Annotated in this window: 52 protein-coding genes (1 of these 52 running past the window's edge); 35 read left to right on the plus strand and 17 right to left on the minus strand. The window is 38.7% G+C overall.

Annotated elements, in window-relative coordinates; all coding sequences use genetic code 11:
• Positions 1-377: 377 nt before the first annotated feature.
• Entirely contained in the window at positions 378-869 is a 492-nt protein-coding gene (locus tag H4O18_RS14695; protein ID WP_187585880.1) for a heme-binding domain-containing protein, read from the minus strand.
• A 197-nt stretch (positions 870-1,066) separates the two neighbouring features.
• Here H4O18_RS14695 and H4O18_RS14700 point away from each other — a divergent pair, with 197 nt between their 5' ends.
• Positions 1,067-1,438, plus strand: a complete 372-nt coding sequence (locus H4O18_RS14700; RefSeq protein WP_187585882.1) for a hypothetical protein — start codon at positions 1,067-1,069, stop codon at positions 1,436-1,438.
• 112 nt (positions 1,439-1,550) lie between these two features.
• Here H4O18_RS14700 and H4O18_RS14705 read toward each other — a convergent pair whose 3' ends face one another.
• Positions 1,551-2,870: a prolyl oligopeptidase family serine peptidase gene (locus H4O18_RS14705; protein WP_222942422.1), complete on the minus strand. Its 1,320-nt coding sequence runs from the start codon at positions 2,868-2,870 to the stop codon at positions 1,551-1,553.
• A 325-nt stretch (positions 2,871-3,195) separates the two neighbouring features.
• On the opposite strand from H4O18_RS14705, the gene H4O18_RS14710 reads away from it, so the two are divergent.
• The 4 genes from H4O18_RS14710 (at position 3,196) to H4O18_RS14725 (ending at position 6,781) form a co-directional block, all read left to right on the plus strand.
• The gene (locus tag H4O18_RS14710) at positions 3,196-3,381 is read left to right on the plus strand and encodes a hypothetical protein (RefSeq protein WP_187585884.1); all 186 of its coding nucleotides are present in this window, start codon (positions 3,196-3,198) and stop codon (positions 3,379-3,381) included.
• A gap of 115 nt (positions 3,382-3,496) precedes the next feature.
• On the plus strand, positions 3,497-3,811 hold the full coding sequence (locus H4O18_RS14715) for an HPF/RaiA family ribosome-associated protein (RefSeq protein ID WP_187585886.1): 315 nt from the start codon (positions 3,497-3,499) through the stop codon (positions 3,809-3,811).
• A 353-nt stretch (positions 3,812-4,164) separates the two neighbouring features.
• Positions 4,165-6,012 carry a hypothetical protein gene (locus H4O18_RS14720; protein WP_187585888.1) on the plus strand — a complete coding sequence of 616 codons (1,848 nt, stop codon included), beginning with the start codon at positions 4,165-4,167 and terminating at the stop codon, positions 6,010-6,012.
• 1 nt (position 6,013) lies between these two features.
• Positions 6,014-6,781 (plus strand): polysaccharide deacetylase family protein, encoded by a 768-nt coding sequence (locus H4O18_RS14725; RefSeq protein WP_187585890.1) that lies wholly within the window; start codon positions 6,014-6,016, stop codon positions 6,779-6,781.
• Between the two features lie 175 nt (positions 6,782-6,956).
• On the opposite strand, the gene H4O18_RS14730 is transcribed toward H4O18_RS14725, so the two are convergent.
• The gene (locus H4O18_RS14730) at positions 6,957-7,490 is read right to left on the minus strand and encodes a hypothetical protein (protein WP_187585892.1); all 534 of its coding nucleotides are present in this window, start codon (positions 7,488-7,490) and stop codon (positions 6,957-6,959) included.
• Between the two features lie 250 nt (positions 7,491-7,740).
• Here H4O18_RS14730 and H4O18_RS14735 point away from each other — a divergent pair, with 250 nt between their 5' ends.
• Complete coding sequence (locus H4O18_RS14735; RefSeq protein ID WP_187585894.1) at positions 7,741-8,706, plus strand: tRNA dihydrouridine synthase; 966 nt, start codon at positions 7,741-7,743, stop codon at positions 8,704-8,706.
• A gap of 32 nt (positions 8,707-8,738) precedes the next feature.
• Here the strand turns inward: H4O18_RS14735 and H4O18_RS14740 are convergent, their stop codons facing one another.
• Positions 8,739-9,515: a DUF1206 domain-containing protein gene (locus H4O18_RS14740; protein ID WP_187585897.1), complete on the minus strand. Its 777-nt coding sequence runs from the start codon at positions 9,513-9,515 to the stop codon at positions 8,739-8,741.
• A gap of 208 nt (positions 9,516-9,723) precedes the next feature.
• Positions 9,724-10,182 carry a hypothetical protein gene (locus tag H4O18_RS14745; RefSeq protein ID WP_187585899.1) on the minus strand — a complete coding sequence of 153 codons (459 nt, stop codon included), beginning with the start codon at positions 10,180-10,182 and terminating at the stop codon, positions 9,724-9,726.
• 579 nt (positions 10,183-10,761) lie between these two features.
• Between H4O18_RS14745 and H4O18_RS14750 the strand changes: the two genes are divergently transcribed.
• On the plus strand, positions 10,762-11,286 hold the full coding sequence (locus H4O18_RS14750) for a GAF domain-containing protein (protein WP_187585900.1): 525 nt from the start codon (positions 10,762-10,764) through the stop codon (positions 11,284-11,286).
• Positions 11,287-12,136: 850 nt separating this feature from the next.
• On the opposite strand, the gene H4O18_RS14755 is transcribed toward H4O18_RS14750, so the two are convergent.
• The 3 genes from H4O18_RS14755 to H4O18_RS14765 all read right to left on the minus strand — a co-directional run bounded on the left by H4O18_RS14755 (position 12,137) and on the right by H4O18_RS14765 (position 16,334).
• A complete protein-coding gene (locus tag H4O18_RS14755) occupies positions 12,137-12,916 on the minus strand; it encodes a TIGR03915 family putative DNA repair protein (protein ID WP_187585902.1) in 780 nt (259 codons plus the stop codon).
• On the minus strand, positions 12,917-14,179 hold the full coding sequence (locus H4O18_RS14760) for a putative DNA modification/repair radical SAM protein (protein WP_187585904.1): 1,263 nt from the start codon (positions 14,177-14,179) through the stop codon (positions 12,917-12,919).
• A 538-nt stretch (positions 14,180-14,717) separates the two neighbouring features.
• Entirely contained in the window at positions 14,718-16,334 is a 1,617-nt protein-coding gene (locus tag H4O18_RS14765) for a sulfatase family protein (RefSeq protein ID WP_187585906.1), read from the minus strand.
• 719 nt (positions 16,335-17,053) lie between these two features.
• Here H4O18_RS14765 and H4O18_RS14770 point away from each other — a divergent pair.
• Positions 17,054-18,427: a Gfo/Idh/MocA family protein gene (locus tag H4O18_RS14770; RefSeq protein ID WP_187585908.1), complete on the plus strand. Its 1,374-nt coding sequence runs from the start codon at positions 17,054-17,056 to the stop codon at positions 18,425-18,427.
• A 222-nt stretch (positions 18,428-18,649) separates the two neighbouring features.
• On the opposite strand, the gene H4O18_RS14775 is transcribed toward H4O18_RS14770, so the two are convergent.
• Together H4O18_RS14775 and H4O18_RS14780 are read right to left on the minus strand one after the other, a co-directional pair.
• Positions 18,650-18,859: a hypothetical protein gene (locus tag H4O18_RS14775; protein ID WP_187585910.1), complete on the minus strand. Its 210-nt coding sequence runs from the start codon at positions 18,857-18,859 to the stop codon at positions 18,650-18,652.
• Between the two features lie 41 nt (positions 18,860-18,900).
• The gene (locus H4O18_RS14780) at positions 18,901-19,161 is read right to left on the minus strand and encodes a hypothetical protein (RefSeq protein WP_187585912.1); all 261 of its coding nucleotides are present in this window, start codon (positions 19,159-19,161) and stop codon (positions 18,901-18,903) included.
• 291 nt (positions 19,162-19,452) lie between these two features.
• Between H4O18_RS14780 and H4O18_RS14785 the strand changes: the two genes are divergently transcribed.
• Together H4O18_RS14785 and H4O18_RS14790 are read left to right on the plus strand one after the other, a co-directional pair.
• On the plus strand, positions 19,453-21,105 hold the full coding sequence (locus H4O18_RS14785; RefSeq protein WP_222942423.1) for a hypothetical protein: 1,653 nt from the start codon (positions 19,453-19,455) through the stop codon (positions 21,103-21,105).
• A gap of 134 nt (positions 21,106-21,239) precedes the next feature.
• Positions 21,240-21,575 carry an avidin-fold protein gene (locus tag H4O18_RS14790; protein WP_187585914.1) on the plus strand — a complete coding sequence of 112 codons (336 nt, stop codon included), beginning with the start codon at positions 21,240-21,242 and terminating at the stop codon, positions 21,573-21,575.
• A 304-nt stretch (positions 21,576-21,879) separates the two neighbouring features.
• Here the strand turns inward: H4O18_RS14790 and H4O18_RS14795 are convergent, their stop codons facing one another.
• Positions 21,880-22,368 carry a YybH family protein gene (locus H4O18_RS14795; protein WP_187585916.1) on the minus strand — a complete coding sequence of 163 codons (489 nt, stop codon included), beginning with the start codon at positions 22,366-22,368 and terminating at the stop codon, positions 21,880-21,882.
• A gap of 301 nt (positions 22,369-22,669) precedes the next feature.
• On the opposite strand from H4O18_RS14795, the gene H4O18_RS14800 reads away from it, so the two are divergent.
• The gene (locus H4O18_RS14800; RefSeq protein ID WP_187585918.1) at positions 22,670-22,999 is read left to right on the plus strand and encodes a TfoX/Sxy family protein; all 330 of its coding nucleotides are present in this window, start codon (positions 22,670-22,672) and stop codon (positions 22,997-22,999) included.
• Positions 23,000-23,048: 49 nt separating this feature from the next.
• On the opposite strand, the gene H4O18_RS14805 is transcribed toward H4O18_RS14800, so the two are convergent.
• Complete coding sequence (locus H4O18_RS14805; RefSeq protein ID WP_187586070.1) at positions 23,049-24,005, minus strand: helix-turn-helix transcriptional regulator; 957 nt, start codon at positions 24,003-24,005, stop codon at positions 23,049-23,051.
• A 324-nt stretch (positions 24,006-24,329) separates the two neighbouring features.
• Between H4O18_RS14805 and H4O18_RS14810 the strand changes: the two genes are divergently transcribed.
• The 5 genes from H4O18_RS14810 (at position 24,330) to H4O18_RS14830 (ending at position 30,907) form a co-directional block, all read left to right on the plus strand.
• Positions 24,330-24,821 carry a DinB family protein gene (locus H4O18_RS14810; RefSeq protein ID WP_187585920.1) on the plus strand — a complete coding sequence of 164 codons (492 nt, stop codon included), beginning with the start codon at positions 24,330-24,332 and terminating at the stop codon, positions 24,819-24,821.
• 20 nt (positions 24,822-24,841) lie between these two features.
• Positions 24,842-25,060 (plus strand): hypothetical protein, encoded by a 219-nt coding sequence (locus H4O18_RS14815; RefSeq protein ID WP_187585922.1) that lies wholly within the window; start codon positions 24,842-24,844, stop codon positions 25,058-25,060.
• A 367-nt stretch (positions 25,061-25,427) separates the two neighbouring features.
• Positions 25,428-28,064, plus strand: coding sequence for an MGH1-like glycoside hydrolase domain-containing protein (locus tag H4O18_RS14820; protein ID WP_187585924.1), 2,637 nt, complete (start codon positions 25,428-25,430; stop codon positions 28,062-28,064).
• A gap of 198 nt (positions 28,065-28,262) precedes the next feature.
• The gene (locus H4O18_RS14825; RefSeq protein WP_187585926.1) at positions 28,263-29,549 is read left to right on the plus strand and encodes an acetylxylan esterase; all 1,287 of its coding nucleotides are present in this window, start codon (positions 28,263-28,265) and stop codon (positions 29,547-29,549) included.
• 68 nt (positions 29,550-29,617) lie between these two features.
• The gene (locus tag H4O18_RS14830; protein ID WP_187585928.1) at positions 29,618-30,907 is read left to right on the plus strand and encodes a Gfo/Idh/MocA family protein; all 1,290 of its coding nucleotides are present in this window, start codon (positions 29,618-29,620) and stop codon (positions 30,905-30,907) included.
• 24 nt (positions 30,908-30,931) lie between these two features.
• Here H4O18_RS14830 and H4O18_RS14835 read toward each other — a convergent pair whose 3' ends face one another.
• Positions 30,932-32,713 (minus strand): PQQ-dependent sugar dehydrogenase, encoded by a 1,782-nt coding sequence (locus H4O18_RS14835; protein ID WP_246474309.1) that lies wholly within the window; start codon positions 32,711-32,713, stop codon positions 30,932-30,934.
• Positions 32,714-33,169: 456 nt separating this feature from the next.
• Between H4O18_RS14835 and H4O18_RS14840 the strand changes: the two genes are divergently transcribed.
• The 14 genes from H4O18_RS14840 (at position 33,170) to H4O18_RS14905 (ending at position 49,766) form a co-directional block, all read left to right on the plus strand.
• Positions 33,170-33,634, plus strand: coding sequence for a hypothetical protein (locus tag H4O18_RS14840; RefSeq protein WP_222942424.1), 465 nt, complete (start codon positions 33,170-33,172; stop codon positions 33,632-33,634).
• A gap of 482 nt (positions 33,635-34,116) precedes the next feature.
• A complete protein-coding gene (locus H4O18_RS14845; protein WP_187585930.1) occupies positions 34,117-35,520 on the plus strand; it encodes an NAD(P)/FAD-dependent oxidoreductase in 1,404 nt (467 codons plus the stop codon).
• A 167-nt stretch (positions 35,521-35,687) separates the two neighbouring features.
• Entirely contained in the window at positions 35,688-36,266 is a 579-nt protein-coding gene (locus H4O18_RS14850) for an SCO family protein (RefSeq protein WP_343065467.1), read from the plus strand.
• A gap of 680 nt (positions 36,267-36,946) precedes the next feature.
• Positions 36,947-38,713, plus strand: a complete 1,767-nt coding sequence (locus tag H4O18_RS14855; RefSeq protein ID WP_246474311.1) for a Na/Pi cotransporter family protein — start codon at positions 36,947-36,949, stop codon at positions 38,711-38,713.
• 987 nt (positions 38,714-39,700) lie between these two features.
• On the plus strand, positions 39,701-40,486 hold the full coding sequence (locus H4O18_RS14860) for a sensor histidine kinase (protein WP_187585934.1): 786 nt from the start codon (positions 39,701-39,703) through the stop codon (positions 40,484-40,486).
• A gap of 497 nt (positions 40,487-40,983) precedes the next feature.
• Positions 40,984-41,814 (plus strand): acyl-CoA thioester hydrolase/BAAT C-terminal domain-containing protein, encoded by an 831-nt coding sequence (locus H4O18_RS14865; RefSeq protein WP_343065468.1) that lies wholly within the window; start codon positions 40,984-40,986, stop codon positions 41,812-41,814.
• A 206-nt stretch (positions 41,815-42,020) separates the two neighbouring features.
• Complete coding sequence (locus tag H4O18_RS14870; RefSeq protein ID WP_187585938.1) at positions 42,021-43,424, plus strand: BNR repeat-containing protein; 1,404 nt, start codon at positions 42,021-42,023, stop codon at positions 43,422-43,424.
• A gap of 97 nt (positions 43,425-43,521) precedes the next feature.
• Positions 43,522-44,811 (plus strand): sialidase family protein, encoded by a 1,290-nt coding sequence (locus H4O18_RS14875; RefSeq protein ID WP_222942425.1) that lies wholly within the window; start codon positions 43,522-43,524, stop codon positions 44,809-44,811.
• 45 nt (positions 44,812-44,856) lie between these two features.
• A complete protein-coding gene (locus tag H4O18_RS14880) occupies positions 44,857-45,033 on the plus strand; it encodes a hypothetical protein (protein WP_187585942.1) in 177 nt (58 codons plus the stop codon).
• 154 nt (positions 45,034-45,187) lie between these two features.
• Complete coding sequence (locus tag H4O18_RS14885; RefSeq protein ID WP_187585944.1) at positions 45,188-46,453, plus strand: exo-alpha-sialidase; 1,266 nt, start codon at positions 45,188-45,190, stop codon at positions 46,451-46,453.
• Positions 46,454-46,663: 210 nt separating this feature from the next.
• Positions 46,664-47,209 (plus strand): DsrE family protein, encoded by a 546-nt coding sequence (locus tag H4O18_RS14890; protein ID WP_187585946.1) that lies wholly within the window; start codon positions 46,664-46,666, stop codon positions 47,207-47,209.
• A 96-nt stretch (positions 47,210-47,305) separates the two neighbouring features.
• A complete protein-coding gene (locus H4O18_RS14895) occupies positions 47,306-48,223 on the plus strand; it encodes an RluA family pseudouridine synthase (RefSeq protein WP_222942426.1) in 918 nt (305 codons plus the stop codon).
• A 222-nt stretch (positions 48,224-48,445) separates the two neighbouring features.
• Positions 48,446-48,916: a tRNA (cytidine(34)-2'-O)-methyltransferase gene (locus H4O18_RS14900; RefSeq protein WP_187585948.1), complete on the plus strand. Its 471-nt coding sequence runs from the start codon at positions 48,446-48,448 to the stop codon at positions 48,914-48,916.
• A 76-nt stretch (positions 48,917-48,992) separates the two neighbouring features.
• Positions 48,993-49,766 carry a sulfite exporter TauE/SafE family protein gene (locus tag H4O18_RS14905; protein WP_187585950.1) on the plus strand — a complete coding sequence of 258 codons (774 nt, stop codon included), beginning with the start codon at positions 48,993-48,995 and terminating at the stop codon, positions 49,764-49,766.
• Positions 49,767-49,885: 119 nt separating this feature from the next.
• On the opposite strand, the gene H4O18_RS14910 is transcribed toward H4O18_RS14905, so the two are convergent.
• Positions 49,886-50,470, minus strand: a complete 585-nt coding sequence (locus H4O18_RS14910; RefSeq protein WP_187585952.1) for a DUF4494 domain-containing protein — start codon at positions 50,468-50,470, stop codon at positions 49,886-49,888.
• Positions 50,471-50,934: 464 nt separating this feature from the next.
• Between H4O18_RS14910 and H4O18_RS14915 the strand changes: the two genes are divergently transcribed.
• Both H4O18_RS14915 and H4O18_RS14920 read left to right on the plus strand, forming a co-directional pair.
• Positions 50,935-51,654, plus strand: a complete 720-nt coding sequence (locus H4O18_RS14915) for a class I SAM-dependent methyltransferase (protein WP_187585954.1) — start codon at positions 50,935-50,937, stop codon at positions 51,652-51,654.
• A 230-nt stretch (positions 51,655-51,884) separates the two neighbouring features.
• Positions 51,885-52,889, plus strand: coding sequence for a 3-keto-disaccharide hydrolase (locus tag H4O18_RS14920; RefSeq protein ID WP_187585956.1), 1,005 nt, complete (start codon positions 51,885-51,887; stop codon positions 52,887-52,889).
• Between the two features lie 42 nt (positions 52,890-52,931).
• Here H4O18_RS14920 and H4O18_RS14925 read toward each other — a convergent pair whose 3' ends face one another.
• The gene (locus tag H4O18_RS14925; RefSeq protein WP_187585958.1) at positions 52,932-54,071 is read right to left on the minus strand and encodes an NHL repeat-containing protein; all 1,140 of its coding nucleotides are present in this window, start codon (positions 54,069-54,071) and stop codon (positions 52,932-52,934) included.
• Positions 54,072-54,259: 188 nt separating this feature from the next.
• Here H4O18_RS14925 and H4O18_RS14930 point away from each other — a divergent pair, with 188 nt between their 5' ends.
• The 3 genes from H4O18_RS14930 (at position 54,260) to H4O18_RS14940 (ending at position 55,817) form a co-directional block, all read left to right on the plus strand.
• Positions 54,260-54,754: a MarR family winged helix-turn-helix transcriptional regulator gene (locus tag H4O18_RS14930; protein WP_187585960.1), complete on the plus strand. Its 495-nt coding sequence runs from the start codon at positions 54,260-54,262 to the stop codon at positions 54,752-54,754.
• Positions 54,735-54,980, plus strand: a complete 246-nt coding sequence (locus tag H4O18_RS14935; RefSeq protein WP_187585962.1) for a YgjV family protein — start codon at positions 54,735-54,737, stop codon at positions 54,978-54,980. Before H4O18_RS14930 ends, H4O18_RS14935 begins: the two co-directional genes overlap by 20 nt.
• A 291-nt stretch (positions 54,981-55,271) precedes the next feature.
• Positions 55,272-55,817 (plus strand): pyridoxamine 5'-phosphate oxidase family protein, encoded by a 546-nt coding sequence (locus H4O18_RS14940; protein ID WP_187585964.1) that lies wholly within the window; start codon positions 55,272-55,274, stop codon positions 55,815-55,817.
• Between the two features lie 92 nt (positions 55,818-55,909).
• Here H4O18_RS14940 and kbl read toward each other — a convergent pair whose 3' ends face one another.
• Positions 55,910-57,097, minus strand: coding sequence for a glycine C-acetyltransferase (gene kbl, locus H4O18_RS14945; RefSeq protein WP_187585966.1), 1,188 nt, complete (start codon positions 57,095-57,097; stop codon positions 55,910-55,912).
• 49 nt (positions 57,098-57,146) lie between these two features.
• Positions 57,147-57,671, minus strand: the 3' portion of a protein-coding gene (locus H4O18_RS14950) for an NAD-dependent epimerase/dehydratase family protein (protein ID WP_187585968.1). It continues 450 nt past the right edge of the window; 525 of the gene's 975 nt are visible here — the last part of the coding sequence; its start codon lies off the right edge, out of view — the gene reads right to left on this strand; the stop codon is at positions 57,147-57,149.

The raw sequence follows: 57,671 nt of genomic DNA on the forward strand, positions 1-57,671 counted from the left end.
TCGGCGGAATCATTCAATGCAAAAATAAAAGCTTTTAGAGCGCAATTCAGAGGAGTCAAAAACGTAGAATTCTTCCTTTATAGATTGACCACAATATTTGCATAAACACAACAATTGTTCTTGATCCCCGTTCACTGAGCTGGAAACGGTTGAAGAGTTTTTCCTGATAATACTTTTTTCCTTGCATAACTAAAGTTACGATCGATCCCCCGATCCACAATGATCATGACCGACTTTTTTGCTAACTTGTGCAACAGGCACAATGGCTATAAGTAATTGATTGTTCTCCCTTGCTGGCGCGAGCATCTTGCTCGTGCCCTGTTAGTGCGAGCCTACCGCTCCTGCTAGCGGTGGATTCTTATAAAAACAGGGCCTTTTTAAAAGGTTTCGGTTGTATCAATTCCGTTCTCTATTTTCTTCTGCATTTCTTTTGCCCAGTCGGCTATGCGCTGGTATTGTTCGTTGGTCAGTTTAGCTTCCTCATGTAGCAAAAGGTAAGATTTAAGCGGCATGCTCTGCTCTTTCATGACCTTGTGAAGGTTTTCGAATTTCTTGGCAGCAGTATCTGGAGGATAAGAGGCAAATTCGGAGAAGTTCAAAGCCTGTTTGGCATTCTTAATATGGCTATTCATCCACCAACTTATGGGTTGTATATTATAATACCACGGATAATCTTCGGTATAATTGGAATGGCAATTATAACAAGCCACATACAGATCCATTTGGATATCCATTGGCACCTCATACTTATCTGTTATGTCCACATGGGTATCAGCGTCTACATAATTTTTTTCAGGATTAAACACAGGAAGTTGGAGAATCAGGAAGACTATAAATAACGCAAGGACAATCTTTAACCAAGTATTCATAATTTCATGTTCAAAAAAGGTGTTGTTTTAAGAAAAATAGCCACAAGTTCCTTTAACGTTGAACTAAGCTAATAATTTTTTTTAAACTTTCTGGCAAACATTTCCGACCATAGCCCCATAATTTCTGTACAATTATTCCAATTTGTGCCAATTTAATTGTACTTTTAGAGGTATACCGTTTAACAAAATCATATACTATGAAACATACAAAAACTCATTATTTCGGATTATTATTGACGGCTTTTCTTTTTATGTTCTCTTCCAACGCTTTTGCCCAAAGCAGTGAAACTATCAAAGGAGAAGTTTTGGACATGTCTTGTTATGTTACGCAAGAAGCTACGGGACAAGGCCACAAAAAATGCGCCCAAGCTTGTTTGGATAAAGGATTGCCTGCCGGAATTCTCAGCGAAAACGGAATGGTTTATCTTTTGGTAGAAGACCACAACGCAGCTGATGCCTATAAACAAGCCATTTCAAACGCTGCTGAAACGGTAGAAGTAACCGGAAAAGTGGTGGAAAAAGATGGCATAAAATCTATCGTTGTTGAAAAAGTTACGGTAAAAGGGTAAACCGCAAATCTTTTTAAACTTATTCAAAAGCAGTTCTTTCAACGAACTGCTTTTTTTATGCAATACTTTCCCAATGTTTTAATTTGAGGCATGTTATTTTTAATAAAGCCCCCTATTTCCCCAACCAGGCATCAAACCAATTAAACGCATCGGTCTGCATCTGAATATCAAACTTATGTCCGCCATCATAGAATTTACCGCTATACCTTTCCGAATGGCCCGCTTTTGAAAATACAGTAGCGAGAATTTCATCGGCTTTCTTCATTTCTGGCAAAGTGTACAATTGGTCATGGTTATTGCTCTGCACCATGGTAGGAAGGGGTACGCGCAGGCCAAAAATTTCAGGGAAATCCAGATAATTCGCTAAGCCCGGTGCGAAGGTCATCCAGGTGTGGGTGTAGGCCTTGTTCAGTAAAAAATCTTTCCAAGTGGTCATAAACCCTACGCATACGGCACATTTTATGCGAGCATCCATGCCCCCTAAAAAAACAGTCCGGAGTCCACCGCCCGAGAGTCCACCGCAACCAATACGCTCTGGATCAACGTCCTTTCTGGCACTTAGAATATCCAAGGCAATACGATCTTCGGCCAACACCATACCGGGGTATGAGGTGCCAGCGGACAAAAGGGACTTCGCCATAAGGTGTTCATGGTGGCCGGCCCATTCGTTATAGGCTTCTATGTTCCTAACATCCTCGGAGTTTTCATCGGTACGTCCCTCCGCTTTCAAAGCTCCCCATTCAATACCGGCCATATCCTCGTAGAACACCCGCCGGCTAGCAAAGGAAAAGGCGTCATGTACCAAAACGGCATAACCCCTTTTGGCCATCTCGTTCGCCCATGCCCTACCCTCATAATAACTGTTTTGGTGCGGTTCCATAAGCAGATGCTGAGTATCCGAGGTCTTGGTGATCTTTCTTTTGCCAAAGTATTTATTACCGCCATGGTCGTGCAGGGCCAAAATAGCGGGCAACTTCCCTGTACTGTTTTCGGGTTTTAAAAAAATGGCCTCCACAGGTCTTCCGTAGGGCAATTTCCATGTAAGTTCCTCTATTTCAAGTCCGTCGTAGTTGTATTTCCTTTTAAGGGTAACTGTAATGTTATCTTTTATCAAAGGCTCTGCTATCTGCTCTTGGGCCTTGGCATGGGCACTTGGTTTCCAATCTTCAATTTTGGACCAGAGGTCGTTCCGGAAGGATAACTTGGGCGGGTCTTGCATTTGATCAGCCAACCAGAGGCCGTATTGGCCTATCTGGCTTTTCGGGAGTTCTTGATTCATAGGGATAGGTTTTGAAGTTGGTACCATGTTTTGGAATGCCGCGCTCATGGTGCCGGGCAAGAGTGGCAATCCCACCGAAGCCATCGCGGTCTTGGATATAAAGGCCCTTCTGGAATCCCGCATCTTGGCATCCGTATTTTTGGGTTTTTTCATGTTTTAGAATAATTGGTGGGACATTTAAAGTTACTACTTATTTCCAATTATTCGCTACTGTTGGATTTAGGTTAAACAACACATTATGGAATCTACCTTCTAGTGGGACTGCTATTGTATGAGCTGAAGAAAAAGGATATCGCGAAATTGATTTTTGGAAATTGGATAATTTGCCTCGTTCAATGGTTATGAAGAAGTTGATCTTTTAGTACGAACCGCAATAGAATAGGCCATTGTTAAGTTAATCTCCGGATTTTAAGACAGTATTGGTAAAGTTCCACTATTAAACCTGTATACTGCATATTAACAATATAAACAATAGCATATGAGTAAAACATTTTTGAACACCAAGTTAAGAGGAATTACCAAAACAGTAGCTGAATTCTCCAAACAGGCTGGTCAGAGCAACCGGGAGTTCCGTGAATTTATAAAGGAACAAGTGGTGGAGTATAGAAAAGAGGGAATGGATGTATTTAAGTCCCCGAGACCAGGAGATGACCAAAAGAATTAAAAACTTCCTATCCATAATGGAAATAGGAATACCTAACAAAGAACTAAAAGGCTATTTAGGATATCTAAATGGCCTATTAGAAACTTATGCGAAAAAAACATTAAAACTGTAAAACATGATAATTAAAATAAATACCGATAAAACGCTTAATGGAGAAGAAAGAAGTGCCGATTTTTTTACTTCCCAAATTGACGAAGCCTTAGAAAGGTTCGAATCTCATATTAGTAGAATAGAGGTACACCTGAAAGATGAAAATGGAAAAAAGGATGGATTCAATGATATCTCGTGTCTATTGGAAGCCAGACTTGAAGGCAGACAACCCATTGCCGTCACAAATCAGGCAAATACTGTAGATCTTGCAGTAACCGGTGCAATTGACAAAGTAAAAAGTGCCCTAGAAACCATTGTTGGGAAAATCCAAAAGCATTAATATCTATAAAATTAGAAACAAAAAACAACTTAGGTATCAAGTAGGACGCTTATAACAGTAAAATGAGGTCTCTCCCGATAACCATCGGGATGCGACGACCTTGCCAGAAGGCAGGCCTACCGGCAGGTAGGCTGGCTCGACCGGAAAACATTACCCTTATCAACTCATTAACAATTAAAAATCCATTGGACACATGTTATTTTGGAATTAGGTATTCACAAGGTTTCATTATTTATAATCTACTTAATCTCCCTAAATAGGGTAACCATAAGTCAGGTTTCGGCAATATTTACCAATTATAGCAGCCATTTATTACATAAATTGAATTTTTTAATTCAGACCTAATTACACCCATGACCACAACCAACCACTTTTTAAGAAAACTGTTTATTTCCGGATTAATGTTAGCCCTATCCGTTTCCGGATTTTCCCAATCGAGCGGAATGGATGACAATTTCCGTTTTGCCAAACAACATCAGGACGATTTAACACTAAGCGTATACATCACCGCGCATTCTGTGGAGCGATTGCTCTCAACCCCTGAAGGAAGAAGGGAAGCCACTTCGCTCATGATGGCCAACGGAATCACCAAAGTGTATTTGGAGGTGTACCGTGGCGGTTTGGTTGTCGCGCCAAGCCTGTTGACCAAGACCACAACATATTTTACCCAAAACGGCTTTGAAGTGGTTGGCGGAATTGCCACTGTCCCTGGAGGTGATATCGGGGTAAAGCAGGAGGGCGAACTAGGTTGGTTCAATTGGCAGAATCCAAAGACCCAACAGGATATGAAGAAAGTGATGTTGGACGCGGCCCCTATTTTTGACACTTTTATTGTGGATGATTTTTTATGTACGGGAGATATCAGCTTGGAATCCAAGGCCGCCAAGGGAGACAGCAGCTGGTCCGATTACCGCAGACAATTAATGACGGAATTGGCAAGCTCTCTCTTCATAGATCCGGCCAAGTCCGTTAATCAAGATATACATATGATCATCAAATATCCACAGTGGTACGATCGTTTTCACATGTTCGGCTATGATGTGGAAACCGGTCCAAAATTATTCGACGAAGTTTGGGTAGGAACGGAAACAAGGGGACAATACACCCAGCGCTTTGGATTTGTACAACCATATGAAGGCTTTGTGAACTATAGTTGGATAAAGTCTATGGCCGGCAAGAAGATCGGGGGAGCCTGGTTTGATCATGGCGATTGCGATGCTTTGGATTTTGTGGAGCAGGCCTATCAGTCCGTACTTGCCGGGGCCAACGAATTGGTTATGTTTAACTATGGGAGTTTTGTAAACGGCCATGCTGGGCACCATTTAATGCGAATGGATTTTGAAAAATTGGCAAGGCTGGCAAAAGCTCTAAAGACCTCTCACATTCATGGAGTGGCTGGATATAAACCCCCACATAGTGACGCAGGTGGCGATCTTTATATTATGGACTTTGTAGGCATGTTTGGGATTCCCTTGATGCCAACGGTATACTATCCCGAAAATGCAGCAACCATTTTTTTACCCACACAAGCTGCCGCCGATCCCAATATTGTGGGCAAGGTAGTGGCATCGCACAAGCAGGGAAAAAGAATTATTATGACGGCCGGATTTTTGGCAAACGTAGAGGACAAAGGAAAACTGTCCAAATTGGCCGGTATCCTAAAGCCGGAGGTTGGGGTAATAAGTGCGGAGAAAATAATCCTGGATGGCAGTGAAACTACTTTGGAAATGCCGTTGGATTTGGAGTCCACATTGGAAGTCAAAAAAGCCATTGCGTTGCTGGAAGTCAAAGAGGGCAACGACACTATTCCATTCCTGACCAAAAGCAAAGATGGGCAGGTATATGTTTTAAATTCCCATACCTTTTCCGAGGCTGATTTTAAAGCTGTAGGGGAGGTGTTGCTCTGCCCTCGCCCACTGGGTCTACTGGATCTACCCACTTCCTGGGCGAATGAAATTCGCGCTGCTTTCAACGAACAATTACAGATAGAACTTAATGCACCCACTAGAATCACTATGCAACCCTTGGAAAATGGAGACCTGATTTTGCACAATTACAACAAGGAAGAAGTAGAACTTCAATTAAACGGATTGGAAGGTGATAGACTTTTGGATGCTTTTACGGGTCAAAAATTGGATGCGGCATCAGGTACATTGAAAATGAAACCGAGGTCGAGGCTTTGGATTGGCAATACCCATTAACATGAAAATTTATCCCTTTCTTCTCCTCCTCTTTTTAATTAAATCTAATGCCCAACAACCCACCATTAAGAAGGTTGCAGGAGCTAAGCAAGCTGTATTTAGCTTCATTTTTGATGATCTAAATACGTCCGACTCGCTTGTTAAATCCATTTTTGATGAATTTGGTTTCCAACCTTCATTTGCCATCACTACGAATAGACTCAACCCAAAAACAGCACCACTGTACAAGTCTTATGCCGAGGAGGGAATAAGTATTTTATCGCATTCACACACACATCCCAAGATGAACAATTCATCAGTTCTTGATAAGGAATCTCTACTAATGGAATTAAAGGATTCCAAGGAAAGGATTGAAAGCTATGGAATTACGGTTCGTGGATTTGTTACTCCCAATTCATATATGCGTCCAGAATTTTTGTCCCTATTGGATACAGAGTATGATTATGCCTTTACCAATAATCACAATGATTTGTATAATATTTCGGTAGACAAAAGACATCTTGGCCGCTTTGGCATAGAAAGCAATATATCCACTTCCGACCACAGTATCGAAAAAATTAGGTCGCGCATAGACCAAGCCATAATCCGTAAGGAACTTTTGGTATTATATGGGCATGCCATGCCTTCCACTTATCAGGACGATTTGGGTAAGCCAAGGGTTACTGCCAATGATCTAAGGGCTATTTTGGGTTATTTAAAAAGCAAGAGGGACAACAATGATTGCCTTGTACTTACTGCAGATTTGGCGATGGAGGCGTATTATAAATAGAGGGAGGTTCATAAATATCCTATTATAAGTTTACTGAAGCTGGTGTTATTTTTTTCTAAATTGTGGTCGAACCCCAGAACTCGTTTCTGAATGTTTTTGCTGATTTAATAAATCTCTAAAACACAAAAAGTCCTGAATAAATCAGGACTCGTTGAATTGTAATGAATACTAAAATCTAGTTTTTCTTATATATTTTTACTTCTACCTTTTGGGTGTCTTTATTATAATATTCTACCATAAAATCGCCATTGGCATTGAAACGACCAATACCGGAATGTGCTTCCCCTTCTACAATATAATATTCATCGTTACTTGAGACCCAGGATTTTGCACTTTCTACCGATGTAGCATTATCCTGATTGTGATTAATCCCAAATCCCTGGTTATGAGGAGAAAAAATATAACTACCACCATCGGAAATATAATAGGTCTCTTTCGTTGAAAACTGATAACCGGTATTATCATCATTATCAACATAAACCTCTTTTTCCACTTTAGTATCCGATTTTACTCGGTCATGATTGTTTTTGTCCAACTTAATGTCCGACGTTTCCTTAGTAACCACTTTTACACTCTTTGCCGATGTTTTATCACCATGGTTTGTTTTAACCGTTGTTACTTCGGTCTCTTGTTTTACTTCCTTCGGATTGTCTTGTGCCAGCAGCGTTCCAGAAATTAGAAACACTGCACTAAATAATAAATTTTTCATTTGTTTATTTTTTAAATTTTTAGTGTTGCCGTTTTTCAGATGCCAACATACAAAGGTGAGCTTATTGCCAAGTTCTCACGTTATACAATTATTGCCAAATGTTGTATAATTCAACTATATTTTGCTAAACTATAGTCGATTGGAGAGGTTAAAATTGAAGAAACACTAGGGGAAGAAACTATTTATAGATTTAATCACTTAGTGAAAACCATCAACCAATTATCCTATCTTTGCCCAGCTAAACAAAAAGATGGCTTCTACCCTACTTTCATCACCCTTACAAGGTTTTACCGATTTCAGGTTTCGCAATGCCTTCAATCATTACTTTGGAGGTATAGATACTTTTTATTCGCCCTATATTAGGCTCAATGGAAAGTTGAAAATTAAGCAATCCTATCAGAACGATATTTTACCGGAAAACAACACCACATTGGAGGTGATACCGCAAATAATAACCAATGATCCCGAGGAGTTTGTTTTTGTTGCCAAATATGTGTTGAGTTTAGGCTATAAGGAATTGAATTGGAATTTGGGGTGCCCCTACCCTATGGTGGCCAAATCTGGAATGGGGTCCGGTTTAATTTGCAACCCTGATAGAATTAACGAGGTCTTGCAAAGAGCACATAATGAAACGGATATTTTGGTGTCCATGAAAATGAGAATGGGATATGAGAACCCGGAAGAAATTCTGGAGGCCTTTCGTATTTTAGATGAATACCCGCTTAAAAACATTGCTATTCACGCCCGGATTGGAAAGCAACTCTACAAAGGCCCTGTAGATCTGGAGGCATTCGAAAAATGCATTGGCAGCACCAAACACAAGTTGTACTATAACGGGGACATTACCAGCGTATCCGCTTTTAAGGCCATGGAAAAAAGGTTTCCCAGTATTGATCATTTTATGATCGGGCGTGGCTTAATTGCCGATCCTTTTTTACCCAGTATGATAAAAAATAACAATACGGAATATCCCGCAAACCGATGGTCCATTTTCTCGGAATTTCATGACACCATTTACCAGCAATACGATGAGTACCTGTCCGGGCCAACCCCTATAAAAATGAAAATGCTAGGTTTTTGGGAGTTCTTTTCCCAATCGACCTCCAATCCACAAAAAACTTACAAAGCCATAAAAAAGGCTTCAAATCCTGTAAAATACAGACTAGCCGTTGATCAAATTATAAATGCAGAAATGAAAGTCAAAAGTACTTATTAAAGGTATTGTCATTGGGTTTTGAAGTATCTATTTCAATCATCAAACCTTCTATATTTCGCCTTAATAAACATATAAACGCCGTAGCAGATCAGACCCAATGCCACCGAACCAACAAGCCAGGGGCCTTCAGAATTTTGACGTATGAATGAAAATGCCTCTGCGGTGCCTTTAATATCACCCTGACTAGCGGTATCCGCTGCCCTAAAAAAGAAATAGGCTACGACACCTTCAACAATTCCTCTGGAAATCCAGCCCGCATAACCCAGCCATTTAATGGTTTTCATAAGGTTGATATTGGTCATGCTATTCAAATGGAATTTGGACAGGAAATCCCCCTTATAGATTTTTGCAAATTGAAATAGGGCCTTGATAGCCATCCCTATAGCAATAGCATAGAATATATAGGGTAGAAATTCCGTAGGGATCATTGCAGTTTTGCTGCTCCCGCCGCTATTGATCTGCTTGAATATTTCATATATGGCAAATATTCCCAATCCCATATAGACCAATCCACTAAAGAAGAATCCTATGCGCTTGCCTAAACCTTTTTTGTCATTCCCTATATTCTCGGGATCTTTGATGCTCTGAAAGATTCGCCAAAAGGCATAACAGAATAATCCAAGGCCCAACAATCCCAAAAGTACCTTGCCGAACGGCTGTTCCTCTAAAAATTTTAGTACCCCCAATTTGCCTTCAGAAGAGTTGCCCATTCCAATGGCAGCACCGAAAGCCAATATTCCAGTTAGGGCATAAACCACACCCTTTGCGGCATAGCCCGTTCGGGCGATATTTTTGATTTGGTTATCCATGGTTCTTAGTTTGATTAAAGTTAGTCAGCTTCCGCCAGATTTATTACCCGTATACCTCAAATTAATGCGCTAAATGCACTTGCAAAGGTTCTTAAATTGTCTTTTAGTGGCATTCACTGCGGGTTTGGGAAAGAGATATTAAATATTAAGTGCAGTTGTGGTACACTCATGTAGAATTTCATAGGTCGGTTGAAGTTTAAAGCTGCATTTATTTGTTTTCAATCCGATCTAACGAGGTGGGATCTGCGTCAGCAATTGTTTTGATTTGTGCCAAACCTTTTTTTAGCACCATTACTAAATTCTCTGGCATCCCTGGAACTTCCAATGTTTCCTCTATCTGAAGAATGGCCTCCTCATGGCCTTGGGCAACAACGCGCATAACGTCAATATCCCTTGAGCTAGATGAAAGCAGACCATAATTGATCCATGAATGCTCTTCGGTCTCACTGATCCAGACCTTGGAACTGAAGGACATCCCTTCCGATACGCCACTCAGAAAAAGTAGATTTCCAAGATCCTTATAAATGGCCGAACATTCCTGTAAGAAATGACTCCGCTCAGGGCACTCTAACGTATTTATCCCCGCGAGAAGGTCGCTTTCCGTACCATATAACCTACGCACTACATTTTCGATCGCTAATTGAGACCTCGATTTCATTGGGTTCATTGCTGCCATTTTTTCAATGGCTGTAAAACTAGGCGTGGAACCTTTAAAGCATTAACGCTAAAAGATGTTTTTATAACACTTTTGATAGTTAACCTAATCTTCCAGTTCGCGGGAGGGCTAACAAATACTCAGTTTTGTGGGCCCGAAGTATCTTGAAAATTAACAGTGTCATTTAAAACTCCTTCCTGTTAGCTTTGACTTTTTTATAATATATTGAATTTATCACTCCTTGAAATTTAATGACCGGCACTAAAATTATTTTATCAGATTAATTTTTAATTCGATATGGATAAAATTCTAAGGGTGAAGAAAGTAATTTTATTTTTAATAGAGGGAAGAGAAAATAATTTTATTATAAAATAAAAACTATGAAATAAATAAGTATTTTAACAATGTGAGTTTCTTTTAAGTCTTGTTGGCTGTAATGAAAAAAATGACGCTACATGAAAGGAACTTACGTAAAAACTTAAGTATCAATGTTAAGTCAAAAAATTGTGTAAGCCCTGGTACTTAACATACCTATATTTATTAATACCTAAATTATAATTCCCAGCAATTATATTGTAACACTTATATTTAATGGAACCAGCATTAGAAATTAAAAGATTAGAAAATTTATATAAATACCAAATTCTGGATACTCCTCCAGATGGAGAATTTGAAGAAATCACCTCATTGGCTGCAAAAATCTTTGATGTTCCTATTGCCATCATAAGTTTAGTAGATACTGATAGAATTTGGTTTAAATCCTCATTCGGCATTGATATTGAGGAAACATCAAGAGATCCAGGCTTATGCAGTTCAGCAATTCTTTCTGACGATATTTATATTGTGGAAGATGCGAGAGTAGACGCCCGGACCCTTTCCAATCCCCTTGTCGCGGGATTAATGGGATTGCAATTTTATGCCGCAGCTCCATTAAGATCACGTGACGGTTTTAATTTAGGGACATGCTGTATAATCGATAAGCACCCACGTAAGTTAAATGTGAAGGAATCTTCAATGCTTAAACAACTTGCCAGGATCGTGATGTATCAAATAGAATTAAGACTACAGGCCAGGCTGATGTTTAGAGACTTGCAAAAACAAATTACCAAACAATAGGCCTATCACAGGTTCTGCTTCGAATTTGTGTAAGATAAGTGATGGTATATTTATTGATCTAAATCATGGTTCAATTAATCTCCATAAGGTGAAGGTACGGTTCAGATATGCGGTACTAAATCAAAAAAGGTTAATTACCTATATTATTACGCGCCCAACTACATAACCGAATAAAATAGGATAGTAGGCGACATTTACGCTTTACTCTAATTATAAACTGGAATTTTCAAAAGTTGGAGAATGGTCTAAAATATTCCTGCCTTTAGGTTAATTTCCAAAATTAGTTAATCAAGGCGTAATCCTTACTTCACTATGCCAAAATATCAGGTAATTTAAATCCTTTCAGCGCCATTAAAATTGTCAATACCCCAAAGTCTTCTTTTTTTGATTAATGCACCTTCTTGACATTAATTTAGGACCCCATTTTATATTTCTGCTGGATAGCTATTTGAATTAAATATTAATCTTAATGAGCCACATTTCATTTTTTAAAGAGATTACTTTTAATGTATTAATCTTATAAATTATAAAATGATGGGAACACCTGATAAAAATCAAAAAGGTAAAAAGGACGACAAAAACAAAAAAAGTGGATCCGCATCCGATAGGAAAGACGGAAACAAGAAAAGTCCAACAAAAAAATAGGGTATAATCCTATTTTTATTCAGGCCCGGTATCACCCGGGCCTTTTTTTATTTACACCATCTGGAATACGGGAAGGGATTAAAAAGCACTTTCTCCCAACTGGAAAAACACTCCTAAGGCGTTTTGTCCCGCTCGAAAATAGTATCCGAAAACATGCTCGCAATACAGATACCAAGGTCTCCACCAACCCAGAAAGAAACACTTTCTATCTCAGTTTCTCACTCAAATATTTCCAATACCTTTTGGGCACATGCCTGATATGAAGTTTCATGTTTTTTCTCGAAGTTATATTGGTACTTTCAAAATAGTCCTGCCAAAGGGTCTGGAATTCCAACTCCTCGTTGGCAAAAAATTCCTTTGAGGTTTTGGTGGCATCAAAATTCTCCGGAAGGATTAAGTTTATGATATCTACCTTTTCTAAATCGTAGTATAGTCCGTAATTGCGCTTAAGGTCATAGATTACCCATTTCTGGTCAGCATACCTGCGTTCAAAATGTTTGGATATTAGTGGCAACACGTCAAAATCGGGTTCTATATTTGCAAAATACAATTCATCCTTGGTCAACCTAAATCGCACGAAAGCCTCCATTCTATGTTTTTCCCTACCCACGCTTTTGGCGATTTGGGTTACTTTTAAAACGTCTTGGTTGGTAAAGTCGGCATCAATTGGCAATGCGCTTTTTAGTGCATATTGTATATAGCGCAATAATAGATTCTCAATCTGATGCTGTTCACTTAAAAATGCATAGTATAAGCGAGAGCTACCAGTTGCCGACGTTTTTTTCTTAATGCCTCTCCATACCCGATCTGCTTTTTCCGGATCTGTTAGCACCTCATCCCTCATGGCAAACAAAGAATCCATTGCATGACTTTTTGGTTGTATATCCACTTGTTTCAATTTTAAATCATAAACCTGAAACACACAGGTCAAAAACCCATCAAAAGTGCCATCGTACACCAGTATAGATTCTTTTGGTATTTGCATTTAATCAAATAAGTTTAATTGTGGACTCAAGACTTTTTGATATTTGCTCGTAGAGTTTTGAAGTATAAGCGATTTTAATTGTGGTCCCGTAAGATCACGTCGTTCGAAATTCCGGGATTCACAAATGAGAAAATATTTTGCTCTGTTCAATGCCACGCCCATTCTTTGTAAATGCTCCCAATTAAGGTTGCGAAAGCGTCTCGCCTCAATAATTTTATATACCGATTTCATTCCCAACCCTGGAACACGGGCCAACATTCTTTTTTCGGCTTTGTTCACATCAACAGGGAATTGTTCTAAATTGCGTAGTGCCCAACCTAATTTTGGATCTACTTCCAAATCGAGATTTTGATGTTCTTGGTTTAGAATCTCATGAACTTCAAACCCATAAAAACGCATTAACCAATCGGTTTGATACAAACGGTTTTCACGGAGCATGGGAACGGCGGTTCCTATTTGCGGCAGACGAGCATCATAACTGATCGGAATATATCCAGAATAATACACCCGCTTAAGATTAAATTTCTTGTAGAAGTAGTTGGACGTCCACATTATTTGCTGATCACTCTCGCCACTGGCGCCAATAATCATTTGTGTGCTTTGCCCTCCTGGAGCAAATTTTGGTGTGCTCTTAATAAGCTTCTTTTCAGATTTATATAGGATGATTTCGTTTTTGACTTTCACCATTGGCTTTATAAAGTCTTCACGCCTTTTTTCGGGTGCCAATAGTTTCAATCCTTCTTCCGTCGGAATCTCAATATTTACACTCAACCTATCGGCATAGAGGCCTGCTTCCTTCATCAATTCATCGGAAGCGCCAGGAATCGATTTTAGGTGAATGTAACCATTGAAATTTTCTTCCAACCTCAATTTTTTCGCCACTGCCACCAAGCGTTCCATGGTATAGTCCGCACTTTTGAATATTCCAGAACTCAAAAACAAACCTTCTATATAATTCCGGCGATAAAAATTAATGGTCAGATCAACAACTTCCTGAACCTGAAAAGCAGCACGTTTTATGTCGTTACTTTTTCTAGTGACGCAATATGCACAATCGAAGATGCAGTAATTGGTCAACAAAATTTTCAATAGGGATACACACCGACCATCTTCCGTATAGGAATGACAGATGCCCATACCAGTGGCGTCTCCAAGACCTTTGCTTGCATTATTCCGTTTACTCCCACTGGAAGCACAGGAAACATCATATTTGGCAGCATCTGCGAGTATCTTTAATTTTTCTTGCGTACGTTCAAAAGACATGGGGGAATATTTGAGATAAATTTTTTAAGATTATTTCATTGATAATGAGATATAATTTCGTTCAATTATTGTGCCGAACTACCTATAAGCTTAACCCATTTAATTGTTAAATTTTAGCCATTATAAGCTATATTGATTACGGATAAGATAAATCAAATCTTTACTTTTAGACACATTATAATTCTGAAATTTATCGTGAAATCCACAGAATCACTAGCTCTAAAAAAAAATGTTTAGCCCTAATCAAAAACCCAGGCTACCCCTAACAGAAGTTAGGTGTAAAGTTGAATTATAATCCAGGAGAATAGTGAAGGAAGCAACCAATACCACATTTAATGGGTAGTCCTAGGCTTTTGGGATAACTGTTGGGAGTTTAGGAGGTAATGTTTTGGTTTTTAATTGAACTACTACTTGCTTCCATGTCCCTATTTATACGTGCCAATGCCGTAAAAAACAGTATAAACCTTCACAACATTACGTACATCTAAACAAAATAGTCGCTTTGTTTTTGTCCTTCTCTTGATTCGTAGACGTTAAATCAGCTTTTCACGGAGGGCTCAATTTTTATATGGATTGGTTGATTGGCATTTACATCAAAAAGTGGTGTGCCCACGAAATCTGGATCCATCTTTATAGAGGGTTCACTTTTTAAATAGATCAATGACCCTTCAAAATTGGCGTATTTTTCCCTTAGAGCATTGTACTCGGGATTTACACATTCCTTTCCCCATATCCCCAACATAAATTTTAAACCTGCTTCGCTTTCGCCATATTGCCCTTTATCATCCGTTTCAACGATCCATTGATCTAATACGGATCGGTATTTTGTCAATTCTTCCGAATAATCCGAATTCCCGGCCAAATTGTTCAATTCAAAGGGGTCGGCTTTTAAATCGTATAATTCTTCCGAAGGGCGTTCATCGGACATAAACTGATCCTGTACCTCATTTAGCTTTCCTTCGGCATGCAATTGTTTCATCACTCCTACGAATTCCACCTTGTCAAAATCCATATAGGTGGGCTGGGAATAAGGCCTATCCGTCATAAAATTCCGAATATATTTATAATCCTTTGATCGTACAGACCTAATACGGTCTATGGTGAAATCGCAGCGATCCCTGGTTGAAATTACATATTCCCTTGGTGCAATCGAATCACTAAAGATGTTTCGGCCTTCCATATATTCAGGTACCGGAATACCGGCCAAGGCCATTGAGCTGGTACCAAGGTCCAAACCACCCACTAGGGCATTATTAACACTGCCCGATTTTAGTTTTTTATTACCTTCCCTAAAATCAGCAATAATCAAGGGTACATGAAGTCCACCATCATAAAGAAATTGTTTGTTCCTGGTCAAGCGCATACCGTGATCGGAGAAGAAGAAAACAACAGTGTTTTTAAGCAGATCGTTTTCTTTTAATTTTGCCATAATTTCACCTACTTTTTCATCGGTGATTTGTATTGCATCCAAGTGGTTGGCGTATTCTTCTACAATTGAAGGGTGATCGGGGAGATATGGAGGAAGTTGGATTTTAGATCGATCTACAGGGGAAGTGACATTTTCCTTGAACTTGGAATTGAAAATTTCCTTTCCTCCGTACATCTGTATTTGTCCAAAAAATGGTTCCTTTCCGGTTAGCGTTGCAAGATCCAATCTCACTCCTCCTTTACCATACAAAGGATGATAGGTATAATCTTGATCATAAAGCTCCCTTCTATCATAAATAAAATTATAGTCATCCTTACCATTATTAAATGTAAAGTATCCTTCTTCCTTAAAAAGCTCGGGAATGGTCTTCAAATTCTCCGGCAAATATATCGCCGATTCCAAAGTCCTTGAACTGTGATGGTTCTGGGCTCCAAAAGTGGTCGCCATCATACCGGTAATAATACTTGAGCGACTGGCCGAACAGACTGGGGCGGGCATATAAACATTGGTGTATAGAACACCCTTCATAGCAAGGCTGTCAATATTGGGAGTAGCAACAAGTGTCTCGCCATAACTCCCCATAAGCGGAGCGGTATCCTCCAAATATATCCAAAGGATATTGGGCTTAACGGAATTCTGATCCCCGTCCTTTTTTTGTGCGCTATTATCCTTACAGGATATGATTAAAACGGCTGAAAAAGAAATTAATAAAATGAATTTTTTCATTCCGGAATTAGGTTTTAGGGATTTACCCTTTTTAGTTAGTAATTAAATTTATTTTTCAACGGTTTTCAAAGTGCCACAAATTGAACAAGTCCCGAAGGTGGTACCTCAAAAACTGATATTCCCTGATCAGCCTTGCTTCACCTCTATTACCTACCTCACCTTTATTCCTTTATAAACTAAATAAAATTCTAGAAGAGTGATGGATAATTTTAAATTAACATCAATTTCTCGCTGTGGAGATCTGGCCCATATTTAAAGATAACATTTTTATCCAATGCCTGTGTTATAATCTCATCCTCCGAATTAAGGCACTGGTTTATAACCTACTTTTTTCTATTATCATTTAAATCAAAGGAATAAAAGAAAAAATCATAGCCCCGTTTTTGAAGCTAGAAATGGCTCAAGGACAAAAAAAATAGTTTGTTGCTTATATTCTTGGGGTTTAGACCCTAATGTGCAGAGGAGTTTGTTAGGTCTGGAAAGAGCGGTGGGACTTTGTATGATCACCAAGCCTTTCTAAATAACACCAGATAAACGACAAGGATGGAGATAGACTTGTCATAGAATCAGAAAAACTGCCATCGAAAGGTGTAATATTGATTATTGTTATTATCTTTTATAAATTTTTAGCAAACATGACCTCTGCGGTAATGTTGGGATTAATTTTCAACCAATCAACCATGGGATTATAGTAATTCAATCCCAAAATTTATATCTCAATGAAAAAGCAACAAAAATCGGTATCGCGACGAAGATTCTTGGATTCAATTACTACAGCAGCACTTGCAGTTCCCTTTTTGGGAACTTCCGCCATAAGTTTGGGATCACCAAAGAACAAACTAAAACATGCTTGTATAGGTGTCGGTGGAATGGGATGGCACGACCTCCAAAATTTTAAGCAGCATCCTGACGTACAAATTGTAGCATTATGTGATGTGGACGCAAAAAACCTGCAAAAGGCGGCGGAACTTTTTCCAGATGCCCGTACTTATTCCGATTGGCGCAAACTTCTTAAAAAGGAACACGACAATATTGACTCGGTCAATGTAACGGTACCGGACCATAACCATTTCGCCATTGCCTATCAGGCGATTCAAAATGGAAAACATGTCTATTGTCAAAAGCCTTTGTGTCATGATGTGGCAGAGGTTCGCAAACTTACCGAAGCGTCAATAAAGGCTGGGGTAATTACCCAACTTGGCACCCACCATGCCTCGGGCAAAGGTGATCGTTCGGCGGTTCAAATAATAAAGGATGGTGTTATAGGAAAAATCAAGCACGCTTATCTTTGCTCCAACCGTCCCGCAGCGATCGAGACCTATAGGCTACCAGGCCCGCGCCCACCCAAAGGGCAGGAAGTGCCTTCCCATTTAAATTGGGACCTTTGGACCGGAACTGCTCCGATGCGCCCCTATGCCCCCAATATCTATCATCCGGCCATATGGAGAGCATGGCAGGATTTCGGAACAGGATGGTCCGGAGATATCGGATGTCATATATTTGACGCCGTTTGGAAAGGCCTTGGTTTAAAAGCACCTATGTCGGTCGTAGCTAAGGTCCAAGAGTCTTGGCAAGAATCCACGGAACGTAACGGCGATACCTGGCCTCAGGGAGACCATATCACTTGGATGTTCCCAGGGAACGAATTTACCGAATCGGATGTGCTACCTCTGGAATGGTTTGACGGGGAGTTTTATCCACCTTGGGAAATACAAGCCCTGTTTCATGGGAAACCATATCCAGCAGAATCCGCCATTCTTATTGGAACCGAAGGAGCCCTGCTCATACCTCACCGTGAAATGCCCGTTCTATTGCCTGAAAATAAATATATGGATTACGAAATGCCAAATTTGGATGACCGCAATCACTACCACCATTTTGTGGATGCCTGTTTGGGAGGTGAAAAAACAGAATCGCATTTCGCCCAATCCGGCCCCATGACCGAAGCCATCCTATTGGGCACGGTTGCCATACGTCTGCCCGACACGGTCCTGGAATGGGACCCGACCAATATGTTGTTCACAAACCATCCAAAGGCCAATAAATATCTTCAACGTAAGTATCGCAAAGGCTGGAGTGTGGCGGGATTTTAATGGGTCTGACAAATCGAAGGTTTTAGAAGCAAGAAAAATAATATTACTGCCCTTTGAATACACGGCTTGATTTCATTTCCGAATAGAATGGAATTTGGAACTGGATACCAAACTAAACCAATACGTCATTTTATTTAAGGCATGTGCACTTCAAATTCCATAATGGCATTATGTACTTCAATTTGCAGTTCTTGTTCCAAAAAACTTTCTAATTGGTTTATATTACTCTTTTCTAACCGGGAGTTTGGATACGGCCTTAAGGGAGTCTGACTGGATCTCTGCAATACCTACCGGAGAAGCACACCTAACAAAATTATTAAAACATGCACAAACTTCAGGACTCTCTTGACAAGCTTCATTGTCGCTTGCACAGGAATTACCAATTATTAATAATGAAAAAATAGCCAGAATAAATAAAAATTTTGTTCCCATAACCTCTATTTTTAAAATTATAACTTATTTCTAAACCAAATCTATATAAAGAGCTCATCTTCAGGTGCTACGTATGTAACAAAGCATATAAGAAATGAACCAAATACATAATTTGGTGAAACAAAATATACCCCCGGCACTGCTACAGGGATGCCGTCGCGGTCCCTGCCTTCGGCAAGCAGGCCTGTCTTCGGTAGGCAGGCCTGCCTACCAGAGGTAGGCCTAAGGCAGAACATTGGGTATTCCCCATTATTACATTCAATACTTTTTTCCATCAAGGAAATGCGAAGTTTTGGCTGCACTGAATCTCGATTTGGCAGCAAATCATCGATTTCATGAATACTTTTGAAAATCGTTAAATAAACATTGAATAAAAAAGTATTGGAAAAAATCTAGACTGATTTTAAATTCCTTTAAATCCTCGCATTTTAATTATTTTCCCAGTGCGAATCTGTTGGAAACCTACAATTCAATGAAATGTTTTTTGTATTTATACCTGAAATTCTTAAGTTTTTGATGAAATTTACGCAGAGACCTAATGTCCAATAAACTTTTTTATTATCACTAAAATTGATGACCAACCACAATCACCTATGATGAAATATTTCTTCTTAATTATCTTATTCTTTTCCTATGTCCAATTAGTACAGGGACAGACCGAAAGCCCTCTAGAAAATGTAGTGATCACTACCAAAAAGAAAAAAACCCAAGTTTCCACAAATAAAAAAGGCGAATTGCATGTCAATGTATCCCCTAAGGATGTCCTTAAATTTAAAGCCAAGGGTGTAGTTCACTATAGTGACTTTGGGGCCAGTGGAGACGGGAAAACCGACGATTTGGATGCTATCGCTGCAACCCACGCGTTTGCCAATCAGTACGGTCTTAAGGTGAAAGCAGACGAGGGGGCCACCTACTACATTGGAGGAAAGGAACGCACCGCGATCATCCAGACCGATACCGATTTCGGCACAGCTTCCTTCCTCATTGACGATACCGAAGTTGAAAACAACAAAGCTTCTATTTTCTTGGTAAGTTCCAGCCTACAACCGTTTAAACTTGAGGGGATATCTTCGCTTAAAAAAAATCAAGAGAAAATCGACGTCTCCCTACCAACATCCTGTCTGATCACGGTTACAAATTCCAACCAAAAGCACTATATCCGCTATGGGCTGAACCAAGACAATGGATCCACTCAAACAGATATCTTTGTTGTTGATAAAAACGGCAATGTAGATTTGGATGCTCCCATTATATGGGACTTCGATCAGATTACCGATGTAACTGCCCTACCCTTGGACGAGGTAACGCTAACCATCAGCGGAGGTCGGTTTACCACCATTGCCAACAAGGCTGAATCCAAGTATAATTATTATAGCCGCAATATAATGATCAAGCGTTCCAATGTAGTTTTGGATGGGCTGGAACACCGTATCATTGGGGAAGGAGATCATGGCGCGCCCTATGGCGGTTTCATCACTGTTCGTGACTGCGCTTATATAATGGTTAAGAACTGTATCCTGACGGGACACAAAACCTACAGCACCATTGGTTCGGCGGGGAAGCCCGTCTCCATGGGTACTTACGACATTTTGGTCAACCGTGCCCTTAATGTATCATTTGTTAACTGTAGTCAGACCAATGATATCAACGACAAAACTTATTGGGGAATACAGAGTTCCAATTACTCCAAAAATCTTGTCTATGACAATTGTACCTTTTCCAGGTTTGATGCCCACAAAGGGGTTGCCAATGCCTCTATCAAGAACTCTACTTTAGGACATATGGGAATCAATGCCATTGGCAGTGGGCTCTTGACCGTTGAGAACACTACTATCCAAGGAAGGAACCTAATCAACCTACGCTCTGACTACGGCAGTACATGGCAGGGAGACATCGTTATCCGTAACTGTGTTTTTGTACCTGAAGGAGGCAAGCTAACCAGTGCCAGCTTAATTGGTGGTTCCTATTCCGGGCAGCACGATTTTGGCTACACCTGTTATATGCCCGAACAGATCACCATAGAAAATCTTCATATAGATGATTCCAATCATCCAGAAGATTACCTTGGTCCAGCCATTTTTAAGGATTTCAATGAAGAAATGACCGATGATTCCTATCAAGAGAAGTTTCCATATATCATAACCAATGAAATTTTTCTTAGGAATGTTACCACTGCCAGCGGCAAGGACTTGATAATAAGCAGTAATCCGTTCATGTTCAAGGATGTGAAAGTCTCTACTTATTAAATTGCGCATAGAGAGCCCTTTTGCTTGGAAATCTACGTATCCCACAGGTATTGTAGTGCTTAATTTAAAACTGGCTTGCAAATTAATGTGAAGTAAATTAAAAAAATGAATTGCATATAACAGGAGATAATTAAATGACTTATAACAACAAAGCTTTTAGACCCATTAAAAATTCTGAAAATGGAGAGACATCAGAAGAAACCATTTTTGAGTACAAGCAAAATGGCTCAATATTGACTTCGGATTACAGTGGTGGACAAATTGTTAGAGGGCACTTAATTGGACTAGTGGACGAAAACGGAAATATTAAAATGAGTTACCACCAAATAAACATTAAAGGCGAAATAATGACTGGGATTTGTTTTTCAAAACCTGAAGTTATGCCAAATGGCAAAATTCGTTTGCACGAAACTTGGGAATGGACTTCAGGGGACAAATCAAAAGGAATGTCCATTCTAGAAGAACTATAAAACCATCTACACTTGTGGGCCCATGTAAATACAGCTTCCCCCCTCTTTCCTATATAGAATCATTAGTTTAAAATATCTAAATTGGATTCCGGAAAATTCCATTAAGCCCAAAAAATATGACTGCTGGAATTGGGAAGTAGAAAATAAATGGCGAATTGCCAGGTTTACTTGTCAAACCCTGGAAAAAGAAACTATAACTCCCCATTAAATATGGTGGCGGACAATTCTGTTGGAACTGTCCGCCTCCAATTATTAATTAAACCTAATGGAAAATCAATAAAAAATAGCAAGAGTGTTTTCTGAATTACATTCCAGACTTAACAGCTGCTGTAGTAGTACTCATATCTCGGATACAAACATACTTTCCATCCCGTTTCTGAAAATAGGACATATAATTTCCATTTTCCACTTGCTTACCTGAAGCATCAAAATCGGTCCAGGATCCTATCTCAACCGCTGAATCACCTTCCACGAATAGGTCGACAATTTTATATACGCTGTAATTTTCTGTTGTATCCTTTGCAATATTATTTGCAATATATTCCCTGATGGACGCCTTACCCACAATAGGCTTTCTGTTCCGGCTATAACTAATGGCGTCATCACTGTAATAGGCGACTACGGCATCGGCATCCTTCGCTTTTTCACCAGCTGAATATGCGTCTTCCATAGCTTGAATTTCGCTTGTTATTTTTTCCATATCAACTGTTTCCTTTTTTTCGGCCGGTGCACACCCAACAAAGGTCAAAGCCATACCTAGTAAAAATCCAAATAATCCAATTTTTTGTCTCATAATGATCATGTTTTGGTTTGTTATTGAATTTACAACTTAAGCATGATAATAACTATATTTATCGAGCTTAAGTTATTTTTGGATAATTTCAGGTAAGGTTATTGGCGCCAACGGGGCATTGGTGTAATCCGATTTTCAAAAAAATTGGTTTGGTATACCTCTTTGTTTGGTGTAAGTGGTGAGTTTTGATTATTTATTTTAATTTGTGTGATGTGAAATAATGGGATTCCACAATATTTTTTGGTCAAATTGACTAGACCCCATTCTGACTACTCTTTAACCAAAACCTAACATAAGGATTATGGCTTACAGTGAAATACTTGCAGATAGAATTAGGAAAGCCTTGGCACACTTGCCGAATATAGAGGAAAAGAAAATGTTCGGCAGTTTGGCGTTTATAGTAAACGGTAAAATGTGTTTAACCGCAGGGCCACAAAGAATAATGTGCAGAATAGACCCAACACTGCATGAGCTCCAATTAAAAAAGGATGGATGTACAAAAGTTGTTATGGGAGGTCGGGAATACCGAGGTTATATCCATATTAACGAGCAGAGTTTGGAAAAAGAAAAAGACTTTGAACATTGGATAAAACTCGCCTTGGAATACAATATACAACTGACCAAGAACTAATAGGACAATATCTCCAAAGGTTTATTGCACCTCCATTTTTAGACATAAACTATAGTTTGGAAATAGCCTTTCCCAATATGTCCCTTACCCTATGCTTTAAACTTTCTGGCTCCAATATTTCGGCATAATCTCCAAACATAAGGTACCATCTCGGAAATCCATGCTCCAAATCCGATGACATAAATGTCATCTCCACCTTATTATCCTTTATTTTCTCCGAAACAAAACCATAATGCTTTTTACTGCTACCAATATATCTGGCTACTCCTTTATCCACCAATATTTTAATCCTTACTTTTTCCCTATTTACCTCTTTGTTTAGATGGTCATCCAAACTTCCATGCTCCCGACTAAAGGGATGTGGCGTTCTTTTAATACCCAACATTCTGTCCGTTCTAAACTGCCGATAATCATTTCTGTAGTGACAGAACCCCAACACATACCAAAAGTTATTTTCATGAAAAAGACCTACAGCTTCAATATGTCTTTCAGTAGGATTCTCGCTCTGCATAGAGTGGTACTTTAGGAATACCTGTTTTTTTTCTGCAATACTTTCAAAAAGAATTTCAAGGGCATTTGGTATATTTTCATTGAATAGCTGTTGTGAAGGGTCTACCGTTATTTGTGATTCCAATGCTGAAATCCAATCTTTTTCACTGCCTCTTAAAACCGACTTTACCTTAAACATGGCCGATTGATGATAGTTGCCAAGCGATTTGTCCACAAACTTTTGCATCAATTTTTCAGCAGCAACAAAACTTCCCGCTTCTTCACGGGTAAACATAACCGGTGGTAAACGATAACCTTCCATAATGGAATACCCAACTCCGGCCTCACTTACTATGGGTACGCCAGAGGCTTCCAAGGTTCTTATATCTCTATAAATGGTACGGAGGCTTACTTGGAAACGATCTGCCAATTCCTGTGCCTTTACTATCCTTTTCGACTGCAGCTGTACCAAAATGGCTACTATACGATCAAATCTGTTAACGGTATCCAAACCCATAATTGCATAACATATTTCCCAAAGATAGGACTTCAAATAAAAGTATAATCCAAAATTCACCTTCGATTTATACATAACCGTTCATCATTTACTGCATAAAACCTTCAAACACCGATGTCAATAAAATCAGTATACAAATTAAAGGCCTGCAAGTGACAACCTATTGTCAACAGTAACTGCAATAATATTTTTATTCCTTTAATCAATTCAATATCAATAATTTAGATTTTATTATGAATTTATTTTTATACTACTGACAAAGGGCTGTCACTACCTCCGATTAATTTTGGTTCAGAAATATTAATCACTTAAAAATGTATAATTATGGAAAATACACTAAACAAGTCATTACAAGTAATCACTACTGTAGAATTATTGAAACACTGGCAAGATCATAGAGCCTTAACACGCAGAACAATTGATGCATTCCCAGAAAAAGCCTTCTTTAATCATACTATTGGGGGTATGCGTCCGTTTTCCGAAATGGTTATGGAACTTTTGGCAATTGCCGCCCCGGGTCTTAAGGAAATTGCTTCAGGGATTACTGCTCCGTTCAATGAAAATATAGAACACGGTAATCAAAAAGCAAAAATACTTGAACTTTGGGATAATGCCACTGAGGAAATCAACACCTATTGGTCGCAAATTAAGGAAGAACAATTTCAGCAAACCATAAAACTATTTGGACAATATGAAGGTACTGTTTGGTCTTCCATATTTTACTTTATCGATAATGAAATTCACCATCGAGGGCAGGGCTATGTCTATTTACGCTCTTTGGGTATAGAACCACCTGCATTTTATGAGCGTAATTAAAAATTAATTAAAGTAGGGATATGAAAACCATTTTGGTATTTAAAACGTCTGTATCTAAAAAACGGCAAATTAAAACACTAAAACCTGTCTTAAATAATTTGATTACCAAAAATGACTACTGGAATTTTGACCTGGAGGATTGCGACAATATCCTTCGGGTCGAAACCCAAGCGGTACAGGTAGACTCGGTAATACGAATACTAAAAAAGCATGGCTTTTATTGTGAGGAATTGGTATAAGAAAATAACTTTTACCCGTCTTGTTTAAGTGCGAAACGAGTGTAGCGACGGCCTATTTCGCATTTTGCTGCACTTGGTCAGAGGTCATTGGGCTTAATTAATGTTCTTCAGAATGTCTTCTCCCTTATAAATCGAATATGAATTCATCAATTTAATATCAGTTTTATTTACAGGATAATAAAAGATTACGAATTGCAATCCCAATTAGGTAATATTAAGCACTTTAGTGGCTCACTGATTAAATAAGCTTTATTTTTGCGCCCAAACAAGCAAAAAAGAGGAACCTCTATACTGTTTTCAACTGTAAAGAACCAAACTCTTTTGTAAGCTGCGGTTTAAAAAAGCTGAAAATCAAAATATTATCTGAATGGCATATTTGACCCCGAAAATTGCTGAGGAAGAAAGACTGGCAGTACCCGACAACTACAAAAATTGGAAAAAATGGGGGCCCTATTTGGCCGAAAGGCAATGGGGTACTGTTAGGGAAGATTATAGTGCTCAAGGAGACGCATGGAATTTTGTAGATCATGATAAAGCACGTAGTAATGCCTATAGATGGGGTGAAGAAGGTATAGGCGGATTTTGCGACTCTAGGGAGATTTTATGTCTGGCACCTGCCTTTTGGAATGGTAAGGACGACATTTTAAAAGAACGCTTATTTGGTCTCACAAATAATCAAGGGAATCATGGCGAGGATGTCAAGGAACTTTATTTTCATCAGGTATCCACACCTACACACTCCTACAGCAAATATTTATATAAGTATCCACATAAGAAATTTCCGTATGTGGACTTGGTCAAAAACAATAAAAGAAGTCGGGATGAAGCGGAATATGAGCTATTGGACACGCCTAGTTTTAAGAAAAATGCCTATTTCGATTGTTTTATAGAATATGCCAAAGCCGATGTGGACGATATTCTCATGAAGATCACCATAGTAAACAGAGGTCGTAAAAGGGCAAATATCCATGTTTTGCCACACCTTTGGTTCAGGAATTTTTGGAAACACAACAAACGCTTTAGTCGCCCGCGAATTAAATCAATTGCCGATAATTGCGTGCAATCCCGAAGCATTAGAAACGGCCGACATTATTTTTATCATGAAAATGGCAAACAGCTTTTCTGTGAAAATGAAACCAACAATAAGCGTATTTATAATGTACCCAATGAGGTGGAGTATGTTAAAGATGGAATTAACGATCATGTCATAAACGGCAAGCGCACCGTTAACCCTGAAAAGAATGGCTCCAAATCGGCCATCTGGCACAAATTTAAGCTAAAGGCCGGAGAAGAAAAGAGTATAAGGGTACGTCTCAGTAAAAAGAAATTGCAAGATCCCTGGGCAGATTTTGATGCTATATTTGAGGAAAGGATAAAGGAATGTGAGGAATTTTATGATAGCAAACTAAAGAAAAACTTGCCTGAAACCCACCAAAAGATAGCCAAAAGTGCCTTCTCAGGTTTGTTGTGGACCAAGCAATTCTATTACTATGATGTCTTTAAATGGCTTTTTGGAGGACCAGGTGAGCCAAAACCAAATAGGATCAGTGCCAGGAATTTTAGTTGGCAACATCTTACCAATAGGCATGTAATATCTATGCCGGATAAATGGGAATATCCCTGGTATGCGGCTTGGGACCTTGCTTTTCATATGGTTTCCTTTGCTGAAATAGACCCCTATTTTGCCAAAGAACAATTACTACTTGTACTACGGGAAAGCTATATGCACCCCAACGGACAAATTCCTGCCTACGAATGGAACTTTAGCGACGTTAACCCTCCCGTCCATTCCTGGGCGGTTTGGAACGTGTATGAAAAGGACCAACAAAGGAATGGTAAAGGAGATACTAAGTTTTTGGAAAATGCTTTTCAAAAACTACTTATCAATTTTACTTGGTGGGTAAACCAAAAGGATAAACACGGTACAGATCTCTTTGAAGGCGGTTTTTTGGGGCTAGATAATATTGGCGTGTTCGATCGGAATCATATGCCACATGGCGTTAGTAGAATGCAACAAGCCGATGCCACCAGTTGGATGGCTATGTTTACCGTAAATATGCTGCGTATGTCACTGGAATTGGCGAAGACCAATAAAGTTTATGAGGAGTCCGCGGCCAAATTCTTTAGACATTTCCTAAATATTGCCTGGGCCATGCACCATATAGGGAAAAAAGATATCTCACTTTGGGATGATGAGGATGATTTTTATTACGACGTAGTTGAGCTGTCCTCAGGTGAAACGAGCCGATTGAAAGTGAGGTCCTTAGTAGGTATCATACCTTTATTTGCTGTAGAGATAATACATAAGGATCTCTTTGAACAATTAAAGGAATTTAAAATAAGAGCTGTCGATATTATTAGAACCCGGCCAGATTTAGCCTCTTTAATCTCCAATATTGAAGAGACCAATAAGGATGGCAACTATCTTTTTTCGATTATGCGCGCCTATAGGTTGGAAAAGCTCCTGAAACGGCTCTTGGACGAAGATGAATTTCTTTCGGACTATGGTATTAGATCCCTATCCAAATACCACAAGGATCATCCTTTTGTATTTCAACACAATGGCCATTATAGCATTCACTATGAACCAGGGGAGAGTCGTTCCAATATGTTCGGGGGCAACTCAAATTGGCGAGGGCCCATATGGATGCCATTGAATTATATGATCATCCAATCTTTGCGAAAATATTATACGTTTTACGGACCAACTTACCAATATGAATTTCCCACTGGATCGGGTATTAAATTAAACTTAAAGGAAATAGCCAATGAGCTTACCAAGAGGTTGGTAAAACTTTTTGAGCGGAACACTGAAGGCAAATTTCAATATCACGCAGATGATCCCAATAACTTATTCTCGAAAGATGAGCACTTTAAGAACCAACATCTGTTTTACGAATTTTTTGATGGCGATAATGGTAAAGGGTTGGGTGCTTCGCATCAAACGGGATGGACAGCATTGATCGCCAATCTCATCATGGAAATGGAAGAATCCGAGTCCTAAACCGGACATTTTCCAAACACTTATAAAAATCTAGACCTCACATTGTGGGGTCTCCTGTATTTAAGGACCTTAATTCCACCTAATTTATTATCTTTCTACGGTGGTAGGGAATCATTACCAATTTCTTCCACTTAAAATAAAAGCATGCTCCCCCGTATTGCTACAATGTTGAACACAAACCAATCCAAAAGATTAAGAATGAAAATTTTCACTTCCCTTGTGTGCTTTCTCCTTTTTAGCACTTATTTAATTGCACAACCCCGCCAAGAACTTGTAGAAGTCATTGTAAGTCCAAACCATTCCGATTGGACCTACTCTATTGGGGAACAGGCCGAGTTTACAATTTTAGTTTATAGAAACAATGTAGCTCTGGACGATATCGAAATTAAGTACACCGTTCAACCAGATCCTGGATACCGTACCTTAAAAATTTGGGATGAGGGCACGCGAACCCTTAAGAACAATTCCACAAAAATTAAAGCTAAAAAGTTCAGCGAACCAGGATTTCTCCGTTGTACAGCAACCGTTGAAGTAGATGGGAAGGAGTATTCATCCTATACTACGGTAGGTTTTGCACCAGACAAAATACAGCCTACGACCACCTTACCGAAAGATTTTGAAGCGTTTTGGAATAAAGGCAAGGAAGAATTGAATCAAGTACCTATGAACGCGGTACTCACTTTGATGCCCGAACGCTGCACGGACAAGGTAGATGTATACCATGTGCAATTGGACAATATAAAAGGAAAAATCTATGGCATTTTAACCAAACCCAAAAAAACTGGTAAGTACCCTGCCATTCTACACGTGCCCGGTGCGGGCATACGGCCCTATTATGGGGAAATTGACGAAGCTGCGGAAGGTTTTATCTCCTTTACTATTGGTATCCACGGCATTCCCGTAAACCTGGATCAAAGCGTTTATGATGCTCTTGGTAAAGGGGCCCTGAACGGTTACCAGACCTTTAATTTGGATGATAGGGATAATGCCTACTACCGCCGTGTATATCTTGGTTGTGTTAGAGCCGTAGATTTTATAGAAAGTGTGGACGGTTTCAATGGCGAAGATATTGCAGTTACCGGTGGTAGCCAAGGCGGTGCGCTTTCCATAGTCACCGCAGGTTTGGATGATAGAATTGATTATCTGGCGGCCTTTTACCCCGCCCTATCCGATATGACTGGATTTTTACATGGACGTGCCGGAGGTTGGCCACAGATTTTCGTAGACGACTTCACCAATAAAACAGAGAAAATAGAAGTTTCCAAGTATTATGATGTTGTAAATTTTGCACGCTTTGTAAAAGTACCGGGCTGGTACAGTTGGGGGTATAATGACAATGTATGCCCCCCTGCCTCTACCTATTCCGCCTATAATGTATTAACGGCCCCAAAGGAGCTACATCTTTTTCAAAAGACTCAGCATTGGACCTACCCGGAACAACAGGAATTGAGAAAAAAATGGCTAATAGCCAAGCTTAAAAAATAAGAAAGATTAGGTGCCATAGTTTTTGGCATGGCCTTACCCTATATTTAATTGAACCAAACCAAGCGTACATGAAGTCAAAAGACCAACATCGTAGAGAATTTATTAAACAAAGTGGTTTGGGCCTATTGGGCCTAACCCTATTACCTTCGGCATACGGCAGGATTGCCCCTAGCGATCGCCTAAGGGTTGCCCACATTGGCGTGGGCGGAATGGGCAACAGCCATATGAAATGGTTCAGTGCTCTGCCGGAAGTAGATGTAGTAGCACTTTGTGACGTAGACGAAATGCACCTTGCAAGTAGCCTAAAAACAATGGAAACCCTTCAGCCCGGAAAAAAGGTGAAAGGCTATGGTGATTTCCGCAATATACTGGACCGAAATGACATTGATGCCATCACCTGTGCTACTCCTGACCATTGGCATGCACAGATTGCAACTATGGCATTTCAGGCCGGAAAAGATGTGTACGGTGAAAAACCGCTGTCCTATGATGTTAAAGAAGGGCAAATGATGCTCAAAAATTTGGAAAAACACGACCGTATTTTCCAAATGGGAACGCAGATACATGCTACCGATAATTACCATCGAGTGGTGGAAATTATAAAGTCGGGCGCCATTGGTAATGTACACACGGTTCGATTATGGAAAACAGGGGCGCCACCAAATTTGGGCAATCCTAAAAGTGTGGCCATCCCCAAAGGCCTTAACTGGGATATGTGGCTGGGACCTGCACCTTATGTAGATTATATGCCGGAGAAATGTCACTTTACGTATCGCTATTTCTTGGATTATTCCGGAGGTTTCTTTGCCGATTTCTGGTGCCATATTGCCGATGTTGCCTTTTGGGCCTTGGAACCCAAGGGTCTAAAAAGTATTGTTGCCCGAGGAGAAAAAGCCGAAGGCATCGCTGACACTCCCAAATGGATTGAAATCGATTATGAGTTCGACGGTTTAAATCTCTATTGGACCAGTGAACCTCCAAATGTTCCTGGTGCCGCAGAGCGAGGAATCGGAGCCTATTTTGAAGGAGACAAGGGCAGTTTGATATGTGATTACAATACACGTGAAATCACCATCAACGGTGTAACCATGACCGATATCCCCGAAATTCCACAAAGCATTATCCGCTCTCCAGGGCATCAACAAAACTTTGTGGATGCCGTAAAATCGAGAACCCAACCCGAATCAAATCTGGCCTATGCCCGCACCATGACTTTGCCCATGCATTTGGGATTAATTTCATACAGATTGGGAAGAAAACTCAATTGGGATTCGGATAAGGAGAAATTTATTGGAGATAAGGAGGCCAATGGCCTTTTATCCAGAAAACCACGGAAACCCTGGCAATTGGTAAAGTAACCGTTCATGCAATAAAAGCCCTTTTTAAAGGGCCTTATTTTGTTCCTCTTTTTTCTTCTTTGAAAAGTACCTGCCTTGTTTTACGTAGTAGGATCCCACAGGAGGGGCGTTATCACCAAATTCCTTTCTTATGTAGGTCAGGATCTGGGCAATCTCTTCATCTTCCAAATAGTCCACTGGTGGCATCACTCCGTCAAAAGATTTACCATTCACTTCAATAGGGCCGCTTAAACCGCTCAATACAACATCTATTAGAATTTGTTGATCCCCTTTTACCCATTCCGATCCAGCAATGGGTGGAAACCTACTGCCATCACCTTTACCGTTGCTCATATGACATGTACCGCAATATTTATTATATAATATTGCTCCTGCTTCTGCCCTAAGCGGTGTAAGATCGTCTTTTATTTCATCGGGAGTTTTTATATGAGGTAACTTTTTGTGTTCTTCCATTTGTGCAAGTTGCACTTGACCGAAAGTCTTCTTATCCCCCTTATACATGACTCGCCAAATCTTTCCATGCTCACTTTCACTTACATACAACGAACCATCAGGCCCCATGGCAATTCCCATTGGTCTGTACCCTGCGTCGTCCGTATCAACAATTTTATCCACTTGGGTAAAACCATCGGCAAAGATTTCCCATTCGCCAAATTTTCCATTTTTAAATGGTACAAAACCAATAAAATATCCGGCCTGGGGGAAAGGAGCTCTTATGGTTGACCCATGAAAAGCTATAAAGGCTCCATTTTTGTAATGCTCTGGGAATTGATCCCCTTGATAAAAATGTAGGTCGTTGGGTGCCCAATGCCCAGGGAAACCAATTATAGGCTGCTCGTATTCAGCCCCTTTTCCTTCCTTTTTACCATCCCCGCCATATTCTGGATTAAGCAATTTTTTACCCTGCATATGATCGTAATAGTAGTATGGCCAGCCTGCATCGGTCCCATCCTGTATCCGAAGAAATTCTTCCGAAGGCAGCATAGCACTTTGCCATGGCGAATAGTATTCGGGCCAATTGCGGTGCATATTGTCCCTTCCGTGCTGCAGGGCATACAAAGTATTGTCGTAGTGGTTCCAGTCCATCCCAACCACACTTCTAATTCCGGTCGCATAGCGGTAGCCATCTTTTTGGACCTGTCCGGGTTTATTGGCATCAAATTGCCAAATGCCACCGTGCCACTCCAACTCCGGACAAGGATCTAGCCCCAATGCACCCGGCATTCTATTTTGCTCTTTAGACTGACATACATCGCCTGGAGATCCGAATGGGACGTACATATGACCGTCATCATCAAAAGTCAGGGGCTTTGCAATATGCGAATATCCGTAAATGGAATTTTGATAATCATCAGTGAGCATAACTTCAGGTTCACTTTCCGGGATTAGTTTACCCCTCGTCAGTTTTTGTCGGTATACCGTACTGGCGGTACTGTAATACAAATAATTCTCATAAATGCGCATTCCAGTGGCATAATAACCCCGTTGATCAAATACCCCAAACCGTTTTATGATGTCCGCTTTCCCATCATTATTGGTATCGCGAAGTCCAATATTTTCGCCCTCTTCATGGGCAAAACGCATTTTAATATAAATATCCCCATTCTTATTTACGGCAAGATGGCGCGCAGGCCCAATACTATCTACCACCACAACGGCCTCAAAACCTTCAGGTAGGGCCAGTCCCCCATTATCAGGGTCGCCTGGAGGTAAAGCTTCAGTACACTGTACCAAAACACCGGCAATAAGTAGAATAAATGGGATTGTTTTAGATCGGGATAGCATTGTGACCAATTTATGTTTCATTTTTTCAAGACTGGAGTGAGGAATAAAAATGCTATAAATTAGTTCATAATTCATTTAAGCTTCGTTACTAAAATTAGTATTAATTATTTGAATTTAAAAATTTGATTCCCCTAATCAATATTTCCGATTAACCCAAAAACTTGAATATGACTCAAAATAGAGAAGATCATCAAAAAATTAAAAGAGAACACTTAAGAAGGACCATATCTCCATTGGGAATGGTTAATTGATTTGGAAGTTCCCTCCTTAGTCTGGCAGGCCCTTGGCTATATTGCTTGCCAAGTTGCCGGGATACCGCCGGTTGGTTGGAATAATTTATAGGCCACCAAGACATGGACAATGGCATTTGGCGGGTATTTTTTAGTAACGTATTTTTAGGTTACTTTGATGGGGAGTATTTTAGAAATAAAGAACATAGTAAATTAACTTAAACCATTAATCCTAAAACATATCAAAATGAAAACTCTAAATTTAAAATTATTTGGGTTTTTAACCCTTATAATAGGTCTTTTAATTTCATCTTGTTCAACAGATGATAATAAATCTCCAAGCAATAATACTCAAGAAACTATAAAAAGCAATGTTGAATCCGGTACTTGGCGAATAACAAGTTTTATAGATTCTGGAAACGACGAAACCGTACATTTTAATGGTTATAATTTTACTTTTAGTAGTTCTGGTAAACTAACTGCTAGCAATGGTATTAATAATTATGTTGGCACATGGAGTATTACGGATAGTAATAGTAATGATGACAGTCGTGATGATTTAGATTTCAATATAAATTTTGATCTTACAAACGATTTTGAAGATTTGAATGACGATTGGGACTTTATTTCCAATTCTGCAACAAAAATTGAATTGATCGATGTTAGTGGTGGAAATGGAGGAACTGATTATCTGACATTTGAGAAAAATTAAGACAACACTTAACGACGATTAAAGAGCATGCAAATAAAGGCTAGACCAAAGGTTTGTGCTTATTTGTGATATTTCCAAATAGAATATTACCCAATTGCGAAATGTCACTTTTTGGCTTTTTGTGAATATTCGAATTAAAGGAAAAATGTCAAAATTCCTCTCTGTGTTAATCTGAAAAGTTAAGGGACCCAGAGAGCCATTTTGCCCGCTGCTCACCCAGATGTCCTAGGCTACATTTCATACGCTCAACCGTTAGGTGCTGCCAAATTGAGCTTTTCTCAAATAGCATAAAGTTTAAAACAAATAGTTGTAACTTGTATTTCCCAACTATCCGAACAAACTAGCATTTGTGATTAGCAGGCATTGCAGTTTAGTGGTACTAAACATTTAGAATTTTAAGTGCAATGCTTCAGCCCCACACCCGGCCAAGCGCCACAGTTATTTTGAAAAGCTGTCAGCGTTAATTTAAACGTGGCGGAGATATGAGAGAGACTCAAAATGTAACAAAACTTGAAACTGACTATTTGATTGTAGGATCTGGTGCCGTGGGCATGGCTTTCGCTGATGTTATCCTATCGGAAACGGATGCCAACATGATAATAGTCGATAAATTCCATAAGCCTGGTGGACATTGGAACCTTGCATATTCATTTGTAAAACTACACCAGCCGTCTGCATATTATGGCGTAAGTTCAGAAGACCTGGGAAAAGATGACACAGATAAAGTTGGAGTTAATAAAGGTTTGAGACATCTTTCTTCAGGTGCTGAGATTAGTGCCTATTATGATGATGTCATGCAACGTAAATTCTTGCCAAGTGGCCGGGTAAAATATTTTCCATTGTGCGAATATCAGGGTGAAAACAAATTTGTATCAACTCTAACCGGAAGGTCTTATACAGTAAAGGTGAATAAAAAAAATGTGAATGCCGCCCACATGCAAACCAAGGTTCCTTCCACACATACTCCCAACTTCAGCATTTCACCAGAGGTTCAGTTTATTGCGATCAATGATTTACCAAAAGTAGGGAAGCCACCTGCCGGCTGGATTGTAATAGGGGGTGGCAAGACGGGCGTTGATGCTATTATTTGGTTACTCGAACACCAGGTTGATCCTGCAAAAATCACCTGGATTGTTCCAAGAGATTCTTGGTATACCGATCGAAAGAATATACAGCCATCTGAAGAGTTTCTTAAATATTTTCTCAATGATCAGCTTGCTCAGTTAAAAGCTTTGGAACAAGCAGAATCAGTCACAGATTTGTTTGACAAGCTTGAGAAATCAGGTGTACTATTGCGGATAGACAAGAAGGTAAGACCAAAAATGCATCGCGGGGCCACTATAAGCCAGCTTGAATTAAAACAGCTCAGGCGGGTTAAGAATATTGTTCGTATGGGCCGTATCAAGCGTATCGAAAAAGATGGGATTATTCTTGAAAGAGGAAGGATTGACAATGACCCAAACCATATTTTCGTAGACTGTTCTGCAAATGCTCTTGCCCATTTAGATAATACACCAATTTTTTCAGGTAACACCATTACCCTACAGCCGGTAAGAGGGGGACAGATTGTGTTTAGTGCGGCCTTCATTGCACATGTTGAAGCCGACTATAAAGAAGAAATACAAAAAAATAAACTCTGTGGGGTAGTCCCATTACCCAACCACGATACAGATTGGATAAAAATGTTTGCTGGGTCAATGAAAAATCAACATAACTGGAAAAAGGATCCCGAATTGACAAAATGGCTTTACAACAATAGATTGGATGGCTTCAGTCATTTGGTGGCAAATATTTCAGAGAAAGATGAAGAAATGCAGGCGATTTTAAAACGTTTACGCAACAGCATTAAACCGGCCATGATAAATCTCGAAACACTACTTTCCTAGCTATTTGAAGAAAAATGATACTCTTAATTTGATTAATTCCAAAATGTATTAAATAAAAAATTGATGTTGAATTAATTCTGATTAGGCCTACTCCCCAGGCAAAAAAAAGAATTGGAATGGGTTGTCTTTAAACCTTTTTCCGCCTTCGATTGTCAAAGCACAGGCACGTGGAGGTTGTTGAAAATACTGAAGTAACAAAATTACCATATTTCAATTCAGCCAATTTCACACCTGAATGGGAAAAAGGAACGCATAAGATTCCGGACTTTTCGTTTACCAATCAAAATGGGGAGAACATTACCAATGAAACCTTTGAAGGAAAGATTTATGTAGCCGATTTCTTTTTTACGATTTGTCCAGGTATCTGCCCAAAACTCACAAAAAATATGGGCATTTTACAAGAAGAATATGAAGATGATCCAGAAATAAAACTAATATCACATTCCGTAATGCCTTGGAATGACACTGTGGAGCAGTTAGCCGTTTATGCCCGAGAACATGAAGTGCACTTGCCGCAATGGCATTTGGTTACGGGAGAAAAAAATGCAATTTATGACATTGCCAGAAACGGTTACTTTGCCGATGAAGATTTTGTAAAAACCAAAGATGAAAATGGTTTTATACACACTGAAAATTTTATCCTGGTAGATCAAGTAGGTTATATCAGAGGTGTTTACAATGGTACGTTAAACCTTGAAATGAAGCGATTAAAACGACATATTGAAATTTTGAAAAGAGAAATCTAGTTCCGTGGATGACGGCACTAAAATCAAAAAATACCGCACCTATCACTTGCAACTACCTCAAGGAAAACCCATTAGACATCGGAAGTATACTACCGATAAATTTCGACACAAGCCTGAACAGAACGTGCAGGCAAGGGTCTGATCATTCAAATTCCTCAAAGTGAGCAAATTTTATTGAAGCTCTATTTTTTCCCATTCGATAAACCTTTAATCTTCGGCAACCTTAGTGTAGATAATATTAGGGCAATATAATATTCATGGTATGAATAAAAGCAGGTACTTCGGATGAACAGCTTGTTATTGGAATGAAGGGCTTGAAAACCTAATTGAGCGAATTAAAACTGGGCACCACAAAAACTAAACGTAATGCGGACCTTAGAGCAAAATCCTAAGGTCTATATTTTTGTAAGTCGCTAAATTGAAAATTACCCGTTAGGGAAATATTCAGTTTTAGCTTTGGACAGGAAAAAATAAAACTAATCAATAAGATTTAGGTTCGTGTGCAGACCATACCAATAAGCTTGGCAATCGGAACGATAAGTTTCTTACTATAGCACTACCCTCAGCCCAACAGTTCTTGGCAAGCATATAAAAGCATAAATGAAGTTCTAAAAGATGTAGACTGAAATTATTTCCTATTTTTAAATTATTAATCATACCAAAACTCAAAATAAGGCAAATTGAAAAAAATATTATTAATCAGTAGTCTAATTTTGTTGGGCATGTTACTGTTTATGAACCCGACAGTAAAGGAGATTGCAGCAGGAGTAGCAATTTTGCTCTTTGGTATGATCATGTTGGAAGAAGGGTTTCACTCCTTTGTTTCTGGTCCGCTTCAGGTTATGCTCAAAAAATCTACCGATAAGTTGTACAAAAGTATAGGCTTGGGATTCTTGAGTACTGCAATCCTGCAATCCAGTTCATTGATTTCTGTAATTCTCATTTCTTTTATTAGTGCCGGCCTTATTGAACTTAGAGCTGGAATTGGGATAATATTTGGTTCAAACATAGGAACAACAGCAACAACCTGGCTGGTATCTACCCTGGGGCTAAAAATAGATATTGCTGGTCTTGCTATGCCTATGCTGGCATTCGGGATTGTGTTGGTATTGCAAAAACCCAAAAAACTAAAAGGTATTGGCCAGATCTTAGCTGGTCTCGGATTTTTCTTCATGGGTATCTATTTCATGAAAAATGGTTTTGATGTCTATAAGGACAATATCAGCCTTGCCGACTATGCCATACCTGGAGTAATGGGCTTGCTAATATATACTTTTATTGGGGTGTTAATAACCATGATATTGCAATCCAGTAGTGCAACCATGGCCCTAATCCTTACTGCATTGGCAGTAGGTCAGATTACCTATACCAACTCATTGGCACTGTCCATTGGAGCAAATGTGGGCACCACTATAACTGCTATAATTGGCTCTCTCAGTTCCAATATTTCCGGGAAAAGGCTGGCGGGTGCACATTTTATATTCAATATCGTAACTGGATTGATTGCATTGGTATTTATTGGGTATTTGGGGCAATTGGTCGATATAATTTCTGAGTGGGTGGGTATAGCCCAATCCAATTTCACTTTTAAACTATCCTTATTTCATAGCATATTTAATATCCTTGGCGTCATCATTATGATACCCTTAATCAACCCATTGATCAATATCCTGCACCGGGTATTCAAGTCTACCGATGAAGAAGACATCATAGAACAACCTCAGTTTTTGGATGAAAATGCTTTGGCCTATCCTCAAACTGCCTTGCTTGCTCTGCGTAATGAAACGAAACGTTTATTTGAGAAAGCTGCTTTCACTATCATTCCCCATGGTATGAATATTCACAGGACCGATCTTTTTGGAGAAGAGAAAATTAAGGAGGTGATAAAAAAATCGAGAAAGGAGATTGAAGTGAATATTGAAGAATTGTACCTGCGCAAGATAAAGACCATTTACAGTAAAATCATCGAGTTCACCACCTTGGCGCAATCCCGATCTTCCGTTTCTCCCGAATTGACCAAACAATTTGCACAAATTAAATTGGCCAGCAGAAACATTGTTGAGGCCATCAAGGCCTTAGAAGAAATCAGGAAAAACATGAACGTATATCTATTCTCTGAAAATATTCATATTCAGCATGAATATGATCTGTTGAGACAGAAAATTTCCAAAATCCTTAGAGAATTATATTTATTACAAAAAAGCACTGAGCCAACCCTGCACCTGAAGAAACTCAAAAAATTAAAATCACAGGCAGAAAAGAGCGACATCCTGTTGGATGGAACGCTGGATAAATTAATCAGAGAAAGTAAAATTCCCAGTACTGTGGTTAGCTCTTTGGTCAACGACAGCCATATTGTAGCCTTAATATCAAAAAAGTTAATTGAAGCTGGTGAATTAATATATATTAGCCAAGACACCATGGATTTCAATGAAGTTAATACCTGATATTAATAATTTAAAACTAAATTGAATCTTGTAAATAACCCAGCCGAGGACAATGTGTAAATTGTTCATGCTGGCCATTCATTAAGAAATATATAAAATTAGAATGCTATCAGCAAAAATTGGTGAATAGTAAGAAGACAACTATCAACAAAGTATAACAATAATAACCGAGATAGTGATAAACTCAGATGTTACCACCCAAACCAACTACCCTGACAGGGTATGATTGAAGCTTCTAATCTGCTACTATTCTTATACTCAGACCTCTAAGCTATTTGTTTGACATGAACCCATTTAAGTTTCCAAACACACTTTAAAAAAGCAGTTTATTGAACATTTTTTTTAATCTTTATAAAATATAATGAATAAAGAAAAATGACCTTAGATTACCCCTCGATTTTGTTTTTTTTAGCCGTAAATAACTTATTTATTATTGCATTGTTCATCTATCAATATTTTTATCATCACAAGCAATGGTGTTTGTTGTTAGTAGCACTGGGTATTGCGTTTCAAACGGTTACCATTGTGTTGTATGCCAATAGGGATATTATACCTCCTTTGCTTACTTTGCGAATTAATAATTTCCTATTGATTTCGTCTTTTGCATTAACATCCTATGGCCTTGTTTCTTTTGATGGTAAAATCCGAAAAAAACTTTTGTGGATCTTCTTAGTTCTAGGTCTTCTATTTTATTCGGCCATTCTGATAGCCGAAGAAAACTACACAATCCTTAGTGTTATACGAATAATCTCCTGTTCATTTTTCTTTGGGATAGGTGCTTTTTATCTATTTATCAATAAAAATAAATACAAATTTTCAATCCTTTTAAGCGGTGTTCTTATAATATATTCCTTATTCCAGCTTTTTCGTGCTTATAATATATTCCAACAGGGTCAGTCTTTTGTATTCCTCAAAAATTCTACGTTCAATAATTGGTTTCTAGTAATCTCTGTTCTTGTAATAAGCGCTATCAGCATAGGTTTCATAATGCTTTTAAAAGAACTTGATGAAAAAACAATCCTTAAAAAAAATATTAGAATTCAACAGGATAAACTTAAACTTGAACAGTTGAACCTAACCCAAAACAAATTGTTTTCCATTATTGCGCACGATTTAAGAAGTCCGTTTATCAATATATTAGGCCTTTCCGACCTACTCTTGGGAAATGTAAAGGAAACCAACGATCCAGAATCTGAAAAATATACAGATTTAATAAAATCAACCGCCAAAAACACACTCAATCTACTCGACAACCTATTAAATTGGGCAAAATCACAAACTGGAGAACTTGGTTTCAGCCCACAAACAATTAATCTATCAGAAATCATATTTGAAATTATAGGACTTAAAATGTCACAAGCAAAAGCTAAAAACATTTCTTTGCATTATTCCCCAACAAATTATATTGAATTATTTACCGATAAAAATATTCTAGAAACTATTTTACGAAATCTAATATCGAATGCAATAAAATTTACAAACCCTGGAGGGCATATAGAAGTTGTAGCTACAACCGATCAACACCAAGTTAAAATTTCTATTTCCGACAATGGAATTGGTATGAACGAGGAGACAATTCGCAAAATTTTCGACTTATCTTCTAATATAACCTTGCCGGGTACCGCGAACGAAAAGGGTTCTGGTTTAGGTTTGGTTCTTTGCAAAGAGTTTGTGGAAAAACTTAATGGCCATCTTTGGGTGGAAAGTGAAGAAGGAAAAGGAAGTAATTTCAAATTTACCTTGCCCATGCATATTGAAAATAAAAATGAATAAATGCATCATATAACGCAATGCAATTTCAGTACGGTAATCAACAACTGATTCCCGGATCACAGTACATGCTCCCACGGTTAGGAACGGTCCCCTCAATAAGTTTCGCAACATGCACCAACCAAGTTTTTCTTTAAAATTTTAGGTAACAAGTTGTTATCCTGTGCAGCAGGGGCTTTACGCTCTTACAAGTTTTTCTTTTCAATATCCAGGTCGTAAACTACTAACTATATCATATAGTGTGTATCTAGCGGAACCTCCGATTCCCTTCTCCTAAGATTATAAATTAATCTAAAGTGCTATCTTTAAATCAACAATCAAAACATTCGAGCCGAGGCCATGGCAACAACCTAAAGAAAATGAGGGAGAACAGAAAATACATCATTTTGATTGGAATAGCAGCATTCCTCTTTGTTGGGTACTTTATTGCCGATAATATGCTTTTCAACGGAATAAAACCCAACGCCATAAACGAAAATGGCTTTCAAGCCAACTTCTTTGTGAATAAAAATACAAAGAGCAAAGCTGCAGTAATTCTAATCGGCGGAGGACAATGGGGAGATTACTGGGCACAACAATTTGCCAAAAAAGAAATGGTCGGTTTGTCTATACCTTACACAGGAAAAGAAGGTTTACCAAGATTACCTGAAGAAATTGAATTGGAATACTTTGAAAACGCCATTAATTGGCTTAGAGAACGTCCTGAAGTTGACCCAAATAAAATAGTTGTTATGGGGGCGTCAAGAAATGCTGAATTGGCGTTGGTAATTGCTTCAACATTCCCCGAATATATTAGCGGAGTTGTTGCCTATGCACCCAGCTCTGTTTCTTGGTCAAATACAGTTTTACCCTACAATTCCAATCAAATGAAAGCGAGCTGGAAATATAAAGGGGTTGATATTCCATACGTACCAATGAATAAAATCATGGGAAATGAAACTAATAAAATTAAAATGGTGGATTATTGGACTAATGGTTTAGCAAAAATAGAAATCGTTCAACAAGCAGCCATCAAAGTAGAAAAGATCAATGGACCCATACTACTTTTTTCAGGAAACGATGATAAGGTTTGGCCATCATCAATTATGGCGGATATGATAGAAAAGAGATTGGAAGTCAATAATTTTGAACATTCCTTTCAGAATATAAAATATGACAACGCTGGACACTTAATTTCAGGTAATCCCGATGATAATTCCAGTTATAGAACTGCAATAATCAATATTAACAGAAAAGATTATGAATATGAATTTGGCGGAAATGATGATGGTGATATTAAAGCAAAACAAGATGCCAAATTAAAATTGATGGAATTCATGGAAAAGATATAAATGTAAATAATTGGTAGTTGCCAACAATCCGTATAAAACATATCTAATAAGTGTTATAATTCAAGGTTAGTGTATCTCTACCGCTAAGTAGCCAGGAATCCCTATCGAATTCATACCACCATCCGTGCTGCGGCATTATTTCATAATCAATATATTAGTGAAAGATTAATACACAACAAACCGGAAATTTATAAAACAAATATAATATGAAAACAAAACTTGTCATTGTTATTGTTGGTTTCTTATTACTATTCGCGTGCAGCACAAAAAAATCCAATCAACCACTTGAAATTAATGAAACAGGCAAAACCGAAACCATTGAACAAGTTATAGAAATTGACAGTGTATGGGCAGGTCATCCCGTTGGGTTTAGCCTATATACGCATGGAAACAGACAGTATATAGCTTATTACAATGCCAACCGCAACTTGGTGGTTGGACAAAGAAATCTTGAGGATGAGAACTTTGATTTGCATATAATGCCTCCAACAAGTCGCGAAACTTCTGGCGGCACAAGTACTGTTTTGGGATGGGACAGTCACAATTCTGTTACTCTTGGAGTCGATAAAGATGGGTTCATTCATCTTTCCGGGAACATGCATACGAATCCCATTACTTATTTCAAGAGCAAACATGCCAACGATATATCCTCACTCGTACAGGAGATGGAAATGATTGGGACCGATGAGAAAAAAAGTACCTATCCTAATTTTATGCTAACGAAAGATGGGGAGTTGATTTTTCATTATCGCGATGGCGGTAGTGGAAATGGCAACGAGATTTATAATATCTATTCATGCGAAAATAAAACCTGGTCCAGAATGCTGGATGTTCCATTAACGGACGGACAAGGATTGATGAATGCATACCAAACACAACCAACTGTTTTAAAGGATGGTTGGTATCATGTTTATTGGGTTTGGCGAGATACTCCTGATTGTGAGACGAATCATGATCTATCGTACATGAGGAGCCCGGATTTGAAAAACTGGTTTGATGCTTTTGGCGGAAAAATTGCATTACCTGCCACTTTGGATAATAAGTTATTGATTGTTGATCCAATTCCCGTAAAAGGAGGAATCATTAATTTGGCAGCTAGACTCTGTTTGGATGAAAATAACAACCCGGTATTTGTCTATCATAAATATGATTCTGATGGAAACCTGCAGATATACGCTGCGCACATAAATGATAAAAAATGGATTCATAATCAAGTGACCAATTGGGACTATCGCTGGGAGTTTTCAGGTCGCGGAAGTATCAATGTTGAATTTCGTTTCAAAGGTTTCAATATAAGAAAGGATGGTTATTACGAAGTTGGTTATTGGCATACGAAATACGGAAATGGGACTATTTTGCTGAACAATAAATTTGAAAATATTGGGAAGGTGTTGAAACCTGAACCATTTGACTCAAGTCTGGAAATTGAAGGAGACTTTCCTGGTTTATTGGTCAAAACCCGTGAAGACATTGGGACTATCAGTGAAAAAAGCCTTAGATACATTCTCAAATGGGAAACACTCAACAGCAACCGGGATTTGCCACGTGAAAAACCCTGGCCCAAACCAAGCCAGCTGGTTTTGTATAAATTAAAGAAAACTAAAGAGTAATCTTTTACATTTGAAATAAATTACTTAACAAAATGAAAATCAAACCTAATCCTAAGGGTATAATACTAATTGACACTATTCTAATCAGTAGAAATTAATGATGACAAAACTATTTCAACTACAAAAAATAGCAGTAATAAAATGTTTTATGTTCCTGTTTATCTTGCATTTTCAAAATTTAATGGCACAAACAAGTAGTGTTAAAGAAACAAATTATCAAAGAATTGAAAATGCCGAACATATTGTTGTTTACCAAGAAGAAAACAAATTCCTTGGATGGCCGGCAAATAATGGGGCATGGTCTGCTGATGGGGTGAACATGCTCGTCGGGTTTACTCATGGAGATTATGAACTTATCAGAGACAATCACAACATTGGAGGAAATCAAATAAGTTGGCTGGCTAGAAGTACTGATATGGGGCAAACCTGGGAAGGATATGATCCAGTTGGTTATGTCGGGGACTTTGGTAAGGAACAGGAACCGCAAATATTGGAAAAACCTATAGACTTTTCGCACCCTCAGTTTGCTATGCGCATAGTGGGCGCTTCTTACCATGGAGCCCAAGATGAACGAGCACATTACTTCTTTTCTTATGATGCAGGTAAGTCGTGGAGTGCACCCTATCGTTTTGGTGTTGATGATATCCGGGAGTGGCCCGAATTGAAAAACACCACTTTACCTGATCAAACTGAGTTAACTCCGAGAACAGATTATGTGGTGGAAGGAAAGGATGAATGCCTTATATTTATGTCTGTTCGTGAAAAAGGGAAATTCGGAACAGACCGGCTTTTTTGTATTCGTACCCTTGACGGAGGAAAGACTTTTAAGTTCGTGGGCTGGGTTGTACCACCTTTTGATGAAAGGAAGGTCGATCTTTCTGTAAAAATAAAATTGGAAGAAGACGATGCCCAAAATCCCCATCCAGATCAAAGCCGTGCCGTGATGTCCCAGACCGTCAGACTTGAAAACGGTAAGTTGATATGTGCAATGCGCCGAAGGTATAATAAACATAATTGGGTGGACGCATATGCTTCCCAAGATGGTGGCGTCTCTTGGGCATTCCTGTCAGAAGTTGGAGATGCGGGAGCAGGTAATGGAAATCCGCCCGCACTCAATATAACGGACAAGGGAAGACTGGTTGCAATTTTCGGCAACAGAGAAGAACCGGGGACTATGATGGTTGTATACAGCGACACTGAAGGAGCCTCCTGGAGCAAACCAAAGATAATAAGGGATGGTTATGGATCAGTGGATATGGAGACTATTGATCTAGGATACCCACAACTACTTCGACGTAAAGACGGCAAGATGGTCGCTCTTTATTATTGGTCTACCAAAGATTACCTCCACCATATTGCCGCAACAATATGGGATGCGGATAAATAGAAAAGGATTTCCCGATTTTTCTTGCTATAAAAAAGGAAAAATCCTTTGCTAAAGATAATACGGATGGTAAATGTTCCAGATGATAATTCCAGTTATAGAACTGCAATAATCAATATTAACAGAAAAGATTATGAATATGAATTTGGCGGAAATGATGATGGTGATTTTATAGCAAAACAAGATGCCAAATTAAAATTGATGGAATTCATAGAAAAGATATAGTTTACAGTTGGCAACAGCCTGTATAAAACATATCCAATAGGTATTAGAATCCAAGGTTGATACTTATTTAAAAAGTCTGCCTAATAACATATTACCCGATAGCTGAAAATTCAAAAAATTACTTCAACAAGAAAAATAATACCAAACATAAATTATGAAGAACAGAGGAGGTGGTTATGATTTAAATAGACGGAAATTCCTAAAATCCTCTTTGATAGGAGGAATTACATTGGCCAGTATTCCTTCCCTTTACAGTTGTAAGAAAGAGGACTTGGACTATTTCCTGGCTTTAAATGTTCCCACCAAACTGTTTGATGGTAAAAGATGCTGGTGTCATCCCCGGGCGGGAATTGTCCCGGGGGCAGGTGAAAATAGTAACCCCAAAGTGGTAATGACCATGAACAAATTGGATCTGGCAGGGAGCGACGTTTTCTATGGTATGTATGGATTGGATACAGATAATCTGGCAAAGAACTGGACCACACCAAAAGAATTGAAAACATTGGCTCCACGGTTCGAAGTAATTGATGGTATTGAGCGGCCCGTAGCCATAAGCGACTTTTCACCAAAATGGCATACTGCTACAAAAACTTTGCTGGGCGTAGGGCATACCGTTGCTTATACGCCCAACTGGAAAATTACAAATCCAAGGCCCAGAAACACGTCCTATTCAATTTATGACATGCACAAGAATGAATGGAGTGATTGGGAAAAATTAATAATGCCAGATGAAGTAAAATTTTATAATGCCGGTGCTGGTTGCGTTCAACGCTATGATCTGGAGAATGGTGAAATCTTGCTCCCCATATATTTTCGACCAGAAGGAAAAAATTCAAGGGTTACAGTTTGTAAGTGTTCTTTTAACGGAAAAAAGCTGGAATATCTTTCCCATGGAACTGAATTGGAATTAAATGACGACACACGTGGATTGGGAGAACCTTCATTGACAAAATTTAAGAATGATTTTTTTCTGACCATTCGAAATGATAAAAAAGGCTTTGTGGCGCGAAGTAAGGATGGAGTGAATTTTGACAAATACCAGCCTTGGACGTTTGATGATGGAACGGAGCTTGGAAGTTACAATACACAACAACATTGGGTTACACATAGTGAAGGATTATTTCTGGTCTATACTCGAAAAGGGGCAGATAACGATCATGTATTTCGTCATAGGGCACCCCTTTTTATGGCTGAGGTGGACCCTGAAAATTTATGTGTGATCAGAGCTACGGAACAGATTCTTGTCCCGGAAAGAGGTGCACGCCTAGGAAATTTTGGTATTGTAGATGTATCCCTTGATGAATCTTGGGTTACTGTTTCCGAATGGATGCAACCTGAAGGTGTTGAAAAATATGGTAGTGATGGAAGTGTTTTCGTAGCGAAGATTAATTGGAATCGACCAAATCGACTTTTTTCCTAAAGTACCTACTTACCAATATTCTTTTTGTGGGGACTGCCTGGAAATTGGATTCGATATAAGCAAATCATCAAAAATTATAAATACGTAATTGCTTGTCCATACCTGCCTACAAAAATCTTCCTGCACCAGAATATCGGGTAAGTTGGTTTGTATTGGCTAAATTAGATGCTTAAAACATATACAAGCACCTTGGTGATAATTATACTGAACATGAAAACAAATATTTTAACGATAATCTTCTTAAGCCTTTTTTACAACACTTGCGTAGGCCAAATCGCGAAACCTGATTATGGTCCAGTTTTTGACGAAATAGGGGCAACGTACGACATTAAAAATGCGGATTTTGTTCCAGATTCCACAGCCGTCCTAAAGGCCATCTTTGACATAGACTATATGCCCAAAGACTCCTTGGCTTCAAATTCCCTGATCTCCAGCCTTCATCGATATTTGAATATGCACGTTAAAAATGGAGTAAAGGAATCCAACATCTCACTTGCGTTTGTTTTGCACGGAGACTCTACAAAGGATGCCCTAACAGATGAGGCTTACAAGAAAAAATATGGAATAAAAAACCCTAATACCAATTTAATTAAGACATTGTCAGAACATAGGGTAGCAATGTATATCTGTGGTCAATCCGCAGCTAATTCAGGTATTTCAAAGTCTGATATTCTGCCTGAAATTAAATTGGCTTTATCTGCTATGACGGTGTTGACTATTTATCAATCCGAGGGATATTCACTGATTAAGTTTTAGTGCATAATTCATTTTATCATATTTAGAATAATCATTCTACCAATTATAATCCACAACAAAACCTAAACTGCATTTAAGCCCAGTTTAGCCCAGCTCTTGGCAAAAATTAAAAACATTATCAATACTACCGAAATACATATTGTGCCCAATATACCTTCGCCCATTCGTCTTCAGGAATATGGGGTTGGAATTTTCATTGCAGCTTTTACAAAATCAGCATTAAAAAAAGCACTAAAGAAAAAGTTTATTACGGTGAATGATGTTATTGCAACTACGGCTACCATAATAATTGGAGGTGAGCGTATAAGCTTATCCATTCCAAAGGAAGTTGGTCCCCATAAAAAACTGGTCCTTCCACTTAAGGTTTTATTTGAAGATGATCATTTGGCAGTGATCCATAAACCTGCAGGCATTTTGGTCAGTGGTAATAGCTTTAAAACCATTGCCAATGCCTTGGCCCAAAACATTCAACGAAGTACTCTTCCTGATGCAACAAAACCACAACCTGTCCATAGATTGGATTACGCAACCACAGGTATATTATTGGTGGGAAAAACCAGTAGTAGCATTCGTGCTTTAAACAGAATGTTTGAAGACAAAAAGGTTGAGAAAACATATTATGCAGTAACTATTGGTGAAATGAACGATGAAGGAAAAATCATTTCAGAAATTGATGGTAAGAAATCTCAATCGAATTATAAATTAATTGAATCTGTTTCTTCAAAAAGATTCGGCAAACTCAACCTGGTACAAGTGAAACCTCGAACAGGCAGGAGGCATCAATTGCGTATACATCTGTCCAGTATCAATAATCCAATATTAGGAGATGTAGCATATGGAATTGAAGATTTAATTTTAAGTGGTAAGGGCTTATATCTACATGCCTATTCTTTAAATTTCATACATCCATTTACAAATAATCGGGTCTATTTAAAAGACGATTTCCCCCAAAGGTTTAGGAAAATATTTAATACCGAAACAACAGAAACTATAATTGACACTGACCAAAGTTAATGTGGGCCTAGGTGTTCAACTCCAAGTTTTACCTATATTTATAATCTCGCCAATTCAGTTTGATTGGTAATTAAAAATTAAAAAAATAAATCATAATCCGTCCCCGCTTTAATCGGCACGGGCGGGCAAAAAGCTTTGGTTACAGAAAAGACGGGACTATCGGCGCTACTTCTCTCCTACTCTATTCATAACTAAGCCTTTATATAGCATTAACTTAAAATAATGGGATTAAATATTGTATTAATTGAACCAGAGATACCTATGAATACGGGAAATATTGGTCGACTAAGTTTGGGGTCGGGATCAAATTTACATCTCGTAAAACCATTTGGATTCGAATTAAGTGATAAGAGATTAAAAAGAGCAGGATTGGATTACTGGAAGAATATTTCCCTCTTTATTTATGAGAGCGTTGATGACTTCTACTCAAAAAATAAAGGTAAACATTTTGCATACTTCTCCAGTCATGGGACTCAAGAGTACTGGGATATTGACTATAAAGATGATATGTTTTTAATTTTTGGGAAAGAATCAACAGGTTTGCCTGAAAATATAGTCGCAGAAAATTCCAATTTAGTATATAACATTCCCATTTACAGTACTCATATTCGAAGTTTAAACTTAGCAAATGCTGTTAGTATAGTGGTCTATGAAGGAATTAGAAATTTAAAAACGACTTATAACAAAACTTAACTTTATCAGGTCCTGATTATTGGCTGTACCCTTTTGCTGTACTATGCAGTTTAAAAGAAATTAATCCTATAATAAGATGGAGATAATATTAATATCCATAGTTGCTTTCTTGGCTGCCATTCTTACCTTTTTCTCAGGTTTTGGACTGGGTACAATTCTTACACCGGTATTTATGCTCTTCTTTTCAGTTGAGTTGTCAATTGCCTTAACAGGGATAGTACATTTTTTTAACAATGTTTTTAAAATTTTCCTTGTCGGTAAAGACGCCGATAGAAGTGTACTTATCAAATTCGGTATTCCGGCCGTTATTTTTGCTTTTATCGGTGCCTGGATATTGATCCATATACCAGATGCCAAGGCCTTATTTATTTACCAATTATTCGGAAAGACTTTTGAAGTGTTCCCTGTGAAATTCATCATTTCCATTTTGCTTATTATATTCGCCTCAATGGATCTGATACCCTACTTTCAGAATCTAAAATTTGCCAAGAACAAATTACCTATTGGTGGTGCTTTAAGCGGATTTTTTGGTGGCCTCTCAGGTAACCAAGGGGCATTAAGAAGTGCTTTTCTTATAAAGGTGGGTCTGAGTAAGGAAACATTTATAGGAACAGCGGTAGTGGTTTCAACCTTTGTGGACTTTACCCGATTGGGTGTTTATGCAACAAGGTTCAATAAATCTGGATTGATGGACAATCTGACCATAGTTGTTTTTGCCACTTTATCGGCAATTGCAGGTGCCTATATTGGAAATAGGCTGCTAAAAAAAGTAACCCTTAAATTTTTACAAATTACCGTTGCAACTATGCTGATTATAATATCCCTTGCCCTGGGCGGAGGATTAATATAATTCACCAGTTACCCTCCGATCATGAATCGCCTAATTGGTTTTGAACATTCATGAAGCTAACAAAAAAAGAGGGCTAATAAGCCCTCCTTGTTTTATAATTAATGTATTGGTCGACTACACTAGTCCTCTTCCCTGTCCATAGCACCAACTGCCAGGGCTTCTTCGTTTTCAAAAGTATCCAATGCTTCCAAGTCTTCATTAATTGCATTGGGTTCCGAAGTTGAATCCTTTAGGGCATTAAACTTTTCCAATTCTTTCAAGTCTCCCTCGTCCCCTGAAAAATAGGGAAATACGTCCATGATGGGTGATTCGGAAATTACAGGAATGGTGTAATCGCCCATTGTACCCTTCATGGCCTGAATGGTGTTATCATAAGCCTCCTTTACATCATTGGCTTGTACCAACAAATAGATATTTGTTTTTCTTTCCTTCCCGCTTTTTTCATCAAAGGCAATTAAAGACACTTTCGACTTAAACCAGCGATCTGAATTTTCAAAAGGATGTACCTCTGAAAAATTTGCAACTTTTATATTCGTTATCAGGAATTCTTCACTAGTATAAGCGGCCATTTCTTCGTTTATTCTACTCTCCGCTTCGGTATACGATATCGCATCCAACAAATAAGTTTCCGTAGTCACTTTCTGTTCTCCAGTTTCATGGATTTTTCTATATTTTACTTTGCACTCGTACCAAGTCTGACTCATATCTAATTTTTTTAAGGATGCCAAAAATAGGTCTTAACAAAAAAATTATCCCCCCATTATCAAAATAGATATTCACAATTGCCGTTTGACTTTTGATCTTCAAATTAAATCTGGAATTTGTATTTCCTGGATAAGTAGTTCTTGGGTTTCCTAACTAGCCATCGCTCAATACTATAGACAAAACAAACAGTTGGTTTCTACTATTAATATAAATACTTGGTCAGGATGAAACTTTTTTTATATCCCGATTTAAATAACTGAAATCGTCAAAAACCAAATACATAAGAAGGAAGAATTTATCAATTTCGTTCCGATTTCCCAAAGTATAATGCCAACAATCCGTTATCTTTAATCCAGAGTGAATTCCCCTTGGCAATTTTAGATACCCCTTGTCATATTCAACCAAAAATAGCAACGACATGACAAGAACTAATGAACTATAAAAAATTAAACTGAAGCAGGTTATGAAAAAGGTTATCCAGGCTATATTCTTACTCGCGGTTCTATTGCCTTTAAACCAAGGTGTTGCCCAGGATAAAACCCAAAGTAGTGGATACACCTTTAAAAATGGTGACCCCAATGGTATTGGAAAATGGTATATGGGAAGGGAAATTGCCCATGTAATGGGGTATCAGGGAATGCAATGGTTAGACCGTCCTGATCGTGAAGAAGAGGAAAACACCACCACATTATTGAAGAATATGTCCATTGATTTAAAGGATATCATAGCCGATATTGGTGCGGGATCCGGTTACCACGTATTTAAGATGGCTCCAATGGCCCGGCATGGACTTATCTACGCCGTTGATATTCAGGATGAAATGTTGGTAGAGATCGATCGTCGTAAGGATGAGGGCGGTGTTAAGAATGTGTTGGTCATAAAAGGATGCGAAAAAAATATAAACTTACCAGAGAATTCGGTAGACAAAGTGCTCCTAGTCGATGTATACCATGAATTTAATTATCCAATGGAAGTTATCGCCTCCATCAAAAAGGCTTTACGGCCCGATGGCAAACTGTTTTTGATAGAATATCGCGGTGAAGACGACACTGTACCTATAAAAACACTTCATAAAATGACGGAGGCACAGGCCGTAAAGGAAATGCGGGCTGCCGGTATGAAACTAGAGCGGAACATAGATAACCTTCCCTGGCAGCATTGTATGATTTTTGTAAAGAATTAATTATTGAGTATAGCGAGTGGACCATATGGTTTTACTCCTACGCTACTCTGCAATTGGATTTTGCAGGCAATACCATACAATTTCAAATAAATCCAAGGAGGTATTTGCTATCAGGTTTTGATTTAATTTAAGTCATTGAAAAAGCGCTTTTTTTATAACAATTCATTATCTTCAAAAGATAATTAATAGCCTAGAGATCAAAAAATTAACGCGAATTAAAACCAACTCAAATGAAACGGACACTTACTTCTATAATAGTATTATTTATAAGCTTTAACGGCTTTGCCTTTAACTTGGCACCATCCGTCTCCACTAACCCTTTTATGGGCATGTGGGGGCTCGACATTGAAGGTGGAGGTGCAGGCTGGCTAAAAGTACATGAGGACCAAGGCTTCTTGGATGCCGAACTATTATGGATCGGTGGTAGTGTTGTCCCGGTCTCCAACGTATATCTAGCTGATGAAAATACCCTCGTTGTTACGAGAACCAATCAGGTGAAAAGAAGTGCTGATCGCAGCCATACGGTAACCTATACCTTGGACGTCAAAAAAGTGGGAGATGTCTTGCAGGGTACTATGAGTAGCCCCGATAGGGACGGAAATGGAGTGTCCGTCAAAAATTTTACAGGAAAGCGTATGCCGCCAATGCCCAGTACGCCAGACCTGTCCAAATTAAAATACGACAAACCTATCAAATTATTCAATGGAAAGGATTTAAGTGGATGGAAATTGATCGATCCTGAAAAGGCCAATGGTTTTAAGGTCGTAAACGGCACGCTGATGAACGATCCTGTTCAACCAGAAGATGGCGAACATATTTCCTATGGAAACATTCGCACCCTACAGGAATTTAATGATTTCAACCTGAAGCTGGAAGTCAATGTTCCCGAAGGAAACAATAGTGGAGTGTACCTACGCGGACTCTATGAAATTCAGGTAGTGGATTCGTACGGAAAGGATTTGGATTCCCATAATATGGGCGCCCTGTATAGTCGCATCACACCAAGTATGGCAGCTGAAAAACCGGCGGGTGTATGGCAGTCATTCGATATCACCTTGGTAGACCGCCATGTTACAGTTATCTTCAACGGCAAAAAAATAATAGACAATCAACCCGTATGGGGTCCTACAGGTGGAGCCATGTCTTCCGATGTTTTAAGTCCGGGACCTATCTATTTACAAGGAGACCATGGCAATGTAGCTTATCGCAATATTGTTTTGACCCCTATCAAATAATCAATAAAAAAGGCCTCCTTTTCTGGGAGGCCTTTGATCTTATTATTCCATTTTCAAGACAGCAAATTTGCCTTTGTTCCATCCATGGACAAGCAAATACAATTGTTTTGATCCATTTTTGGTAACAATGTGCGGCCAAACCTGGTGAATATTGGTCAAGACCGGGATATCCAAATCTCCAGGAATTACTGTAGAAACCAACTTTTCTCCTGTATGAACATAGAGCGGAGCCGATTTCTGTTCTCCAATGGCCTGCAAAGCATTTAAGAAGTAATGTTCATCTTTATAGGAAACATTACAAATGAGACTACTTTCTGGAATATCATTAAAAATTTCCACAAACTTACCTTTCTTAGTAAATTTTACTACCTGTCCTGCAGCCCTATTGGCAACAAGGATATGTTTTTCATGGGCATAAATGCCATGTGCAGTCTGAAACTGACCAGGATTGTCTCCCTTTCCACCCCAGGCAAGTTTACCCCAACTCCATTCACCATCTTTTTCCTTAATTGTCATTACAAAATCCCCTTTGGAATAACCATGGGCAACATATAGCGTGCCATTAAGGTAGGTAACATCCGTAACCCCAAAATTACTATCCTTTGATCCGAAGAACTCATTGGCTTCGGCAAACTTAAATTCACTTCCGGTAGGCTTCAAAATTTCACTAACTATTGTTCCGTCCAAAGTAAGTACCAATACCCTTTTCCCTTCTTGTGCTACAGCCAGGTATTTTTTGCCTTTATGAACAAAGAAAACAATACCATGAATATTATCCTTTAAACGTTGATCGTTACCGATGGTAGACCACTTTGTTAGATCTGGGCTGATGGAACACAGGCCATATCCAGGAATTCCGGTATATACGATTCCTGTTTCTGGATCTTCATTGAAACCTCCGTGCATTCCCGGTTCAAATTCATGGGCATCTTCTGGAAAAGCAGCAGTTAATTCCTGGTCCCATGAAAATATATAATCGCCCTGACCGGTGACCAGTTTTGCTTGCATAGGCATTTCATCCGATGCCATTGGGTCATGCTCGTGATGATGGGCTATATCATTATGTTCATGTGCATGATGTGTATGATCTTGCGAGCGTTGGTTGTTTTGTGCCAATAAGTTGGATGATAATCCTAAAGAGGAAGCAATCGTCAATACGGCTAGTGTAGTTTTTTTAAACATGGATGGTTATTTATTAATTTTTTGGAAAGTTAATCAATCTTCTTTAAATATTCAACCTGATAAATTATCTACTATTTTCTACCGGACGTATCAAATGGGTAATTATTTTTTTCAAAAAAATTCAAACTATGTAACCAGTTACGGAAAATTATTTACATTTGCGTAACCAGTTACTGAATTAAAAAATAATGAACGACTTTTTAACGGAAATGGAATTTGTTGGACTAACCAGTAGGCTTAAGCGATTAAGTGATTCCCTACTCTATAGTACCAAGGAATTATACAAATCGGAAGGGTTGGATATTGAACCCAATTGGAACTTGATTTTTATTCTCTTGCAGGAAAACGAGACCATGACCATAACCGAAATATCGGAAACATTACAATTCTCACATCCGGCCGTGGTAAAAATCATTAATAAAATGAAAAAAAACGGACATGTAGAGACCAGGACCGATACTGAGGATAAAAGAAAGCAAATATTAACTCTTACAGAAAAAGCCCATAAGCAGTTACCGGTTTTTGAGAAATATTGGACAGCAGGAAGACAGACCGTTATGGATCTACTTGCAGACAGTCCCAATTTTTTAGAGGAATTTTTAAAAATAGAAGAAAAAGTGAACCAAAGTGATTACAAAGAAAGAACATTAAAAAATTTAAAAAATGACGAACATAGTTATTGAGACTATTGGCTATATAGCAATCCTTACAGGCTTCTTTGCTATTACTAAGAAAGACATGAACAAATTCCGTCTTTGGCATTTGATTTCCAGTTTTTTCTATATCATTTATGGCGCTATGTTAAATTCGATTCCCCTTGTGGTTGCCGGAGTAGTGTTCTGTATAATCCACGTTTATCATTTAATGAAAATTTACGATTCCAACAAAGGCCCCAAACTAAAAATATAATTGAATTGGTGCACAACACTTTCTTGACGGACCGTATATAAAATCAATATATAGGTTCCACGCACTCGTGAAAGTTTTGTAAATTTATGCCAGCCCAATTCTTGGGCTTCATTTGTTTAACGTGAGTTCAATTTGGAACGAAATGCACAGAGGTGATAATTGGTTAATTTTGTCTCCTAGAGCCTGCTTATCAGCAGACAGGCGCAGTCGAGATGTTTGAGATAATTATATATTTAAATGGAGGTCTCACTCTAGAACCCTTGGTATCACCATTGTTCTTAATTTAAAAACATGGGGAAAAAATTAGATTCGATTACAGTTGAATTAAAAGAATTCATTGAGAAGCAAAAGATTTTTTTTGTTGGCACAGCGGCTTCTGAAGGAAGGGTGAATATATCGCCTAAAGGAACCGATTCCTTTAGAATCCTTGATAAAAATAAAATTGTATGGCTCAACCTAACTGGCAGTGGCAATGAAACGGCAGCACATCTATTGAAGAACAATAGAATGACCATCATGTTCTGTGCATTTGAAGGAAAACCAGTGATACTAAGGCTTTATGGACAGGCAAAAATCTACCATAAAAGAGATATGGAATTCCATAGTTATATAAAACTATTCCCCGAAAACACTGGTTCTCGACAGATTATTAAAATGAATATCGATTTGGTACAAACCTCTTGTGGCTTTGCAGTTCCCTTTATGGACTATAAAGAGGAAAGAAATGCTTTGAACTCATGGTCCACAAAACAAGGAACTGCTGGAATTGAAAGGTATTGGGAAAATAAAAACACTTCCAGTATTGACGGATTTGAAACCAAAATACTTAGCGATTAACCCCTACCCTGCCAATAGCAATGATTTTACAAAGCCAATAGTCAAAAGTTTGGTCAGAAGTTGCCCTTTTCCTGTTATATAAGCCACAGGGATTAAATTACCTTGAGCGCCTTCCCTACTTTGGTAAATGCTGCTACCGCCTTTTCCAAATGCTCCCGCTCATGGGCAGCCGATAATTGCACTCTAATTCTGGCTTTTCCTTGTGGCACCACTGGATAGAAAAATCCGATAACATAAATCCCCTCTTCCAACAATTGGGAGGCAAACTTTTGGGCCAAGGGAGCATCATAGAGCATTACGGGTACAATAGGATGATCTCCTGGAACTATATCAAAACCAGCAGCGGTCATCGCCTCTCTAAAATAGATGGTGTTGGCCTCCAACTTATCTCGTAGTGCGGTTGAAGAAGCCAATAAATCCAAAACTTTAATAGAAGCCCCTACTATTGAGGGCGCCAAAGTATTGGAAAACAGATAAGGTCTGGAACGCTGTCTTAGCATATCCACAATTTCTTTTCTGGCCGCCGTAAAGCCTCCCGAAGCACCCCCTAGAGCTTTGCCATAAGTTCCGGTGATAATATCAATCCTTCCCATTACATTTCTATATTCATGCGCACCACGCCCAGTGGCTCCCAAAAAACCAGTAGAGTGACATTCATCTACCATGACCATGGCATCATATGTATCGGCCAAATCACAGATCTTATCCAATTGAGCAATGGTTCCATCCATTGAAAAAGAACCATCGGTCACAATTAATTTTCTCCGTGAACCTTCTGCAGCTTTCAATTGTTCTTCAAGGTCCGTCATAGAATTATGCTCAAATCTAAATCGCTTGGCCTTGCACAATCGTATACCATCTATTATTGAGGCATGGTTAAGTGCATCGGAAATTATCGCGTCCTCTGCACCTAAAATAGGTTCAAAGAGTCCACCATTGGCATCGAATGCAGCCGCATAAAGAATGCAATCTTCCATACCTAAAAACTCGGCCGTCTTGCGCTCCAATTCCTTATGTATATCCTGGGTTCCACATATAAAACGAACGGACGATAAACCAAAACCATGGGAGTCAATAGCGTCTTTACCAGCTTTTATAACATCTGGATGTGCGGATAGACCTAAATAGTTGTTGGCACAAAAATTTAAAACTTCCTTGGTATTGGTAGTTTTGATCTCCGCACCCTGAGGTGTGGTAATAATTCTTTCTTCCTTATATAAACCCTCAGCTTTAATGGCATCAAGTTCTTTCTGCAAATCGTTCTTTATCTTTGAATACATATTTCTAGCTTGTTTTATTAGTGCCTGGCCTTGTCCAGGGCTATTTGATTTATAAAAGAATCCCAATTGATTTTTTAGATCGAGTGCCGTAATGCTCCCTAAGCTTTTCGATCATAGTACCGGTAATCATTTTAAGGTCATACTCCGGCTTCCATCCCCAATCTCTGGCCGCCTCATCGTCGTTAATGGATTTAGGCCATCGCGATGCTATCTCCTGCCTGAAATCAGGTTCATATTTCACTTGAAAATCAGGATAATAAACACGAATTTCCTTGACAATATCCTTTGGGGAAAAACTACTTCCCGCAAGGTTATAGGATGTTCTAAAGGTAATGTTTTCTTTAGGTGCCTCCATCAGTTCCAAGGTGGCCCTAATGGCATCGTCCATAAATATCATGGGAAGCGTGGTATCTTCTTCCAAGAAGCAACTGAATTCTTCTTCCAATACTGCCTTGTGAAAAATATCCACAGCGTAATCGGTAGTACCTCCGCCCGGCATGGATTGGTAGCCAATAACTCCGGGATATCGGATGGACCTTACATCCAATCCATATTTTAAAAAGTAGTATTGCCC

Origin of the sequence: Arenibacter arenosicollis (assembly GCF_014397245.1) — a bacterium.
Taxonomy (GTDB): Bacteria; Bacteroidota; Bacteroidia; order Flavobacteriales; family Flavobacteriaceae; genus Arenibacter; species Arenibacter arenosicollis.

Excerpts from the sequence above, each read along its gene's own strand:
- H4O18_RS14695 (WP_187585880.1), bottom strand. The coding sequence starts at position 869 with ATGAATACTTGGTTAAAGATTGTCCTTGCGTTATTTATAGTCTTCCTG.
- H4O18_RS14700 (WP_187585882.1), top strand. The coding sequence starts at position 1,067 with ATGAAACATACAAAAACTCATTATTTCGGATTATTATTGACGGCTTTT.
- H4O18_RS14705 (WP_222942422.1), bottom strand. The coding sequence starts at position 2,870 with ATGAAAAAACCCAAAAATACGGATGCCAAGATGCGGGATTCCAGAAGG.
- H4O18_RS14710 (WP_187585884.1), top strand. The coding sequence starts at position 3,196 with ATGAGTAAAACATTTTTGAACACCAAGTTAAGAGGAATTACCAAAACA.
- H4O18_RS14715 (WP_187585886.1), top strand. The coding sequence starts at position 3,497 with ATGATAATTAAAATAAATACCGATAAAACGCTTAATGGAGAAGAAAGA.
- H4O18_RS14720 (WP_187585888.1), top strand. The coding sequence starts at position 4,165 with ATGACCACAACCAACCACTTTTTAAGAAAACTGTTTATTTCCGGATTA.
- H4O18_RS14725 (WP_187585890.1), top strand. The coding sequence starts at position 6,014 with ATGAAAATTTATCCCTTTCTTCTCCTCCTCTTTTTAATTAAATCTAAT.
- H4O18_RS14730 (WP_187585892.1), bottom strand. The coding sequence starts at position 7,490 with ATGAAAAATTTATTATTTAGTGCAGTGTTTCTAATTTCTGGAACGCTG.
- H4O18_RS14735 (WP_187585894.1), top strand. The coding sequence starts at position 7,741 with ATGGCTTCTACCCTACTTTCATCACCCTTACAAGGTTTTACCGATTTC.
- H4O18_RS14740 (WP_187585897.1), bottom strand. The coding sequence starts at position 9,515 with ATGGATAACCAAATCAAAAATATCGCCCGAACGGGCTATGCCGCAAAG.
- H4O18_RS14745 (WP_187585899.1), bottom strand. The coding sequence starts at position 10,182 with ATGAACCCAATGAAATCGAGGTCTCAATTAGCGATCGAAAATGTAGTG.
- H4O18_RS14750 (WP_187585900.1), top strand. The coding sequence starts at position 10,762 with ATGGAACCAGCATTAGAAATTAAAAGATTAGAAAATTTATATAAATAC.
- H4O18_RS14755 (WP_187585902.1), bottom strand. The coding sequence starts at position 12,916 with ATGCAAATACCAAAAGAATCTATACTGGTGTACGATGGCACTTTTGAT.
- H4O18_RS14760 (WP_187585904.1), bottom strand. The coding sequence starts at position 14,179 with ATGTCTTTTGAACGTACGCAAGAAAAATTAAAGATACTCGCAGATGCT.
- H4O18_RS14765 (WP_187585906.1), bottom strand. The coding sequence starts at position 16,334 with ATGAAAAAATTCATTTTATTAATTTCTTTTTCAGCCGTTTTAATCATA.
- H4O18_RS14770 (WP_187585908.1), top strand. The coding sequence starts at position 17,054 with ATGAAAAAGCAACAAAAATCGGTATCGCGACGAAGATTCTTGGATTCA.
- H4O18_RS14775 (WP_187585910.1), bottom strand. The coding sequence starts at position 18,859 with ATGGGAACAAAATTTTTATTTATTCTGGCTATTTTTTCATTATTAATA.
- H4O18_RS14785 (WP_222942423.1), top strand. The coding sequence starts at position 19,453 with ATGATGAAATATTTCTTCTTAATTATCTTATTCTTTTCCTATGTCCAA.
- H4O18_RS14790 (WP_187585914.1), top strand. The coding sequence starts at position 21,240 with ATGACTTATAACAACAAAGCTTTTAGACCCATTAAAAATTCTGAAAAT.
- H4O18_RS14795 (WP_187585916.1), bottom strand. The coding sequence starts at position 22,368 with ATGAGACAAAAAATTGGATTATTTGGATTTTTACTAGGTATGGCTTTG.
- H4O18_RS14800 (WP_187585918.1), top strand. The coding sequence starts at position 22,670 with ATGGCTTACAGTGAAATACTTGCAGATAGAATTAGGAAAGCCTTGGCA.
- H4O18_RS14805 (WP_187586070.1), bottom strand. The coding sequence starts at position 24,005 with ATGGGTTTGGATACCGTTAACAGATTTGATCGTATAGTAGCCATTTTG.
- H4O18_RS14810 (WP_187585920.1), top strand. The coding sequence starts at position 24,330 with ATGGAAAATACACTAAACAAGTCATTACAAGTAATCACTACTGTAGAA.
- H4O18_RS14815 (WP_187585922.1), top strand. The coding sequence starts at position 24,842 with ATGAAAACCATTTTGGTATTTAAAACGTCTGTATCTAAAAAACGGCAA.
- H4O18_RS14820 (WP_187585924.1), top strand. The coding sequence starts at position 25,428 with ATGGCATATTTGACCCCGAAAATTGCTGAGGAAGAAAGACTGGCAGTA.
- H4O18_RS14825 (WP_187585926.1), top strand. The coding sequence starts at position 28,263 with ATGAAAATTTTCACTTCCCTTGTGTGCTTTCTCCTTTTTAGCACTTAT.
- H4O18_RS14830 (WP_187585928.1), top strand. The coding sequence starts at position 29,618 with ATGAAGTCAAAAGACCAACATCGTAGAGAATTTATTAAACAAAGTGGT.
- H4O18_RS14835 (WP_246474309.1), bottom strand. The coding sequence starts at position 32,713 with ATGAAACATAAATTGGTCACAATGCTATCCCGATCTAAAACAATCCCA.
- H4O18_RS14840 (WP_222942424.1), top strand. The coding sequence starts at position 33,170 with ATGAAAACTCTAAATTTAAAATTATTTGGGTTTTTAACCCTTATAATA.
- H4O18_RS14845 (WP_187585930.1), top strand. The coding sequence starts at position 34,117 with ATGAGAGAGACTCAAAATGTAACAAAACTTGAAACTGACTATTTGATT.
- H4O18_RS14860 (WP_187585934.1), top strand. The coding sequence starts at position 39,701 with ATGCTTTTAAAAGAACTTGATGAAAAAACAATCCTTAAAAAAAATATT.
- H4O18_RS14870 (WP_187585938.1), top strand. The coding sequence starts at position 42,021 with ATGAAAACAAAACTTGTCATTGTTATTGTTGGTTTCTTATTACTATTC.
- H4O18_RS14875 (WP_222942425.1), top strand. The coding sequence starts at position 43,522 with ATGATGACAAAACTATTTCAACTACAAAAAATAGCAGTAATAAAATGT.
- H4O18_RS14885 (WP_187585944.1), top strand. The coding sequence starts at position 45,188 with ATGAAGAACAGAGGAGGTGGTTATGATTTAAATAGACGGAAATTCCTA.
- H4O18_RS14890 (WP_187585946.1), top strand. The coding sequence starts at position 46,664 with ATGAAAACAAATATTTTAACGATAATCTTCTTAAGCCTTTTTTACAAC.
- H4O18_RS14900 (WP_187585948.1), top strand. The coding sequence starts at position 48,446 with ATGGGATTAAATATTGTATTAATTGAACCAGAGATACCTATGAATACG.
- H4O18_RS14905 (WP_187585950.1), top strand. The coding sequence starts at position 48,993 with ATGGAGATAATATTAATATCCATAGTTGCTTTCTTGGCTGCCATTCTT.
- H4O18_RS14910 (WP_187585952.1), bottom strand. The coding sequence starts at position 50,470 with ATGAGTCAGACTTGGTACGAGTGCAAAGTAAAATATAGAAAAATCCAT.
- H4O18_RS14915 (WP_187585954.1), top strand. The coding sequence starts at position 50,935 with ATGAAAAAGGTTATCCAGGCTATATTCTTACTCGCGGTTCTATTGCCT.
- H4O18_RS14920 (WP_187585956.1), top strand. The coding sequence starts at position 51,885 with ATGAAACGGACACTTACTTCTATAATAGTATTATTTATAAGCTTTAAC.
- H4O18_RS14925 (WP_187585958.1), bottom strand. The coding sequence starts at position 54,071 with ATGTTTAAAAAAACTACACTAGCCGTATTGACGATTGCTTCCTCTTTA.
- H4O18_RS14930 (WP_187585960.1), top strand. The coding sequence starts at position 54,260 with ATGAACGACTTTTTAACGGAAATGGAATTTGTTGGACTAACCAGTAGG.
- H4O18_RS14935 (WP_187585962.1), top strand. The coding sequence starts at position 54,735 with ATGACGAACATAGTTATTGAGACTATTGGCTATATAGCAATCCTTACA.
- H4O18_RS14940 (WP_187585964.1), top strand. The coding sequence starts at position 55,272 with ATGGGGAAAAAATTAGATTCGATTACAGTTGAATTAAAAGAATTCATT.
- kbl (WP_187585966.1), bottom strand. The coding sequence starts at position 57,097 with ATGTATTCAAAGATAAAGAACGATTTGCAGAAAGAACTTGATGCCATT.